This window comes from Haladaptatus marinus (assembly GCF_051194195.1).
In genome coordinates, this window is record NZ_JBLZNK010000003.1 from 1,197,375 (window position 1) to 1,251,023 (window position 53,649).

The 53,649-nt window shown below is 58.9% G+C and carries 61 protein-coding genes (2 of these 61 running past the window's edge); 25 read left to right on the forward strand and 36 right to left on the reverse strand.

The genetic code is table 11. The annotated features are described in order from the left end of the window. A protein-coding gene (locus ACN2TU_RS12435) for a PHP domain-containing protein (protein ID WP_435155703.1) crosses the window boundary here: on the forward strand, positions 1–618 show its 3' portion. 171 nt of this gene lie to the left of the window's left edge; 618 of the gene's 789 nt are visible here — the last part of the coding sequence; its start codon lies beyond the left edge, outside the window; it ends in the stop codon at positions 616–618. Positions 619–656: 38 nt separating this feature from the next. After that, on the forward strand, positions 657–821 hold the full coding sequence (locus ACN2TU_RS12440; protein ID WP_435156183.1) for a DUF6757 family protein: 165 nt from the start codon (positions 657–659) through the stop codon (positions 819–821). Here ACN2TU_RS12440 and ACN2TU_RS12445 read toward each other — a convergent pair. Beyond that, positions 818–1,195, reverse strand: coding sequence for a hypothetical protein (locus tag ACN2TU_RS12445; RefSeq protein WP_435155704.1), 378 nt, complete (start codon positions 1,193–1,195; stop codon positions 818–820). The two genes, ACN2TU_RS12440 and ACN2TU_RS12445, sit on opposite strands and share 4 nt — an antisense overlap. A gap of 113 nt (positions 1,196–1,308) precedes the next feature. Continuing rightward, entirely contained in the window at positions 1,309–1,629 is a 321-nt protein-coding gene (locus ACN2TU_RS12450; protein ID WP_435155706.1) for a 4Fe-4S dicluster domain-containing protein, read from the reverse strand. Between the two features lie 211 nt (positions 1,630–1,840). Here ACN2TU_RS12450 and ACN2TU_RS12455 point away from each other — a divergent pair, with 211 nt between their 5' ends. From ACN2TU_RS12455 to ACN2TU_RS12465, 3 genes are all read left to right on the forward strand, one after another. Then, a complete protein-coding gene (locus ACN2TU_RS12455) occupies positions 1,841–2,308 on the forward strand; it encodes a cupin domain-containing protein (RefSeq protein WP_435155707.1) in 468 nt (155 codons plus the stop codon). A gap of 52 nt (positions 2,309–2,360) precedes the next feature. After that, positions 2,361–2,828, forward strand: coding sequence for a cupin domain-containing protein (locus ACN2TU_RS12460; RefSeq protein WP_435155709.1), 468 nt, complete (start codon positions 2,361–2,363; stop codon positions 2,826–2,828). A gap of 450 nt (positions 2,829–3,278) precedes the next feature. Beyond that, entirely contained in the window at positions 3,279–4,070 is a 792-nt protein-coding gene (locus ACN2TU_RS12465; protein WP_435156185.1) for an aldo/keto reductase, read from the forward strand. Between the two features lie 16 nt (positions 4,071–4,086). Here the strand turns inward: ACN2TU_RS12465 and ACN2TU_RS12470 are convergent, their stop codons facing one another. The 3 genes from ACN2TU_RS12470 to ACN2TU_RS12480 form a co-directional block, all read right to left on the reverse strand. After that, on the reverse strand, positions 4,087–4,995 hold the full coding sequence (locus ACN2TU_RS12470; RefSeq protein ID WP_435155710.1) for a twin-arginine translocation signal domain-containing protein: 909 nt from the start codon (positions 4,993–4,995) through the stop codon (positions 4,087–4,089). Between the two features lie 175 nt (positions 4,996–5,170). After that, on the reverse strand, positions 5,171–5,617 hold the full coding sequence (locus tag ACN2TU_RS12475) for an MOSC domain-containing protein (protein WP_435155711.1): 447 nt from the start codon (positions 5,615–5,617) through the stop codon (positions 5,171–5,173). A gap of 60 nt (positions 5,618–5,677) precedes the next feature. After that, positions 5,678–6,469 (reverse strand): phosphotransferase family protein, encoded by a 792-nt coding sequence (locus ACN2TU_RS12480; protein WP_435156187.1) that lies wholly within the window; start codon positions 6,467–6,469, stop codon positions 5,678–5,680. 93 nt (positions 6,470–6,562) lie between these two features. Here ACN2TU_RS12480 and ACN2TU_RS12485 point away from each other — a divergent pair, with 93 nt between their 5' ends. Further along, positions 6,563–6,721: a hypothetical protein gene (locus ACN2TU_RS12485; RefSeq protein ID WP_435155713.1), complete on the forward strand. Its 159-nt coding sequence runs from the start codon at positions 6,563–6,565 to the stop codon at positions 6,719–6,721. A 25-nt stretch (positions 6,722–6,746) separates the two neighbouring features. Beyond that, positions 6,747–6,944, forward strand: a complete 198-nt coding sequence (locus tag ACN2TU_RS12490) for a hypothetical protein (protein ID WP_435155714.1) — start codon at positions 6,747–6,749, stop codon at positions 6,942–6,944. Between the two features lie 126 nt (positions 6,945–7,070). Here the strand turns inward: ACN2TU_RS12490 and ACN2TU_RS12495 are convergent, their stop codons facing one another. The 6 genes from ACN2TU_RS12495 to ACN2TU_RS12520 all read right to left on the reverse strand — a co-directional run bounded on the left by ACN2TU_RS12495 (position 7,071) and on the right by ACN2TU_RS12520 (position 12,580). Then, the gene (locus tag ACN2TU_RS12495; RefSeq protein WP_435155715.1) at positions 7,071–8,234 is read right to left on the reverse strand and encodes an acyl-CoA dehydrogenase family protein; all 1,164 of its coding nucleotides are present in this window, start codon (positions 8,232–8,234) and stop codon (positions 7,071–7,073) included. An 80-nt stretch (positions 8,235–8,314) separates the two neighbouring features. Further along, on the reverse strand, positions 8,315–8,734 hold the full coding sequence (locus ACN2TU_RS12500; protein ID WP_435155716.1) for a DUF7344 domain-containing protein: 420 nt from the start codon (positions 8,732–8,734) through the stop codon (positions 8,315–8,317). Between the two features lie 81 nt (positions 8,735–8,815). Then, complete coding sequence (locus ACN2TU_RS12505; protein WP_435155717.1) at positions 8,816–9,508, reverse strand: type 1 glutamine amidotransferase; 693 nt, start codon at positions 9,506–9,508, stop codon at positions 8,816–8,818. A gap of 39 nt (positions 9,509–9,547) precedes the next feature. Continuing rightward, complete coding sequence (locus ACN2TU_RS12510) at positions 9,548–10,243, reverse strand: DUF8127 domain-containing protein (protein WP_435155718.1); 696 nt, start codon at positions 10,241–10,243, stop codon at positions 9,548–9,550. An 82-nt stretch (positions 10,244–10,325) separates the two neighbouring features. Then, positions 10,326–11,708, reverse strand: coding sequence for a class I adenylate-forming enzyme family protein (locus tag ACN2TU_RS12515; RefSeq protein WP_435155719.1), 1,383 nt, complete (start codon positions 11,706–11,708; stop codon positions 10,326–10,328). An 80-nt stretch (positions 11,709–11,788) separates the two neighbouring features. Continuing rightward, complete coding sequence (locus ACN2TU_RS12520; RefSeq protein WP_435155720.1) at positions 11,789–12,580, reverse strand: alpha/beta fold hydrolase; 792 nt, start codon at positions 12,578–12,580, stop codon at positions 11,789–11,791. A 387-nt stretch (positions 12,581–12,967) separates the two neighbouring features. Here ACN2TU_RS12520 and ACN2TU_RS12525 point away from each other — a divergent pair, with 387 nt between their 5' ends. From ACN2TU_RS12525 to ACN2TU_RS12540, 4 genes are all read left to right on the forward strand, one after another. Further along, positions 12,968–14,131 (forward strand): HD domain-containing protein, encoded by a 1,164-nt coding sequence (locus tag ACN2TU_RS12525; protein ID WP_435155721.1) that lies wholly within the window; start codon positions 12,968–12,970, stop codon positions 14,129–14,131. Positions 14,132–14,409: 278 nt separating this feature from the next. Further along, complete coding sequence (locus ACN2TU_RS12530) at positions 14,410–14,625, forward strand: DUF8028 family protein (protein ID WP_472850206.1); 216 nt, start codon at positions 14,410–14,412, stop codon at positions 14,623–14,625. Positions 14,626–14,799: 174 nt separating this feature from the next. Continuing rightward, the gene (locus ACN2TU_RS12535) at positions 14,800–15,387 is read left to right on the forward strand and encodes a hypothetical protein (protein WP_435155723.1); all 588 of its coding nucleotides are present in this window, start codon (positions 14,800–14,802) and stop codon (positions 15,385–15,387) included. Between the two features lies 1 nt (position 15,388). Continuing rightward, on the forward strand, positions 15,389–15,589 hold the full coding sequence (locus ACN2TU_RS12540; protein ID WP_435155724.1) for a hypothetical protein: 201 nt from the start codon (positions 15,389–15,391) through the stop codon (positions 15,587–15,589). Between the two features lie 11 nt (positions 15,590–15,600). Here ACN2TU_RS12540 and ACN2TU_RS12545 read toward each other — a convergent pair whose 3' ends face one another. The 7 genes from ACN2TU_RS12545 to ACN2TU_RS12575 form a co-directional block, all read right to left on the reverse strand. After that, positions 15,601–16,812, reverse strand: a complete 1,212-nt coding sequence (locus ACN2TU_RS12545; RefSeq protein WP_435155725.1) for an ABC transporter substrate-binding protein — start codon at positions 16,810–16,812, stop codon at positions 15,601–15,603. An 89-nt stretch (positions 16,813–16,901) separates the two neighbouring features. Beyond that, on the reverse strand, positions 16,902–17,519 hold the full coding sequence (locus ACN2TU_RS12550; protein ID WP_435155726.1) for a GAP family protein: 618 nt from the start codon (positions 17,517–17,519) through the stop codon (positions 16,902–16,904). 757 nt (positions 17,520–18,276) lie between these two features. Beyond that, on the reverse strand, positions 18,277–21,048 hold the full coding sequence (alaS, locus tag ACN2TU_RS12555; protein WP_435155727.1) for an alanine--tRNA ligase: 2,772 nt from the start codon (positions 21,046–21,048) through the stop codon (positions 18,277–18,279). Between the two features lie 52 nt (positions 21,049–21,100). Continuing rightward, a complete protein-coding gene (locus ACN2TU_RS12560; protein WP_435155728.1) occupies positions 21,101–22,750 on the reverse strand; it encodes a hypothetical protein in 1,650 nt (549 codons plus the stop codon). Then, positions 22,747–23,484: an ABC transporter ATP-binding protein gene (locus ACN2TU_RS12565; protein WP_435155729.1), complete on the reverse strand. Its 738-nt coding sequence runs from the start codon at positions 23,482–23,484 to the stop codon at positions 22,747–22,749. The genes ACN2TU_RS12560 and ACN2TU_RS12565 overlap by 4 nt, the downstream gene beginning before the upstream one ends. 119 nt (positions 23,485–23,603) lie before the next feature. After that, positions 23,604–23,789 carry a hypothetical protein gene (locus ACN2TU_RS12570; RefSeq protein ID WP_435155730.1) on the reverse strand — a complete coding sequence of 62 codons (186 nt, stop codon included), beginning with the start codon at positions 23,787–23,789 and terminating at the stop codon, positions 23,604–23,606. A 332-nt stretch (positions 23,790–24,121) separates the two neighbouring features. After that, a complete protein-coding gene (locus ACN2TU_RS12575) occupies positions 24,122–25,096 on the reverse strand; it encodes a replication factor C small subunit (RefSeq protein ID WP_435155731.1) in 975 nt (324 codons plus the stop codon). Positions 25,097–25,233: 137 nt separating this feature from the next. Between ACN2TU_RS12575 and ACN2TU_RS12580 the strand changes: the two genes are divergently transcribed. From ACN2TU_RS12580 to ACN2TU_RS12595, 4 genes are all read left to right on the forward strand, one after another. Beyond that, on the forward strand, positions 25,234–26,322 hold the full coding sequence (locus ACN2TU_RS12580) for a bactofilin family protein (protein ID WP_435155732.1): 1,089 nt from the start codon (positions 25,234–25,236) through the stop codon (positions 26,320–26,322). Between the two features lie 67 nt (positions 26,323–26,389). Then, complete coding sequence (gene samp2 / locus ACN2TU_RS12585; RefSeq protein ID WP_435155734.1) at positions 26,390–26,587, forward strand: ubiquitin-like small modifier protein SAMP2; 198 nt, start codon at positions 26,390–26,392, stop codon at positions 26,585–26,587. After that, positions 26,584–26,967, forward strand: coding sequence for a GNAT family N-acetyltransferase (locus ACN2TU_RS12590; RefSeq protein ID WP_435155736.1), 384 nt, complete (start codon positions 26,584–26,586; stop codon positions 26,965–26,967). The genes samp2 and ACN2TU_RS12590 overlap by 4 nt, the downstream gene beginning before the upstream one ends. 26 nt (positions 26,968–26,993) lie before the next feature. Next, on the forward strand, positions 26,994–27,185 hold the full coding sequence (locus ACN2TU_RS12595; protein ID WP_435155737.1) for a hypothetical protein: 192 nt from the start codon (positions 26,994–26,996) through the stop codon (positions 27,183–27,185). 266 nt (positions 27,186–27,451) lie between these two features. Here ACN2TU_RS12595 and ACN2TU_RS12600 read toward each other — a convergent pair whose 3' ends face one another. Beyond that, positions 27,452–28,834 (reverse strand): phosphoglucomutase/phosphomannomutase family protein, encoded by a 1,383-nt coding sequence (locus ACN2TU_RS12600; protein ID WP_435155739.1) that lies wholly within the window; start codon positions 28,832–28,834, stop codon positions 27,452–27,454. Positions 28,835–29,074: 240 nt separating this feature from the next. Here ACN2TU_RS12600 and ACN2TU_RS12605 point away from each other — a divergent pair, with 240 nt between their 5' ends. Further along, the gene (locus ACN2TU_RS12605; protein ID WP_435155740.1) at positions 29,075–29,653 is read left to right on the forward strand and encodes an NADPH-dependent FMN reductase; all 579 of its coding nucleotides are present in this window, start codon (positions 29,075–29,077) and stop codon (positions 29,651–29,653) included. A gap of 10 nt (positions 29,654–29,663) precedes the next feature. On the opposite strand, the gene ACN2TU_RS12610 is transcribed toward ACN2TU_RS12605, so the two are convergent. The 3 genes from ACN2TU_RS12610 to ACN2TU_RS12620 form a co-directional block, all read right to left on the reverse strand. After that, entirely contained in the window at positions 29,664–29,909 is a 246-nt protein-coding gene (locus tag ACN2TU_RS12610; protein ID WP_435155741.1) for a GIY-YIG nuclease family protein, read from the reverse strand. 62 nt (positions 29,910–29,971) lie between these two features. Beyond that, on the reverse strand, positions 29,972–30,121 hold the full coding sequence (locus ACN2TU_RS12615; RefSeq protein ID WP_435156189.1) for a DUF7563 family protein: 150 nt from the start codon (positions 30,119–30,121) through the stop codon (positions 29,972–29,974). Between the two features lie 250 nt (positions 30,122–30,371). Continuing rightward, the gene (locus ACN2TU_RS12620; RefSeq protein WP_435155743.1) at positions 30,372–30,944 is read right to left on the reverse strand and encodes a DUF1684 domain-containing protein; all 573 of its coding nucleotides are present in this window, start codon (positions 30,942–30,944) and stop codon (positions 30,372–30,374) included. A gap of 532 nt (positions 30,945–31,476) precedes the next feature. Between ACN2TU_RS12620 and ACN2TU_RS12625 the strand changes: the two genes are divergently transcribed. Both ACN2TU_RS12625 and ACN2TU_RS12630 read left to right on the forward strand, forming a co-directional pair. Then, entirely contained in the window at positions 31,477–33,810 is a 2,334-nt protein-coding gene (locus ACN2TU_RS12625; protein ID WP_435155744.1) for an ATP-dependent DNA helicase, read from the forward strand. A 313-nt stretch (positions 33,811–34,123) separates the two neighbouring features. Continuing rightward, entirely contained in the window at positions 34,124–34,774 is a 651-nt protein-coding gene (locus ACN2TU_RS12630; RefSeq protein WP_435155745.1) for a cupredoxin domain-containing protein, read from the forward strand. Between the two features lie 201 nt (positions 34,775–34,975). On the opposite strand, the gene ACN2TU_RS12635 is transcribed toward ACN2TU_RS12630, so the two are convergent. The 6 genes from ACN2TU_RS12635 to ACN2TU_RS12660 form a co-directional block, all read right to left on the reverse strand. After that, positions 34,976–36,031: an ABC transporter ATP-binding protein gene (locus tag ACN2TU_RS12635; protein ID WP_435155746.1), complete on the reverse strand. Its 1,056-nt coding sequence runs from the start codon at positions 36,029–36,031 to the stop codon at positions 34,976–34,978. A 44-nt stretch (positions 36,032–36,075) separates the two neighbouring features. Continuing rightward, complete coding sequence (locus ACN2TU_RS12640) at positions 36,076–37,749, reverse strand: ABC transporter permease (RefSeq protein ID WP_435155747.1); 1,674 nt, start codon at positions 37,747–37,749, stop codon at positions 36,076–36,078. Further along, positions 37,750–38,859: a thiamine ABC transporter substrate-binding protein gene (locus tag ACN2TU_RS12645; protein WP_435155749.1), complete on the reverse strand. Its 1,110-nt coding sequence runs from the start codon at positions 38,857–38,859 to the stop codon at positions 37,750–37,752. Between the two features lie 119 nt (positions 38,860–38,978). Further along, the gene (locus tag ACN2TU_RS12650; protein WP_435155750.1) at positions 38,979–39,380 is read right to left on the reverse strand and encodes a hypothetical protein; all 402 of its coding nucleotides are present in this window, start codon (positions 39,378–39,380) and stop codon (positions 38,979–38,981) included. Between the two features lie 122 nt (positions 39,381–39,502). Then, on the reverse strand, positions 39,503–39,961 hold the full coding sequence (locus tag ACN2TU_RS12655) for a hypothetical protein (RefSeq protein ID WP_435155751.1): 459 nt from the start codon (positions 39,959–39,961) through the stop codon (positions 39,503–39,505). Between the two features lie 305 nt (positions 39,962–40,266). Next, the gene (locus tag ACN2TU_RS12660) at positions 40,267–41,046 is read right to left on the reverse strand and encodes a sulfurtransferase (RefSeq protein WP_435155752.1); all 780 of its coding nucleotides are present in this window, start codon (positions 41,044–41,046) and stop codon (positions 40,267–40,269) included. Between the two features lie 242 nt (positions 41,047–41,288). On the opposite strand from ACN2TU_RS12660, the gene ACN2TU_RS12665 reads away from it, so the two are divergent. From ACN2TU_RS12665 to ACN2TU_RS12675, 3 genes are all read left to right on the forward strand, one after another. Beyond that, positions 41,289–42,155 carry a sulfurtransferase gene (locus tag ACN2TU_RS12665; protein ID WP_435155754.1) on the forward strand — a complete coding sequence of 289 codons (867 nt, stop codon included), beginning with the start codon at positions 41,289–41,291 and terminating at the stop codon, positions 42,153–42,155. 228 nt (positions 42,156–42,383) lie between these two features. Beyond that, entirely contained in the window at positions 42,384–42,599 is a 216-nt protein-coding gene (locus ACN2TU_RS12670; protein WP_435155756.1) for a DUF7511 domain-containing protein, read from the forward strand. Positions 42,600–42,659: 60 nt separating this feature from the next. After that, positions 42,660–43,286, forward strand: coding sequence for a rubrerythrin family protein (locus ACN2TU_RS12675; RefSeq protein WP_435155758.1), 627 nt, complete (start codon positions 42,660–42,662; stop codon positions 43,284–43,286). Positions 43,287–43,334: 48 nt separating this feature from the next. Here the strand turns inward: ACN2TU_RS12675 and ACN2TU_RS12680 are convergent, their stop codons facing one another. After that, positions 43,335–43,604: a DUF7553 family protein gene (locus ACN2TU_RS12680; RefSeq protein ID WP_435155760.1), complete on the reverse strand. Its 270-nt coding sequence runs from the start codon at positions 43,602–43,604 to the stop codon at positions 43,335–43,337. A gap of 119 nt (positions 43,605–43,723) precedes the next feature. Between ACN2TU_RS12680 and ACN2TU_RS12685 the strand changes: the two genes are divergently transcribed. Continuing rightward, positions 43,724–43,879, forward strand: a complete 156-nt coding sequence (locus tag ACN2TU_RS12685; RefSeq protein WP_435155761.1) for a hypothetical protein — start codon at positions 43,724–43,726, stop codon at positions 43,877–43,879. 134 nt (positions 43,880–44,013) lie between these two features. On the opposite strand, the gene ACN2TU_RS12690 is transcribed toward ACN2TU_RS12685, so the two are convergent. Further along, positions 44,014–45,225, reverse strand: coding sequence for an ABC transporter permease (locus ACN2TU_RS12690; protein WP_435155762.1), 1,212 nt, complete (start codon positions 45,223–45,225; stop codon positions 44,014–44,016). A gap of 713 nt (positions 45,226–45,938) precedes the next feature. On the opposite strand from ACN2TU_RS12690, the gene rpiA reads away from it, so the two are divergent. Beyond that, positions 45,939–46,622, forward strand: coding sequence for a ribose-5-phosphate isomerase RpiA (gene rpiA, locus ACN2TU_RS12695; RefSeq protein ID WP_435155764.1), 684 nt, complete (start codon positions 45,939–45,941; stop codon positions 46,620–46,622). A 67-nt stretch (positions 46,623–46,689) separates the two neighbouring features. Here the strand turns inward: rpiA and ACN2TU_RS12700 are convergent, their stop codons facing one another. After that, complete coding sequence (locus ACN2TU_RS12700; protein ID WP_266079151.1) at positions 46,690–46,857, reverse strand: DUF1931 family protein; 168 nt, start codon at positions 46,855–46,857, stop codon at positions 46,690–46,692. A 172-nt stretch (positions 46,858–47,029) separates the two neighbouring features. Here ACN2TU_RS12700 and larB point away from each other — a divergent pair, with 172 nt between their 5' ends. Then, positions 47,030–47,794, forward strand: coding sequence for a nickel pincer cofactor biosynthesis protein LarB (larB, locus tag ACN2TU_RS12705; protein ID WP_435155766.1), 765 nt, complete (start codon positions 47,030–47,032; stop codon positions 47,792–47,794). A 73-nt stretch (positions 47,795–47,867) separates the two neighbouring features. Here larB and ACN2TU_RS12710 read toward each other — a convergent pair whose 3' ends face one another. The 4 genes from ACN2TU_RS12710 to ACN2TU_RS12725 form a co-directional block, all read right to left on the reverse strand. Further along, positions 47,868–49,997: a heterodisulfide reductase-related iron-sulfur binding cluster gene (locus tag ACN2TU_RS12710; RefSeq protein WP_435155768.1), complete on the reverse strand. Its 2,130-nt coding sequence runs from the start codon at positions 49,995–49,997 to the stop codon at positions 47,868–47,870. An 87-nt stretch (positions 49,998–50,084) separates the two neighbouring features. Beyond that, positions 50,085–50,792, reverse strand: a complete 708-nt coding sequence (locus ACN2TU_RS12715) for an energy-coupling factor transporter transmembrane component T family protein (RefSeq protein WP_435155770.1) — start codon at positions 50,790–50,792, stop codon at positions 50,085–50,087. Beyond that, complete coding sequence (locus ACN2TU_RS12720) at positions 50,789–51,487, reverse strand: energy-coupling factor ABC transporter ATP-binding protein (RefSeq protein ID WP_435155772.1); 699 nt, start codon at positions 51,485–51,487, stop codon at positions 50,789–50,791. The genes ACN2TU_RS12715 and ACN2TU_RS12720 overlap by 4 nt, the downstream gene beginning before the upstream one ends. Beyond that, positions 51,484–52,068, reverse strand: a complete 585-nt coding sequence (locus ACN2TU_RS12725; protein WP_435155773.1) for a biotin transporter BioY — start codon at positions 52,066–52,068, stop codon at positions 51,484–51,486. The genes ACN2TU_RS12720 and ACN2TU_RS12725 overlap by 4 nt, the downstream gene beginning before the upstream one ends. A 151-nt stretch (positions 52,069–52,219) precedes the next feature. Between ACN2TU_RS12725 and ACN2TU_RS12730 the strand changes: the two genes are divergently transcribed. Continuing rightward, positions 52,220–52,822: a conditioned medium-induced protein 4 gene (locus ACN2TU_RS12730; RefSeq protein WP_435155774.1), complete on the forward strand. Its 603-nt coding sequence runs from the start codon at positions 52,220–52,222 to the stop codon at positions 52,820–52,822. Between the two features lie 386 nt (positions 52,823–53,208). Here ACN2TU_RS12730 and ACN2TU_RS12735 read toward each other — a convergent pair whose 3' ends face one another. Further along, a protein-coding gene (locus ACN2TU_RS12735; protein ID WP_435155775.1) for a hemolysin family protein crosses the window boundary here: on the reverse strand, positions 53,209–53,649 show its final stretch. Its footprint extends 951 nt past the window's final position; only the last 441 of its 1,392 coding nucleotides appear in the window; its start codon lies off the right edge, out of view — the gene reads right to left on this strand; its stop codon occupies positions 53,209–53,211.

Here is a 53,649-nt window from a genome sequence, read left to right on the forward strand (position 1 = left end):
ACGGTCGTTCACGGCATCGAACTTCGGGTCGAAGCACCCGACGGCCAGCACGTCGATTTACTCGGATATGGAGTCTACCCGACACCCGAACTCGTGGACGAACTGGAGCGACTGCAAGCCAACCGAGTCGAGCGCGGGCAAGCGATTATCGACTGCGTCGAAGACCGCCTCGATATCGACCTCGACCTTGAATCCCGCGAAGGATTGGGTCGGCCACACGTCGCGCGGGCTATCGACGCCCATCCAGACACGGAACACGACTTCGACAGCGCGTTCGGCGAACTCATCGGGACGAACGAGCCGTGCTACGTCGCCCGCGAGATACCGAGTTTCGAGCGCGGTGTCGAACTGCTCTCCGCGTCGAGCGGTCTGGTCGGCTTGGCGCATCCGTTCCGCTACTCCGACCCCGAGTCTGCACTCGCACTGACGAGCGAACTGGACGCTGTGGAACGCTACTATCCCTACGGACGCGAAGTGGACAGTCGGCCAGTCGAGCAGGCAATCGCCGATCATAATCTCATCCCGACTGGCGGGAGCGACGCCCATGAGGACGTACTCGGGGAGGCCGGACTTTCGAAGGCGGAGTATCGACATTTCCGAAGCGCGGTGACGCTCTAAACACAGGGTTAAATTCGATGGGGAACGTAGCCTCTGCTATGCGGTGTCATTACTGCGACCGAAAAGCGACGTTCGCGCCACGGATGGGCGGCGTGCAGGTTGGCCTCTGCGACACCCACTTCCGCGAGCGATTCGAAGACCTCGCGGAATCAGATGCGTTGGCGTATCTACGACAAGAATTAGATGTCGATAGGCCGGATTAGTCTTCGATTTTTGCGGTGAACAGCACGTCCTCGTAGCGATATGCGGGTTCGTCGCCGAGTTCGTCGAGGGAGCGTTTAACCGATTCCAGGTCGGAGCGGACGCGAACCGTTTGAACGCCGCCGCGGAAGAGGTAGGAAAGGCCGATTCGCACCATCGCCGACAAGTCGTCTTCGCTGAGCATGCGCGAACTGCGAGCAAACTCCTCGCGTGTGAGAACGAGCGCCGAACCGCCACCAGAAACAGTGTAAACAGTTAACAAATCACCGGCGTGTTCCGTTCCGAGTACCCCTTCGGGTTCGAATGGAACCGGCGTTTCGTCGTCGAGATCGAGATCGAGAACGTCGTCGCGTTTTCGCCGTACGGAGGGACTCACGGCTTCCACCCCTTGCGGAGCAGATGGAGGGTATGCGGGTTCATATCACTACATTAATTTGTGGATATAAATACCCCAAGGATAGCGTAAAAAGTGACTGTAGTTACCAGTGCTCAGACGCGTCCGGCGTCCACGTCGATGGCATCGACCGGGCACACGTCCACACAGAGCATACAGTCGATGCACTGGGCCTCGTTGGCCGGGTCTGCCTTCTCCTCACTCTCCGGGTGGCCTGGGGTGTCCACCCATTCGAACACGTCCACGGGGCAGTCTTCAAGACAGGCCCCGTCGGCGATGCAGAGGTCGAAGTCGACTGCGACGTGCGTGCCGTGAATGCCTAATTTGTCGGGTTCGTCGACTGGACCCCACACGTCGTGGCCCTGGTGGTCGTCTACCTTCTCGCGGTTTTCGTGGAACTGTGGGTCGATAGCCATCTGTCTCTCACCTGCTGGTACAAACGCGAAACACATACTTAAATCCCTGTACTTAACTTAAATCTTCCCCACGCCCATTATTTTTAGGCTAGGCTAAAAACCTGGGAAAGAGCGCTCGAAACTAGGTTTTCCGGATTCCAGCTGGCAGAGGTTTTAAATACTATTATTTCACGGCGGGTGGTTTTATTCCGTGGCCTGCGGAGGAACCCGCATGGAGAAAGTGACCATCGATGACGTGGAGTCTCGGATGAGTGCGGCGGACGTGCGGCGGGGTCTCTCGGACGACCTCAAAACGAGCGACATGGCCATCAACTACTACGAACTCGCGCCCGGCGACAGCTTTGCGTTCGGCTATCACGCCCACGTCGGACAGGAAGAAGTGTTTTACATTCAATCCGGGTCGGTGACGTTCGAGACGGAAAACGGCGATGTGTTGGTCACAGGTGGAGAAATCGTTCGGTTCGCTCCCGGTGAATTCCAGCGTGGCGTGAACCACGGCGACGAGCGTGTCGTCGCGCTGGCGCTCGGCGCGCCGCGCGACTCCGAACTGGACGAAATGCGGCGGGACTGTGCAGAATGTAACAAGCGAACCGCAAACACCCTCGAAATGGCAGACAGCGGGGAAGAGCTCGTAACGTACTGTCTCGAATGTGGCGCGGAAACTGGACGATTCGACTGACTCCGACCAACCTGGGGAAGGGATTTTTGCGCCTGCCAACCTATCGAGGAGTATGGAAAAAGTCAGTATCGACGATGTGGACGAATTCATGAGCGCAGCGTCGGTCACTCGACCGGTAGGGAAAGCCCTCGGAACGAGCGACATGGCCATCAACTACTACGAACTCGCGCCCGGTGACAATTTCTCACCCGGCCTCCACACCCATTTCGACCAAGAGGAGGTGTTCTACATCCAGTCGGGCACCGCGACGTTCGAGACGAAAGAAGACGACGTCGTCGTGGAAGCCAGTGAAATCGTCCGATTCGCCCCCGGCGATTACCAGCGCGGACGAAACGACGGCGACGAGCGTGTCGTCGCGCTGGTGCTCGGCGCACCGCAAGAGAGCGAATCGGGCGAACTCCTCCGCGATTGCCCCGAATGTGGCGAACGGACACAGCACTGGATGCGAATCCCCGACGAGAAAGACGTTATCGAAGTTTACTGCCTCACCTGCTACGCCGTAACCGGAACGATGGATTGACGAACCGGTGAGTTGGCCTAATCGTTGCAGAAAACCACCGTTCGATTTCCACCCGAAACGATGCCCTTCGACCGGGAAATTCCCTCTGCACTAGAAATACGACTGCCGAAAAACCCACTCGTAACTTCTCCACTTGAAACAGAGGGGTTCGGCAACGATTCACAAAGCCACAACCGTCGTCGGGATATATATCTGAAAAGAGGTCGTTTCGAGTTGCAAATCTGAACAAATACGTTCACCTCGGAGGAGTGATTCGATGATGTCCCTCAACCCCCTCGTTTCAACTGCACGAAAAAATTCGAGCACGGAATGAGTGAGCGAGTCGGCGTAATCGATGGGCTCGATTCCGGGAAAATCCGAACAGTTCGAATTGGAAGACGCCGAAGCGACGACCCCGCCACGCTTTCCGTCATACTGACCTTTTTCGCCCTCGCCCACTTCACTCAATCCATGACAGAGATTCCGTCACCCGGACTGGGAACATCCGGCAACAAAGACGCGGCGCGGTGTGCCGAAACGGTACAGACCGCACTCGAGCTGGGCTACCGACACGTAGACACCGCACAGATGTACGAAAACGAGGAACCGGTCGGCGAAGGAATCGCCCGCGCCGACGTGCCACGAGAGGAGGTTTTCCTCGCCACGAAAGTGCTGCCGGACAACCTCGCGCACGACGACGTGCTCGAAACCACGAAACGAAGCCTCGACAGACTCGGTACTGACTACGTCGATTTGCTCTACGTCCACTGGCCAATGCGGGCGTACGACGCCGAGAACACTCTCCCCGCCTTCGACCGACTCGCCGAGGACGGCATCGCTAAAAATATCGCGGTGAGCAACTTCACGCCCGAACTGCTGGACGAAGCGCGCGACATTCTCGACACACCAATCGTCGCCAATCAGGTGGAGATGCACCCCTTGCTTCAGCAGGACGAACTCCAAACCTACGCCCGAGAACACGACACCACGCTCGTCGCGTACGCACCCATCATGCAGGGAACAGCCGACGAAGTCCCCGAACTCCGCGATATCGCCGAGAAGCACGACGTGACACCCACCCAGATCAGTCTGGCATGGCTTGCACAGGTCGAAAACGTCGCACCGATTCCGAAAGCGACGGGTGAAAAACACCTCAGTGAGAACCTCTCAGTCCCCGAACTCGACGCGCAGGACGTGGAAAAGATCGAAACAATCGACCGCGAAGAGCGTCTCGTCGACCCGGACGGGGCCGCGTGGAACTGAGCCGACAGAAGCCGACTCAGGGGCTCCACTGTGCCGACCACGACCCGCTGCCGTCGCCGCCCGTCCACTCGACGGCCAGGTCGCTCACGGAGCGGTCGGCGGAAATCTCGTAGGCCAGCCATCCGGACATTCCCTCACCCGATGCAACGTCACGACTTCCGAATCGCTCCAGTTCGTACTTGCCCTCCGATTTGGCGATGTTGGACGGCTTCTGTCTGCGATTACCGACGACGAGCGAGAACGTGTCCCCCTTCGGAAGCGACTGTCGCATCCGGAACTTGTTTTCCGCGTTAACGGTCACGAACGCCCATTGACGACCGTTACCCGCTTCCACGTCCCTCATCTCACCGCTTCCGGTTTGGTACCGATAGTGGTCGGTCAAGACGATATCCTGTATCGTGATCGCCATTTCGTTCGGGGTGAGGAACGTCTCGCCAGTGGAGAGTTTCGGGCCGACTATTTTGACGGAGAACGACTTCTCGAAGGCGGTAATCTTGTAGGTAACCGTTGAAACGTACGGGTAGGAGAGTTTCGTGGACCACGTCGTCGTCTCCCCAGCCGGTATTTTTTCGGTCTGAATCGTGCCGGACTGGTCGGAGCCACCCTCGCTCCCGTTCACTTCTATCGGCGACTGAAACGCACCCGCCGAGTTGCCGTTGTTTTTGATCGTGAACTCCAGCTTGAACTGCTCGCCCAACACGGCCTCGTTCGGCACGTTCGCCGAAACGAGCGCGAAGCCCCCGTCAGTGGTCGCTCCACCCGAATTTTCGTCGTCCGGTTTCCCGGTCGTTTGACCCGAGCTATTCGCTTTTTTTGTCGTACTATTCCCATCCCCGCCGTCTTCCGGCCCGGAGCCGGTGCATCCCGCCAGGGTTCCCCCGACGAATGCAGCTCCGGATACCGTCAGAAATCTTCTACGGCGCATGGGTAATTTACATACAAGGGAGGAAATAAACACTCTGTCGTTGACTGATTTTTTCTATTCGGTACGGAGCGCCTTCGAACGGTTCGGACGAACGGTTCGAGCGTAATCAGTGGCAGTTCGCGCCGTAGGGTCTGCCTACTGGAGACCGTGCTCCGTGCAAATCTCCCATCTTGCCTTACAACGATTCGACGCTATCTCCGACCGCGATTTCGCCGGTTTCCACGACGACTGCGCGAAGACCACCCCGGTGAACCAATGCGGAGAGCGTTCCTTTCTCGGTCAGCGCTTCCAAATGTGAACACGGTTCACAGAGTTCCACACCCTCGCAAACCGCCCCACCGACGCGGAATCTCTTGCCGACCAGGTGGTTCAGTGCAGCATCGCGGGTCGTCACGTTCCGGCGATGCGCTCCCGGTTCGAGCGAGATTCCGGATTCCTGCTCGACGGCATCCACCGCTTCGGCCTCGATGAAGGTGATGTCGTCCCCCGAGGAGTCGGGGTCGAAGTGGCGGTCACCACGCAGACCGGACCCCGCGACCGCCTCGACCGTATCGACCGCTTCCGTTTCCGCCGCCGACTCGCGCGCGAGGTGAATCGCTTTCACCGTTCCAGACCCGTTCATGGACCACGGTTGCTCGCTGACGTCTTAAAACCGCGGTCGGCGGTAGTCTGCGCGAAGTGGTTAGTGCTCTGCTCGTAGCGAATCGATAGTCTCGTAGACGTAGTCGCGGATATCGACCGCCGTTCGGGCCGCTTCCTGTCCAGTTTGTCGACGCTGGAGGTGGAGCGCCTGTAAGTACGCTACCGAATTGATCATCCAATAGATCGGTCGTCGTTGGTCGAGCCCGCTCGGAAGGGGACGAACCGATTCATACCCAGTTCGAAAAAACTCGGCCAGCGAATCGTCCGACCAGTCCGAATCAGTAAAGACCGGAAGCGCGGTTCGCCAGTAGTCGTACTCACCGGGGGCGACCATCGCGTGTTCGAAGTCGATGAGACATACCACTTCATCGCCGTCAGTGCCGACATGCTCGGGAAGGTAGTTCCTGTGGCAGAGGATGGGGTCACCCGCTCCATCGAACAGACCGGGGTGTTCACGAACGAACGTAAGTGCGTAGTCGGCAACGTCGTCGTAGCCGAACGGTTCGAGAAACTCGCGTCGATTCGCGAGAAATTCACAGACAGTCCGGTGCCACGTCTCGTGAGTGTCGAGAGCGAGTTCCCCACCGTCGTCGTAAAGGAAGCCAGTCGCCTCGAAGGCAGTTTCGTCGTGAAGCGTTGCCATTCCGGCACCCATCGTTCGAGCGCGCTCTTCGTCGAGCGTTCTGTCGTCGGGCACGTCATCACACCATTTTGCGACGAAGTGGTCGTCACCGATTGCCAAAATCTCAGGAACTGGAACTGATGTATTCGTCTGTAGATGCTGAATAACTCGTGCTTCGGTAGCGGGGTCGCCTTCAGACCCACGAGCCAGTTTACAAACCGCTCATTGACCGTCAACGACAACCTCATAGGTCACGTGCGTCAACATGTCGTGGAATTTACCTCGCACTTCGTAATTTTCCACATGCGATGCGAGTCTCTCGTGTATTTCTGTTTCGTCTTCGTGCATGATCTTCGTCGCGTGACGGACGACGACCGGTCGGGCGAAACACCGATTCGAGCGCGGGCGCTGTCGCTCCGACCGAAAAGTGGACGGTTTGAAGAGGAACATTCGCTAACTTAATTCTTTCTTAACTATTGTCCGAACCATGACTGAAATAACGATGGCCGACCTCCGAACCAACTTCGGCATAGCCTTCCTGATAGCCGTTTTCGACTGGGTCGTGACCACCGGCGGTAAAATCGGAAATTTCGTTACCGTCGTCGGTGGACTCATTGTATTCCTCGCCGCATTCTTCGTCGTCGGACTGCTGTTTCTCTTTCTCCAGCGACAGAATGCGTGGTAAAATCCGTCCTCTTCGTTCGCTCAAATGTCGAAAGAGAAACGACGTCTTTTGATTTCGAACTCACTCCGTTCACCCGAACACTGCCGGAACGGAGTTCCGACGAGCCTTCGTTCGTTCCTCCGTCACTCACTCAAACGCGGCGATACCCGTCAAATCCTGCCCGAGAACCAGCGTGTGGATGTCGTGCGTTCCCTCATAGGTGTACACCGTCTCCATGTTGGCCATGTGGCGCATCGGCGGGTAGTCCGTCGTGATGCCGTTGCCGCCGAGCATCTCGCGGGCGATGCGGGCTTGGTCGCGGGCCATCCGGACGTTGTTGCGCTTCGCCATCGAGACGTGCTGTGGGCGCAGGTCACCGCGCTCCTTTAGGTCGGCGAGGCGGTGGGCGAGCAGTTGGGAGGTGGTAATCTGGGTCGCCATCTCGGCGAGTTTCTGTTGCTGAAGTTGGAAGCGCGCGATGGGGCCGCCGAACTGCTCGCGGTCGGTCGCGTACTGTCGGGCCGTCTCGAAGCAGTCGCGAGCCGCGCCGATGGCACCCCACGCGATGCCGTATCGTGCCTGTGTGAGACACGACAGCGGGCCTTTCATGCCCTCGACGCCCGGCAGGACGTTCTCCTCCGGAATCGTGACGTTTTGGAGGCCGATTTCACCCGTGATGGAGGCGCGAAGCGAGAGTTTTTCGTCTATTTTGTTCGTCGTCACGCCGTCGCGCTCGGTTTCCACGAGGAAGCCGCGCACCGGATTGTCCTCGGCGGAGTGGTCACGCGCCCAAACGACCGCCACGTCCGAAATCGGGGAGTTGGTGATCCACGTTTTCGACCCGTTGAGGATGTACTCGTCGCCCTCCTTTTCGGCGTAGGTTTCCATTCCCGAGGGGTTCGACCCGTGTTCGGGTTCGGTCAAGCCGAAACAACCCACTGCCTCCCCCTCGCCGAGGTCGGGTAGCCACTCGTCTTTCTGCGCTTCGGAACCGTAAGCGTGGATGGGATACATCACGAGCGCACCCTGCACGCTGGCCATCGAGCGCAGGCCGGAGTCAGCGGCTTCGAGTTCCTGCATCAGCAGACCGTAGGCAGTTTCGCTGAGATTCGGTAGGCCGTAGCCGTCGAGGTTCGGCGCGTAGAAACCGAGTTCGCCCATCTCCGGGATGAGTTCCGTCGGGAACGTACCCGCTTCGAAATGCTCGCCGATGTCGGGTTTGACGTGTTCTTCGACGAACTCGCGTGCGGTGTCCCGAACCATCCGCTCTTCCTGTCCGAGGTCGGCCTCCAGTTCCACGTAATCAAGCATGGACAACTCTCCGGAGGGCAGGCTAAAAAACGCTCCTACTTTCGGAGTATCGTTCAGCGCACGTTCCCAAAAATCACACTTCAGTTACAGTCCGGAACCGCGTCGTCCCGCGAAATCGCGATGTCGAGGTAAGCGTCCGCCTGCTCGGAATGGACGCCAGTATCGACGAGGTCGCGGTCGTCGTCATACTGCACAAGTCCGGCCATCGCCAGTTTCGGGAGTTGCGTGTGCTGGAGCGACATGTACACGTTTTTCCGATGTTCGTCGGAGACGAGGTCGATGGATTTGTCCATCTCCCACGCGGCGACCGTGTCAACGATGTCTGCGAGCGTCACCGGAGTCTCTTCCCGTCGTAAGTGGTGAAGGATGTACCGACTTCGGCGGGACGCAAGCGCATCGAAGAGGGCATCCTGTGAAAGCGAGGGCACGTTGGCACTCGGCCCGGACGGCGAAGGCGCGGCGCGTGACGAACCGTCATCGTCTGTCGTCGGATCTGCCATGGCATATCACCACGTCATCAACGAATGTCACTCTGGTGGTTAACCATTCAGGTCGTTTATATCGATATCGGTGGCAGAGAATCAGTCCGCTGAGAGTTCGTTCGCGTTGCGAACGTACTCCGTGAAGTTCTCGAAGACGAGTTTCGATTCGCAGGCGGCGTCGTAGTTCTCCTCGTTGATGCCATCCAACACCTGCTGGATGCGCTCTTGGGACAACTCCTTTCCGCGAGTGACTTCCTCGGCGGTGTCCATGTCGTACTCGGGGTGGAACTGGACACCGAACACGTCATCTTTCCGAAAGCCGTGATTCGAATAATCGTTTTCCGCGATGGTCTCCGCACCCGGCGGAAGCTCGGCGACTTCATCGGAGTGGGTCGTGAACGCAACGAACCGGGGCTCGACACCGTCGAATAGGGTCGAATCGCCGATGTGTTCGACCTCCCGATAGCCGATTTCGTACTCGCCCATGTCGCGGACATCGCCGCCGAGTACGTCAGCCAGCAGTTGGTGGCCGTAACAGATGCCGAGCATCGGCATTCCGGACTCGATTGCGACTTCGACCCACTCCTTGAGCGGTGGAATCCACGCTTCGTCCCAGTACACTGACGACCGCGACCCCGAAACGACGGCGGCGTCGAAGTCGAAACTGTTCGGAAGATGACCTTCGGTTACGTCGAACTCGGTGAGGTCTGCATCGAGTTCTCTACGGAAGTTCCGCCGCGTGTTTTCGTCCCCGTGCGCGGCGTTCAAGAATGCGATTCGAAGCCGACTCATTGAATGTCCCTAACGACTGGAACTGACAAGTGAGTTTCGCTACCGGGAATTTCGCCGTCGTTCGTCTACCCGAAGTCGCTGGCCTCGTAAAACGTGGAAAAATCCGACGACGACGCCACCGACGAGAAAGAGATAGTGTAACAACCGTTTACTATTGCTCGCCTCCGCTTTGTCGGCAAGTCTGATGACGGAATACGTCCCGTCCTTTCGCACGAGTTCGTTCGTCATCTCGATTTCGCGGTGCGTACTCACGTTTCCGGTTCGAACTGCGTGTCGAATCGACACTGGCGCATCTGCGTAGGGGGTTGTGACGCCCTTCAGCACTTCTTCCTTCGATGCGGGTTCGAGCGTCATGTACCACGTTCCGTTTCGCTCGATACCTCGGGGTCTGTAGAACTGTCCGTTGACGAACACTGCTGAGTAGTCCCGTCCCGCGTGACGAAATCGATAGTTCGTCGGGACGCTTCCGTTTCCGCCGTTGTACAGGAATCGCTCGAACTGGCACGCCCGAGTCGGATAGCCGCGAAGACACGCTACGTCGGAGTCTATCCGTTCGACGCCGAGCAAGGATCGTTCGTCAGTGCGGTAGCCGCCATCGGTGAACTCGACTTCGACCTGCTGGTAGCGATAGGTCGGGTCATCGAGATGGAGCAGACCGATGTAAAGCGGATTCAAAAGAAGCACGAGACCCACCGAGATAGAAAGGAGGGCCTTCGTCTCGGATGACGGTCGCATATCGGTGAACGTTGAGCATCGAATAAATGCTTTGTCCGTGTCGAGTTCGAAAGGCGACCGACGACGCTCGATAGTCGGCAGGTTACCGCGTACCGAATCGTTTGCGCAGTTCGGCCCGGTCGAGTTCGCCCGACGCACGTCGGGGCAACGAAGTGACTACTTCGATTGCACGCGGCACTTCGTGTGCCGCGAGTCGCTCCTCGGCAAACTTCCGGAGTTCACCCGGCGGAACATCGCCAACGACGACCGCTTTGTGGGATGCTCCCCCGGTTTCCGCGGCAGCCTCGATGACGCCGGCCGCTCGAACGTCGGGATGTGATTCGAGAACGGTTTCGACCGCTCGGGGATGCACCTGCTCGCCCTCGCTCTCGAACGGTTCGTTCGCACGGCCGACGAAGACGAACCCGTCGGAATCGTGGCGGAACAGGTCGCCGGTCGAAACCCACTCGCCGAACTGCTCGCCGTTGAGGTAGCCACTCGCGGTGGTCGGTCCGCGAACGAGTAGTTCGCCGGTTTCGTCCTCGATTCGAACGTCACAGTCGGGAAACGGATGGGCGGTTCGTTCGGTTTCCGGCGTTCCACGGAGGACGTTCGAACCGGTTTCCGGTCGTCCGTACACTCGGACGACCGGCACCGGAAACGCCTCGCGCACGTCCGGTGGGACGCGGGCGCGAGTGGCAACCCATGCGAGGGAGTCGAGCGAATCGAGCGACGATCGGGTCGTTTCGATGTCGGTCAATTCACGGAGTTCGGTCGGCCCGGCACCGAAACAGGTCACGTCGTGTGCGTCGATGCCAGCCAAAGCGCGTCCCGGGTCGAATGCACGCTGGAGGATGACACGCCCGCCAACCGTGAGAAGCGGCAGGACGAATCTGAGCAGACAGTCCGAAATCGACAGCGGAAGCAAGGTAACGGTGCAGTCGGTTCGACCCAGTCCCCATCCCGAGACGGCGGTGATGCAGTTCCATTCGACGGCTTGCCCGGACACGCAGACGACCTGTTGGCCATCGTCAGTGTGTACGAGCAGGCAGGTATCGTCCCGTTCAAACGTAGTGGTTCGGTTGTCGGTGGGTTCCGTGGAATCAGCCGATTCGATGTGCTCGAACTCCTCGAACGAGTGGGCGTCGAACTGCCGGACGAGGTCGCGCTGGGCCGATTCGAACAGTAGGATGTCAGGATTGATTTGCTCCATCGGGTGCGATACGGTCGCCGGAGTCAGGCGGTGTGAGACCGGTGCGAACACACCACCGACTCGCCACGTGGCAAACAGTAGAACGAGGATTTCGAGGCGGTTTCGGGAGACAACGGCGACTCTGTCGCCGGAGTCGATGCCAAACTCGACGAGTCGGTTCGCGGTCGATTCCACCCGACGAGCGAACGCTTCGTAGGAGATTTGCTCGTCCCCGTCCACGACCGCGACTCGACTCCCCCAGAGGTCGGCGTGTCGCCCCAGTGATAGCGACATACCTCTCATTGGTCGTGAAGGATGTTAGCAGTTCTGTGCGCAATCGGTCAAATTTCGGCTTCACTCGACCGCCGCGGTCGTTATTCGACGGTCTCGTCCGCGTTCGTTTCCAGAAATTCGAGCAGTTCGTCGTTGACCGCTTTCGACCGCTCGATATGGACGAGATGGGAGCCGTCCTCGAACTCCCGCAATTCGCCACGGGGCAACCCCTCTGCAAGTTCCTTGCCTGTTTCGACCGGGAAGACGCGGTCTTCGGTGCCGTGAACCACCAGCGTCGGAGTCGTAATCTCATAGAGGCTGTCGCTCACGTCGAAATTTTCCATCGCTGAAAGCTGGGCGCGCTGGGCGTCGAGCGAGGCGTCGTCGTCCAGTCGCCATTCGACGACATCCTCCAATCCAGCCTCGAACGCCTCGTCACTCACCACCGGGCGAAGCGATTCGTGGAGTGCGTCGGGCGTTTTCTCCGCGAGCAAGTCGTCTCGAACCCCCGGTGAGAGCTGGGACCCGTCAGCAGCCGTGCCGATGAGCGTCAGCGTTTTGGCCCGTGAATAATCCATTGCGTACTGGAGCGCGACCATCCCGCCCAGTCCCGCACCGACGAGGTGTGCTTTTCGAAGGTTGTGGTCGGCCAACACCGCATCGAGGTCGCCCACCATCTCCGAAATGGTGTACGGTCCGTTCGGCGCGTCCGAGCGTCCAGTGCCGCGATTGTCCCACACCAGCGACTCGAACGGGCCAGCGATGACGGCGTGTTGCCACCCCCACTGCCACGCGCCGTACCCCACATCCTCGATGAATGCGACCGTGTCGTGTTTCGTCGGGCCGTCCGTCTCGTAGTAGAGCGAGACGCCCCCGTGTTCCGCATATGGCATTCGTGAAGGATGGTAGGTGGTTCGGGCGTTTCAAGTCGTTCGTTTTCGTGACGATTCAAGTTGCGACGAATTTCTGTCGGCGCGCGAAGACCAGCCCTCGTTGCGCCCGCGTGAGGGGCGAACTGAGTGAGCAATGCGAACGATGGAGTCGGTTGGGGAGGGTGTGGCATGCGAGGTCACGGAGCGACCTCGATGGCGAGCGGCAACGCTGCGAGCAGGCGGTTGCGGAGCGGTGGCGGTTTGGTTGGAGTCGGCAACTGCTAACAGCACGCCCGTACCAACGTGCGTTGCTCCCTGCTACCCTCTTCAGCCAGTTCGGAATAGACTACTCTCGCACCGAGAAAAATCCAGACACTTTACTCAATCCCATCAGAACACATACATCCGATGCAGGCTATCAAGGACAGCGTCCACGACTACGTGGAACTCCCACCGGTCGCCGAAGAGCTATTGGACACGGCCCCTGTTCAGCGACTCCGGCACATCAAGCAGTTGAGCACGGTTCGATTGGTGTACCCCTCCGCTAGTCACACGCGATTCGAACACAGCATCGGCGTCGCCCACCTCGCCGGACGAGCACTCGACCGTCTCGGTATCGACGGCCATCGAGCGAAAGCCGTGCAGGCCGCCGCGCTCCTCCACGACGTGGGGCACGGTCCCTACGGCCACCAAACCGAGGGTATCATCGAACGGCGGTTGGGGCGACACCATGACGAAGTCACAGACCTGCTCTCCCGAGGCGAACTCGCCGACGTGCTCGAACGCCATGACCTGAATCCCGACGAAGTCGCCGGACTCGTCGCGGGCGAGGGGGAACTCGGCCAACTCGTGGCGGGCGAACTCGACGTGGATAGGATGGACTATCTCGTTCGGGATGCCCACCACACCGGGGTTCCGTACGGTACCGTCGATTACGGGCGACTGCTCGGCGCGCTCCGATTCGCCGACGGGCAACTCGTATTGGCAGAAGGGAACGTCCCGACTGCCGAAAGCCTCCTCGTGGCGCGCGCGCTGATGAACGCGACGGTCTATCGTCATCACGTCTCCCGAATTGCGGGAGCGATGCTGGAACGAACGAGCGAGCGACTGCTCGATTCGACCGACATCACGCCCGAGGAGTTCCAACGGTTCACCGACGCCGAACTGCTCGCCGCGCTACAAACCTGCAAGACAACGTCGTCGATGGCCGGCCGAATCGCCGAGCGAAACCTGTTCAAACGCGCGGTCTGGGTCGAGTGGGACGCCGTTCCCGCAGAAATAGTGGGGGCCGACCACGATGTGATTCGCGAGTTCGAACGTGAGATTGCCACGAGCGCTGGCGTGTCTCCGGAAGCAGTTTTGCTCGACAATCCCGGCGAACCGAGGATGCCGGAATCATCCAGTCGAGTCGTCGTCAACGGAGAGGTCAGACGGTTAGCGGAGCAGTCACCGCTAGTGCAAGGATTGCAGGCATCGCAACGAACCCAGTGGCGACTCGGCGTCTACGCCCCCGAGGAGCAGACCGACGATGTCGAAGCAGCCGCGAATGCGGTTCTGGGTCTTTCGACCTGAGTCTACGAATCAGCGGGAACATCGAATACCGGTGAAAATACCGCGCACTGAAGAAAATTCCAATTTGATAGACATAATTCCTATCACTGAAATCCACAATTCACGGATGTCGGTCGAATTACTGCATGGCACAGATTCCGATGATTCACGGGCAATAAGCCGTATAACTAGGTTATACAACAGATAATCAGTATTATGTGAAGAATAGTATTCAATAGATACGTCGTGGATAGATATATGTCCGTGATGGAACTGGTCAGCCACTCGTCACACAAATCATCGTCTTCCCGATTCAATTCATCAGCTTTTGGGCATCCGTGTCGCTTCCGCTGTTCTACGTTCCGCTTCTCTTCACAGGGTTCAAACCGGATGTCAGCATCTTCGTCGCCCTGCTCGTGATACACCTCATCTCGTTAGTGGTCGGACACGGATACGGGCGCGAAGATACCACGCTACCGGACTCGAATAGCAACGAGCAATCACCCAACGCATAGATGTGAGAGACGTAGACGAGCGAAACTGTGAGTTACGACCCTGTGTCGAAATGAATCCTATTTCGCTATATCAAATCCCACATTTCGGGATAGGATTCCGGTTCGTCGAGTCGAGCAAACGGGGTAATCGCGGCGGCATCGCAATATCACACGCAGTTGAACAGTTTCACGGCCATGTCTCCAGTTTCACTCTACGTCACCGATTTCGAGGACGAACGTTGTCGATTCGACTACTACTGGTCGCGCATTCGGACGATAGATGTTCCCCTTCCGAAGACGACGTTCGTCACATTCGAGACGGCCGATGATTCTTACCGATGGGAAACGGACGAGATTCTCGCGTTCATGGAGCGAAACGAGTACGACCGGGCGTTCGTCAGAACGCAAGTCAAAGCGGCCACGGTTCGGCTTCGCGACGGGTCGTTCATCCACCGGCCCGATGAGACAGTTATCGACAGAATCGTGGAGTCGCTGCTCAACCAGAACGACCAGCAAGTGTGGCCACACGGAGGAGCGCTCGTCGTACGCGAATGGCTCGATTTCGATTTCTGCCCCCATCCGACACACACCTGTCACCCCTCAGTTCGTTTCTTTGTCGATGAAGGACGCGTCATCGGTCAAACCCCGACGACTGCGGAGAAAGCGTCGTACGTCTGTGCGGACGGCTATCAGTACCTCGAATCAATGGTTGCAGACGTAGACCTCGCCGAGCCGCGGAAATACGCCGACCGTATCGCCGCCGAGTTCGCCGAGACAACGTGAGGTGTCGATTTTATCATGGACGAAGGGAGAGTGGTACTGCGTCGAACTCAACTTCAACGGCGTCTACTGGAATCGGGAGGAAAATCGGTGGTGGAACATGTGTGGTCAGGGCGAGTTCGAACCGTGGAGTCCGGTCGAGATTCACTCGGCCGCACTCTACTGCGTAAAACCGGATACTGCCGGAAAACCGGCAAGATGGTGACGTAAATCGCGTCAGAAGTTCCCGGCGATTACGTCCGAGAGCTTCTGTCGGTCGAACAATTGTTCGTCCTTGGGGATTTCCGGGAATGGTTTGCCGGTCACGTACCCCGGCCACTCGCCGAACTGCTCGGGATATAACTGCTTGGCAGTCATCTCCAACTGGAACAGGTTCATGATGGGACCTTGATAGCGCATTCCGGCCGCAAAGAAGCGGTCGTTCTGAATCGCGGAGAGCTGTTGTCCAGCCGAGTGGTTCTCGATCTTCGTTTGAATCTCGTCGAGATAGTATCCCGGCGAGAGTCCCCAGAGATGCAGGATAACGTCCGGGTCGGCTTCGAGCATCGTCTCGAAATCGACCGTCCCCCACAGACTGCCCCAGTCTTCCTCGGCAAAGGCGTCCGTCGTACCCAGCGGACGGGTGTCCGCCAGCCAGTAGCCGGGTTTGTTGAGGTGATAGGTGTAGAACTTCCCGTTACTGTAGGTGACGCGAACTGCCGTCGGTCGCTCGCTTTTCGGTGGTAGGCTGTCCTCGATCTTCGCGAGCGCGTTGTCGTGAATCTTTTTCAGTGCCTGATAGCGCTCCTGTTCTTGGAACACTTCGGCGACCGTTCCGAACATCTCCCACAGGTCGTAATACTGATACCCGTCGCGGTAGCCTTCCGGTGGTTTGTCGTGAGTGCCGCTGTAGAAGTTCCCGAACCACGAACCGACGTTGTTCCGGATATCCTCGACATCCGATTTCGACCAGTTTTTCTGCGTACTGACGTAGGCCGGGTCAACGAAGTGAACGTCGCTGTCGAGCTGATAGAACATTTCCTTGCTCAACCCGTTTTTGAGCGGGTCTGGAAGTCCTTTCCAGTCGAAAGAGACACCATCCAGTCGTTCGTAATAGGTGTTCATCGTCTTACCGGACATTTCGGGGACGTAAATCGAATTTATCGCGTCCCCATGTCCGAGCGCGACCGCCATATCGGCGTACTGTGGAAATATCGAAAAGACGGTCTCGGGGACGCTATCGAACTCGACTTCACCCATCGGTGCCATCGTCACCGAATACGGGCCAGCGTCAGCAGTCGTTCCCGTCGTTGATTGACCGGTCGTTCCGTTCGAATTCGTTCCCGAACTGTCGCTCGTACAACCGGCGAGCAGACCGCCGCCGATGAGGGCACCGCTACCCTTGAGGTACTCACGACGGGTCGGAATCTCCGCAGGTGCTCCAGACATGTGTTTAGGCTTGCCTAAACTATGGCTTAGGCTTTTTGGTCTGCCTAAAACATTGACACCAGACACTCACGACGCGGAATCAAATTCGACTATCCGAGGAGGTCGTTGAGCGTCATGGCGATGAAAAGCAGGATCACGATTTCGTTGACGACCCACGAGTTCCTGTTCATCCAGTCCCGTGCTTTCGGAAGGAACCTCTCCGCTCGGTCGCCGAAGGCAAGCAGGATGAGCGAAGGAAACCCCAAAAACAGAAGCGTGAGAGCGATGAAGGGGATGGAGTCCGTCCACGGAAGTCCGTTTCCGGCGAGGTAAGAACCGACTGCGGTCGAGGTGAGAATGTCGGTTGGGAAAAATCCCAACAGCAGAAAGCCAAGCCGGAACGAGAATCTCGGACTCGCCCTCTCCAACTTTCCCATCCATTTCGGCGGCTCCGACTCCTCTCGCGTCAGATAGGTGTGCACCATGGCGGCGAGGAGCAGAGCGAGGACGATGACCTGGATCGTCTCGTTCGAGGTTCCTTGACCCCTCGCGCCGTTGCCGAGCAAGTAGGCAACCAGGACAATGAGGGAGATCGAGAGCGCCGCGCCGGAGACGAATGCGGCGGAATTTCGCCGCCAGTTTCTGCTCGTGGCGAGAAAAATGGCACTGAGAATCTGTGGTCCAGCGATCATCACGATTGCAAGCGGGAGAATTCGGAGAAAATTCATCGTTCAACCACTGTATGAGATGACGCCTCTTGCTGCTCGCGCCCTTGGATTTTCACGAACTTCGGGACACCACGTATCGAGCCCCGGTTGGGAAAGTCTGGTATCATTCGCCCAACTAGTAACACTGCTAAGAACTTGAACATATTGTCCGAATCGTGTGTGGTCATCGGATCCATCTTTCCCCACAGATGCCGATTTCGTATAGCTTTTATCAGTGTATGGAAAGCAAACAGCCGAAGACGACCGAATTTGTCGGTCTCAAATACTACACGATTTCAGCGTTCTCAAGGCCGGAGAATAGCTTTTCCTGAATTTTCGGGAGCGATCGAAATGAGTAGTAAAATCGGAGACAACGCTCGAATAGCAGCGTCCACTAGCCAAAAATGACAATAAATAATCATATCGCGCCGAGGTGCCAAATTCCCCAATAGGAGGAAATTCAAAACGGTACCAGTCCGGTACGTGCGATAGTAAACCACACGACGGCGAAACAGACACTAAATACTCGGAGGAAACCACGGCGAATGGGGCCGGGGTCGTTCCAGGTACGCCCTTCGATTGAGTCATCTGTCATTCGGACGGCCACACGGGTCTGAGAGCTAGAAATACACCAATCAGCCCGCAGATCATCGCGACAAGTCGGGTTGACAACTCCATGCGGACAAAGAAACAGCTATCAGATGAATACTGTCTGAAATTTAGATAACACGTCCGACCAACGAAAGCGATCCGGGAAGTATGTGGCGCTCGACGACGATTACGCGTTTTTGACCTGCTGGAGCACGTCCGGCGCGTCTTCCAACGCCTCGTCCAGTTTGTCGGCATCGGGGCCGCCACCCTGCGCGAAGTCGGCAGGGCCGCCGCCGCCACCGCCGACGCGGGTGGCAAGTTCGCCGACGACTTCACCGGCGTTCAGCGAGACACCGTCCGGTACCGCGACGACGAACTGTGCGCCGTCAGCACCGCTTCCGATGACGGCGATTTTTCCTTCCTCGGCCATCGCGTTCGCGGTTGCGCGGAGTTCGTCCATGTCGGCGTCAATTCGCTGGATGACAGCGGTCGTGTCGCCGACTTCGATTTCCTCGCCGCCGCCCGACCCGCTGGCGCGGGCCTCGGCGAGTTGCTCTTTCAGGTTCTCGATTTGCTTGCCGCGAGCCTTCCACTCCTCGAAGAACCGCTCTGCAGTTTCCGGAACGTCCAGGGGAGCAACGTCGAGGATATCCGCGGCGGACTGGAGGGAGTCCTCGGTTCGCTGCGTCGCCTCGATTGCAGCGTCGCCCGCGGCGAAGGTGAGTCGTTCGACACCGTCCTGCACGCGCTCAGTGTTCAAGAGTTTGATACAGCCAACGTCGCCGGTTCGGCGGACGTGTGTCCCACCGCAGGCCTGCACGTCCTCCGCGACGTGGATGAGACGGATGTTCGTCCCGGCCGGGATACCACCCTGATACAGGTCGAAGCCGAACTCCTCTTCGGCTTCGTGGCGGTTCGGCCACTCCTGTTGTACCGTCGTGTTCTCCATGACGATTTCGTTCGCCAGCAGTTCGATTTCTCGCGCGGTTTCGCGGTCGATACGCTCGTAGTGGCGCACGTCGATGCGCGAACTGTCGGTTCCCTTCTGCGCACCGGCCTGTCGGATGTGGTCGCCCAGCACCTGCCGGGCCGCGTGGACGACGATGTGCGTTGCCGTATGGTGGCGCATGAGTCGGCGACGACGCTGTGCGTCGATTTTACCGCGGACGATATCGCCCTTATCCACCGGTTCGTTGGTGTGATGCAGGATAACACCGTTATCGATTTGGGAATCAGTGACCGACACCGTCTTCTCGTCCGTCGAGAGCGCGCCGTGGTCACCCGGTTGGCCACCACCTTCGGGGTAAAACATCGTCTGGTCGAGCACTACGTCGTAGCCATCCTCACGCTCAAACACGTCGAGGACGACGGCCTCGAAATCGGTGCGATACTGGTCTTCGTAGTACAACCGGTCGGTTTTCGGAAGGTCGTTGAGACGGTCGTCCGCGGATTCCTCTTCCTCGAAGGCCTGTCCGCCATCGTGGCGATCCGCGACGAGACTGTAGAAGTCGTCGGGAACCTCGACCGAGACGCCGAACTCATCGGCGATTTCCTCGACCATATCGGGTTGCAGACCGTGGGAATCGTACAGTTCCACGAGCGTCGAGGTCGGAATCGATTTACCCTCCTCGGCGTGTTGTTTGGCGAGTCGTCGCACTCTGCGACCACCCTGTTCGAGCGTCTCACGGTATTTCTCGACCTCCGTCCGGACGATGTCGCGGATAGTGTCGCGGTTCTCGTAGCCGAGTCGCTCGGCCTGCATGTCCACGAGTTCGTCCAGCGGCGCATCGACGCCGACAGTGTCGCAGAGTCGCTTCGTCCGTCGGAGCACCATCCGGGCGAGATAGCCGGTGGAGACGTTGCTCGGGACGATACCGTCGCCGAACATGTAGGCAAGCGCCCTGCTGTGGTCGGCGATAGCATAGATGGTTTCAAGCGGTTCGACCAGCGATTCGAGTTCGTGTGTGGAGACGTCGAGTTTGTCCGCGATGTTGTCGCGAGCGGCCTCCATGTCCTCGGCCTCGTCGATATCCATGTGCCCCGCGAGTTTCGCGGCGCGGTGGACGAGTTCGTCTTCGTCCTCGGAGTGCTCGATTTCGGCGTTCTCCCGAAGGAACTCGATCATGTCGGGATATACCGCCTCGTAGACGGTCGGGGTGCCCTGACTCATCCACGTCCAGCGTTCGAGTCCGTATCCAGTATCCACGATGTACGTGTCCATCGGCGAGTAGCGGTTGCCGTCCTTGAGTTCGTACTCGCCGTCGGGGTCTTGCTCCATCGACATGAAGACCAGCGTGGCGAGTTCCGCACCCTTGTAGATAACCTCGATTGCGGGACCTGCGTTGCCTCCGCCAACCCACGGGTCTTCGATATAGGTGATTTCGTCTAAATCCGCGCCGACCGACTCGAACAGTTCGTCGCAGTAGGCGACGGTCTGGTCTTTCCAGTACACTTCGCCCTCGTAGGCGTACTCCTCGTCGGCATCGTCGCGCACGTTGAACGCGTGATGGGCCATCATCTCGAAGGCCATCGTGTGCCGACCCGTCTTGCCGACGTTATCGATGTCCTGCATTCGGATGCAGGGCTGACTGATAGTCAGCGGGTTGGCCGGTGGCGGCGTCTTGCCGCTGGTAACGAGTGGCTGAAAGTCGTAGATAGACGCTTGGGTCAGCAACACGTCGTCACGCCAGCGGTTTGCGGCGACCGGATACGGATCGATTCGCTCGTGGTCGTGTTCCTCGAAGAACGAGAGGAACACCTCTCGCATCTCCGACAGCGTGTACTCCTCCTCGAAACCGGGGTCGTCGATGAAACCGTACTCTTCGCACGGCGGTTCCCCACAGGTCTCGCGGTCGTGGTCGCGCGTCCAGAAGTGCGCTCCACACTCGGAGCATTCCTTTCGCACAAAATCGTTTTCCTCGAAATAATCGAGGCGGTACTCCTCCTCGAGTTCGCTCATTGTTGGTAGTTCTTCACCCATCGGTGCGTAAAACAGTTCCGCAAGGCCGCTATCAGTCGAGGACGTAACCGTGGAAGCCCCGAACCGCGTATCGATAGGCGAGCGGTGGAGCGACCACGCCGAGCAAGACGGCCACCGCGCCGCCGCCGATGCGGAGGGTGGCGGGGTCGAGTGCGATTCGGAATCCAAGGACGTCCGTGACGAACGCCACGATTCCGGCGGTTGCCGGGGCCGCCCCTGAGCTGGCCACCATTGTCGCACCGCCAGCACCCAACAACAGTGTGAGCGTGTAGACGGCGAACGCCGACTTGCTCGGAACGACCACGCGCCGACTTCGGGTCACGCGAACCGAACTGAACCGCGGAAATGCGGTACCGATGCCGACCGCAACTACGGTGCCAGCAACGCCAAGGAGGGCACTGCCGACGGTCAGTCCGACCAATCGTTCGAGCGCGAGCGGACTCAGTGCGCTCGCGATCGCCGTCGAACCGACCACGAACGGGAGGCCGACGAGCGTCACGGCGAGGACGTTCCCACGGACGAACTGCCCGCCGCGAATCGTGGATGTGAGCGTCACCGGAAGCATCGCGCCCTCGTCGCCGAGCGGATTGAGTGCCGATGCTCCGACCCCCCACGCGCCGTAGAGTGCGATTGAAACCGCAAGATACGTCGAGACGGTTCCGGTTTGAACCGCCTCTTGCAACGGTACCGTCATGAAGAAGATGGGGTAGACGACGTACAGGAGCCGAAGTGGTGCGCGTTTCGTCCGTCGCCAGACGTTCGTGATGACCGTTCTGGTTGGCCGGGAAACGGCACCTGCGAGGAAGTCGGCGTTCGACGTGCTTGCTTCGTATTTTCGATTTTCCACCTGGACTTGGTCACCGTACCAGAGCCACGTCGCAGTGCGCACGTCGAGCGATACCAGCACCGGAATCGTGACCGCGACGAACGCAACCCCACCACCGACGCGGACAAGCGAGGGAGTCAGACCGGGAATGCCGAGCACAAACACGTCGCCGAGCCACCCCATCGGCGCGTCCTGCAACAGGGTCGAAATCGAAGCGACGACGCGACCGAACGTGTTCGACAGGATAGTTCCCATGTAGATCGTGAATCCGAGAACGGCAATTACGGATTTGTACTGGGCGAGCAGTTCCGACCGCGCAAATGCAACCTTGAGTAGCAGTCCGACGATGTGTCCCGCGAGAACCGCGGTCGTGAACACGCCGAGCAGGGCGAGGACGATGGTCGCGAAGACGGTTGGGGTTCCGAGCGCCACACTCAACGCTACGCTTATCGAGACCAGTGGAAGTGCCGCTACCGAGGCAATCCGGGCGAACTCCGCGAGGACGAGACCACCGACGACATCGCGGGCGGGCACTGTCGTCAACATTCCCGCTTCGTGGTCGATACGACCGGTTTGTCCGACCGCCCTCGCGGCCACTATCGCCGTCAGAATGGCCCACCAACTAGCGAGGCCGCCGCGCACGACATCGAGAAGGAGAACCTCGGGAATCCGACCGATTTGGTCGCCGAATTTGTAGGCAACGTAGGAACCACCGACCGTGAAACCGCCGACGAAAACGAGGAGGAAGAAGCCGAACGCCAGCAGTTGAACGGGATTTTTCACCATGGCTCGGATGCTTCGCCGATACTCGACTCGGGCGATACTGGCGCTTTTCTCGAAGCGTGGCCAACTCATTGGGACACCATCGGTTCTTCCTTGCTCGTCACGTCGAGGAACACCTCTTCGAGGGTCTGTTCCTTCTCTGCACGATGGGTGAGTCTCGCGGGCGAGTCTTCGGCGACCAAAGTCCCATCGTGAAGCACGCCGACGGTGTCTGCGAGTTCTTCGACAACCGGGAGGATGTGTGTCGAGAGGAAGACGGTCATCCCGTCGTCGGTGAGTTCGGAAATGAGGTCGCGGACGGTGCGGGCGGCCCGGGGGTCTAAGCCGGAAGTCGGTTCATCCAGAAAAACGACTTCGGGTTCGTGGAGGATGGCCTGAATCAGCGCCGTCTTCTGTTTCATCCCCTTCGAATAGGTGCTGACGCGCTCGTCCGCATCGTCCGCGAGATCCAAGCGGTCGAGCAGGGAACCGATTCGCTCGTCCGCATCGATGTCGCGGAGTCCGGCGACGTACTGCAATTGTTCGCGGGCGGTGAGTTCGTCATATAGCGGCGGTTCTTCCGGCAGAAATCCGATTCGGGAGACGACCGCGTCGCGATTGTCGATGGACTGCCCGCCGACTCGGGCGGTGCCGCTCGTCGGCCGGGTCAGCGTCGTCAACATTCGCATGGTCGTCGTCTTTCCCGCCCCGTTCGGGCCGAGAAAGCCGTAGACGGCTTTCTCGGGGACGGTAAGTTGCAGATTCGAAACGACAGTCGTGTCGTCGAACCGTTTCGTCAAACCGTCCGTTTCGATGACTGGTGTCATCGACCCGCCCCAGAGGAAGGAAGGTCAGTGCCGGAGAGCGTCACGTCGGGGACAATTTGAACCATGTTCGTGTGACTATAGCGAACGATAAAAAAAGACGATTGAAACTAGTAATCTGTTTACAACTGTGCTGACTTCGAGGACGAATTCGCGGCAACCGGCGACTCGCCACACCCCACACAGATGAAGGCGTTTTCGACGGTCTGGACGACCGGCGCGTTACAGGCGATGCATTTGATTTGTGCGTCTCTCGTGGTTCTCGGATATCTGCCCATGGCGGCGTCATCGCCGTCACGAACCGTCAATCCCGCCCACCGTTCGGTCGCTAATTTGCCGTTTCTGGCGTGAACGATTCGAAATTTGCCCGTTAGCGCGCGCCTGTCGCGGCTTCGTACTCCTCGCGCGTGATGGAAAATCGATGTTGGTCGGTCACCTCACCGGAGGGCCGTCCTTTGTACTGTCGAAGCAATCCCTCGTAATGGCCGTCAAATGGTTCGTATTTCGTATATGAGCCCTATATTTCATAAACATACTTACCCCCTAATAGGGAGTGAGACTCTGTCTATCGGAAACCGACAACAGAGGTATTTTGGCGCCTATACGCGAGCGCAGTGGGAAATTCACGATAAAGCCGCCGTCAGTTCAGCGCCAGCGACGCCAACATCGCTTCGAGTTGCACCCGTTCGTTCGCGCCCTCCGTGATTCGGTAGTCGGCCTCGCCGACTCGTTCGAGGACGCGAACCGCGTCGGCGTCGTCTAAGCCGAACTCCCAAACCGACCGATGGAGTTGGTCGATGATGTCGCCGCCAGCCATCCCGCGCTCGGTAACCAGTTCGTCCAGTTTGGAGCGCGCGCGGGTGAAATCCCCGGAGAGAGCATCGTTCACCATCTCCTTGATGTCCTCGGGGCGAGCCGTGCTGGTGATGACGAAAACGCTCTCCTCGTCCACTTGTTCGCCCATGACTGCGGCGGCTTGCAGGGCGTTGATGGCTTTTCGCATGTCACCATCCGCGGCGTAAACGAGGGCTTCGACGCCATCTTCGGTGGTCTCGATACCCTCTTCGCCCGCGATATAGCGAATTCGTTCCGCGACCGCGTCGTCCGAAATCGGGCCGAATCGGAAGACGGCACAGCGGGACTGAATCGGGTCGATGATCTTCGAGGAGTAGTTACAGGACATGATGAATCGCGTCTTGTCGGAGAACTGCTCCATCGTCCGGCGGAGGGCGGCCTGCGCGTCGTTCGTCAGGGAATCCGCCTCGTCCAAGAAGATGATTTGAAAGTCCACCGCGCCGGGGTCGTGGCGGGCGAAGTTCTTGATTTGGTCGCGCACCACGTCGATGCCGCGCTCGTCGGAGGCATTCAGTTCGAGGAAATGCGTCCGCCAGCTATCGCCGTACAGTTCTTTTGCGATGGCGACGGCACTCGTCGTCTTGCCGATACCTGCCTGTCCGGAAAACAGCAGGTTCGGCAGGTCGTTCGTCTCGGTGTAGCTTTTCAGCCGTGCCGTGATTTCCTCGTGCCCCGCGATTTCGTCCAACGTCTGTGGCCGGTACTTTTCGACCCAAATGGTTCCGCGCCCGGGAACGGATTCCTCGTCGGCCTCGCTCATGTTCCAGCAGAGGTACCTATCGTTCTTAAAGTCCCCGAGACTCCGCGCCGAGTTAGGCAGTCGATTCCCACGGGCAATCGACGATTCCCGTACGCAACGACTGAATTACTTTCGGGCCGGATAGCGAATACGTCGTCATGCGCGCAAAAACGACATTTTTCGTCGTCATCTTGCTCCTCGCCACGGTACCCGCGACAGTGACGGCCGAGCAGACACGAACTGGCGGCACCGTCGTCATCGAGCAGGGGGAGACGGTCAACGACGACCTCACGGCCACTGCCGGGAATGTCGTCATCCGTGGAACCATCAACGGCGACCTGACCGCGTTCGCCGGAAACGTCCTCATCGCCCGAACCGGAACCGTTTCCGGGGACATGTCCGCACTTGCCGGAAACGTTCGCATCGAGGGCAACGTCACGGGCAACGTCGAATCGGGAGGAGGGAACTTCGTTCTCGCACGAACCGGCACAGTCGGCGGGTCGCTCGAAGGATCTGCAGGTTACACGCTATTGGCAGGAACCGTCAGCGGTGATACCCAAATCACGAGCGAGACGCTTCGAGTCGCCGAAACCGCGACTATCAACGGTAATCTCGTCTACGACGCCGAAACGTTCGAGCGCGCTCCCGGCGCGACCATCGAGGGGACGGTTCGGCAGGACGAATCGATGGCCGATGTCGGTCCAGCACCGGTTCCACGAGTGCCGAACTGGGTCGGCACGCTGTACGGCTTCTTGGTCAACCTGCTTTTGGGGGTAGTCCTGTTGGCGGTGTTTCCGGCATTCTCCGATGGCGTCGCCGAGCGAGCGCGAGGGGAACCCCTGCTTTCGGCAGGTGTTGGCCTCCTCTTGCTCATTTTGGTGCCGCTCATGCTCGTTCTCTTCGCCATCACCATCATCGGAATCCCCATCTCGCTCCTCGGAGCGTTCCTGTTCATCATCCTTCTGTGGGTCGGCACGGTGTACGGTTCGTTCACGGTCGGGGTCTGGCTGTTGTCGTTAGCCGACGAGGTGAATCGCTGGCTCGCGCTGCTCGTCGGTCTCCTCGTCGTCGCCGTAATCAATCAGATACCCATCCTCGGCGGCCTCATCCAGTTCATCGTTCTCCTCCTCGGACTCGGTGCGCTGGCGATGAGCGTGCGGGCGCGCTACCGGGGGGGGCGGCGAATCACGCCGGAGTACGCGGAGACGACGTCGGAGGGCACCGACGACGAGTCACCCACCGCGTGAAGACGAACTGCTCCGCTCTCTCGCCGAACCCCGACACGCTGAAGGCACGAGACTGGCAAGAAAGGCTATGAACGTAACCGTCGAGGTGGTCGGCGAGGACACCCACGAGTTCGATGTGGACGACGAAACCTACGCCGACCTGCTGTCTGAGGTCGGCCTGAGTCGGCACGAGGTGTCGGTGATGGTCGACGGGCGGCCTGTGCCGGAAGACCAACCCGTCGAAGCGGCGCACGTGAAGGTACTCAGGCTCATCAAAGGCGGATGACCGTCCGTCCCGCGACACCCGACGAGCATCTCTCTGTCATGCGAATCGTGGACGGCGCAATGCTCGAAGCCGACGCGGACTTCGTTCGCGAGCGAATCGAAAACGGACACGTTCTCGTGGCGGAAGAAGAGAGGAGAATCCTTGGAACGGCGGTGTTAGAAGCCAACGACACCGGCACGCATATCGAGGCCATCGCGGTTCGACGCGCTCGGCGAGCGCAAGGAATCGGACGGGAGTTGGTCGAAACCGCACTGGAACGCTACGGGACGCTGACCGCCGAGTTCAACCCATCAGTTCGACCGTTCTACGAATCGCTGGAGTTCGACATCGAATGGTCGAGCGACGACCGACTTTTCGGAACGCTCGAAAGCGAACACTGATACATCGAGTTCGCAAACGATGCCGCATGGACGAGACGAAACGCCGTCGCCTCTCGCTCATCTGGGTCGCGTTCGCGGTCGTGATGGCGATGTACGTGTTTCAGGATGGATTTGACACGTCACTAAACGACCTCATCGGGCTGACTGCGGTCGTCTTCGGTGTGGGACTCGCAGCGCTTTACTACCTGAATCCCGGCGACGTATTGTCGTTCGAGTAAGATTCTGCGTCACAGTTCGCTCTCTCCTACTGAGTTGTAAATCCGATAATGACTTATTTTCGATATTTCGTATAGCGAACATCGATATACGAGTCCGGAAGTAGTTCTTGGAACTGATTTCCGTCAACGGCCGAAATAGCGCGCAAGAGCGGCAAAAGAAGGTGTCGCTGCTGCAAGGAGAAAGTCTCGAAACAGCAACACAAATCGGCGGAGGGTTCAACCCATCAACACACAAAAAAGAATCTGCCAACTGCGAATTGTACGAACTAAATCAGCGGTTCGACCAACCTCTCGCCCGCAGTGAGCAGTTCGCTGACGCGCGTTTCGCTGTCGCCCTCGGCGTAGATGCGCATCTTTGGTTCGGTACCGCTGGGTCGGACGAGCAACCACGAACCGTCTTCGAGCAGGATTTTGAAGCCGTCTTTGGTCACCACATCTTCGACATCCTTACCAGCGACTTCGTCGGGAAGTTCCGTTTCGAGGTCGGAGAGGACACGCTGTTTTTCCGCGTCGGGACAGTCGAGGCTAATTTTGTTCTGGTGGATCTCACCGAACTCCGAGAGGAGGTCATCGACGCGCGCATCGAATGGTCGCTCTTCGGCGATTGCGCCAGCGAGAAGCGCCATCAGGACGCCATCCTTCTCGCGGACGTGTCCGCGAATCGTGAACCCGCCGCTCTCCTCGCCGCCGACGAGTGCATCGTGGTTCTCGATGGCTTGTGCGACCCACTTGAATCCGACCGGAGTTTCGTAAACGTCCTCGCTGTGTGCTTCCGCGATTCGGTCGATGAGGAACGTGGTCGAGACAGTTCGAATCGCTGGGCCCGAATCGTCTTCGAGCAGATACTCGTACAACGCGGCGAAAAAGAGGTTCTCGTCCAGATATCCGCGTTCAGGTGTGACGATTGCGAGTCGGTCGGCATCCCCGTCGTTGGCGATGCCGAGGTCTGCGTCGCCGTCTTCGACCACCGAAACGAGTTCTTGTAAGTGGTCGGGGTCGGGTTCCGGCGAGGTGCCGCCGAACTCGGCGTCTCGCTCGCAGCGAAGGCGTTCGACGCTCGCACCGGCATCTTCGAGCAGTTTGTCGGTGACACCGCGACCGCTTCCGTGCATGGCGTCGTAGACGACCGAGAGGTCGGACAGGTCGCTTTTCACGAGGTCGAAGGCGTGTTCCTCGTAGGGTGCGACGAAATTTTCCTCGTGAACGACCCCGTGTTCGTCCTCCGAGAGAGGGTCGGGGTCGGCAAGTCTGGACATGATTTCGTCGGTCACTTCGGGAAGGGCGGGCGCGCCGTCCGACGGAATGAATTTCACGCCGTTGTACTCCGGCGGGTTGTGACTCGCGGTTATCATCAATCCGCCAGCGAGGTCGCGGTCGGTGATCGTCCACGCGAGGATTGGCGTCGGCGTATCCCGTTCGGGAATGAGCACGTCAAAGCCGTTTGCCGCGAGCACTCGACAGAGGTCTTCGGCGAATCCACGCGACGTTTCCCGGGCATCGTAACTAACCGCGACGGTGTCGCCCGCTCGGTCTTCGACCTCGCGGAGGTAGTCGGCGACTGCCTGTCCGACAATCTGCACGCGCGGCGAGGTGAACTCGTCGAGCGTCGCTCGCCAGCCGTCGGTTCCGAACGAAATCGGCGTTTCCATATGTCGTCCGTCACCGTCCCGGTCGAAAAAACCACCGTGTGCCACAGTCGCACACTGTTGACGAAAATTTCTACAAAAATCGATTTCCCCAAACCGTCTTGCCCACTCGGGAAATAGTCTCGCCCATGAAGCGGCAGGGAAGTCACGAAACGAATCGGTATGGAGAGGGAATGTGGCAAAAATCGAACCGTGCTACCCAGAGCGTGCAGGTTAAACGTTCGTACCCCTGAGTGAGAATTAATGCAAGCAACACCCAAAGTCGTCGCAGTCTGTGGAAGCATGCGCGACGGAAGTCATACACGAACCGCCCTGAAGCACGTACTCGATGCCGCAGAAGAGGCAGGTGCAGACACCGAACTCATCGATGTGCGGGAGTACGACCTTCCCATCTTCGACCCCGACGAAGAAGAACCTGAGGACGCAGTCGAGGTCAAGCGCATTATTCGAGAGGCAGATTCGGTCATTCTCGGCAGTCCCGTCTACCACGGCTCGTACACCTCGGCGTTCCGGAACGTCCACGACTACTGTAGCTTCGATGAGTTCGAGGACACTACAGTCGGCCTCCTTGCGGTGGCTGGCGGCGGTTCCTACGCAAGCACCTTAGACCACATGCGAATCACGGTTCGCGGGGTTCACGGTTGGGTGCTTCCGCATCAGGTCGGCATCCGAAACGCATACGAGCAGTTCGAGGATGGCGAGTTCGTTGACGAAGATTTGGAGGAACGAACCCGAAAACTCGGTCAGCAGGCAGCAGAATATGCGTTCATCACACCCGACGTGACTTCTGCCGAGGCGGACGAAGCGGCGGCGGACGACTAACGATTCGGTCTTAGTAATCGACCAGTCTCTCTTTTTGCGCACGGCTGAACTGTTTGATTTCGTATTCGCGAGACATCGCCGTCGACTTCGAATCGAATCGTTCGGAGTGAACGAGTTCGACAGGGGTTCTGCCTCGGGTGTACTTCGCACCGTCGCCAGCGTTGTGTTCGTCGACGCGGCGCGACACGTCGGTCGTATACCCGGTGTAAAAAGTTCCGTCACAGCATTCGACGACGTACACCCAGTGGTTGGTCACACCTGACAGGCTTTGCGTGGTTCGTTTTGTTCCTGTCGATTTCCGCCCTTCGCCACAGTGGGCTATGCTTTTTGCGCACGCTGTCGTGCCACCTCGGCGATTCCGGCGTTTGCCGAGCAGGCAGGGCAGGCACGGATGTTACCGTGTTCGTCAGCGAAGACGCGCGCAAACTGTTCGGAGACGTGCGCGTTGCAATGGTCGCAGTTTGGCATGCTGTCAGCCGACGACCGCACCGTCGGCATTCATTGCTTGGTTGTGAGCCCCTAAAAATCCTTTCCAAATTCTCACCCAAATTCGCCAATCACAAAAATTCATTTTCCAGACTTAGAAAAGAGTCTTCTGCCAACATAGTTCGGTGGTGAATAGGAAGACAATATTCCACAAACGAAAAATCGGTTGTCGAACTCCCTTTCCAGTGGAAATCGGAGTCGAGGGAGCGAAAAAGAAACTAGCAGTCGGCGGTTACTGGTCGTCCCACGTCCGTTCGCCCGCGCGAATCGCCACGTCGAGCCAGTTTTCCTCGGGTGGGAGCGGACACGCAAACGTTTCGCTGAACGCGCAGAACGGCGAGTAGGCGAGGTTGAAATCCAGCGTGATTTCGTCGCCATCGGTCAGTTTGCGGTCGGGATGCAGTTCGAGATAGCGTCCGTTCTCGTAGCTCTGCTGTCCCGTCGTCTTGTCGCGGAATGGAACGAATAGCGACTGTTGGCCCTCCTGCTGATAGACCGCAAGCGACTGCTCTTGGTCGTTCACGTCGAAATGAAACGTCATCGTGTGCAGATATCGCTGCGGATTTCCGGCCGTCATGTCGAGGTCGATCGGTTCCGGGTCGTCGTGGGTTTCGACCGTCGCGGTGACTTGGTACTCCGGGGCCGGGTCGAAGTAAGACAGGCCGTCGAAGTCGCCGCGTTTTTCCGGCGGAATCGGCGACTGTGGGTGCTCGTCGAAGAAGTCGTCTTTCTCTTGTCGCGTGTTTTGGAGTTCTTCGCGCCACTCGTCTTCCGAGATTTCGTCCAAGTCGGGTGCGTCGGTCATGGACTGGTGTTCGGGTTCGTCGCGGGTAAAGACTGTTGTACCGTCTCCGTATCGTTTCAGTTTATTTTACGACAAGTCTGTGGAATTTCACTTCTTGCAGAGTCGCACCTTATGGTTGAGTTTACTTGTTCTCGTTTTCTACCGAGACTCTAGCTACTTCCGACTCCTAATTACCGCACCGCGTGCCGAAGAAGTTCGTGACAATTCGAGATGGCCGGATTTTCCACGTGGCGCGCGCTGGCGCAGGCCTGAGGCGTTCACCGCCGAAGGCCTGTACTGACAGCGTGCGAGGGACGAGCGAAGCGAGTCGGTTGGGGGGCGTGTGGGCGGTTGCGGTTTTGCGGTATTAGAACCAGCACTAGCTAGCGACACTTTTATTATTTTTATCATTTATGCACCGAATCGCAGCGCTCTCATCGAAGTGATAAAAACGTCAGTACTCACGACCAGTTCCACCGCGTGCTCAACTTTAAATACCGAGACGGAACCATTCCAGTTCAACAGCCCTAAGCACGGGGCAAACAGAACAACAATGATGGCGGACTGGCGAACCATATTCGGTCACGACGACCCCTACGAGGAGCAGGAAGATGGTATCGAGACAGCCATCGAGACCGCCCGTGACGATGGCTTTTCGGTTATCGAAGGGGCCTGCGGGACTGGCAAGACCATGCTGGCGCTGACGGCTGGCCTCCACCTCGTCCGAGACCCCGACAGTCAGTACGAGCGCGTGTTCGTCCTGACGAGCGTCAAACAGCAACTCCGCCAGTTCGAAACCGACCTGAAGACGATAAACGCGAATTTACCCGACGATTGGAAGCCGGTTTCGGCGCTCACCATGGTCGGGAAAGCCGACGTGTGTCCCTACAACCGCGAAAATTCGGGCGGTATCGACGATTCCAACGTCTACGACCGCTGTGAAGGCCTGCGGGAGCGAACCCGCGACCTGACCGGCGAAAGTGGCGCAACGACCGCCCAAGCCCTCGCCTCCCAAGCCAGGAGCCAGCAGATGGGGCTTGCCGATAGCGGCAGTCAGGGAAGCGCCGCGTCCTACCTCGAAACGGCGGGCGAACCGTCACCCTATCCGCCCGAGATGCCGGAGTACAACGACCTCGAATACTGTCCCTTCTACGCGCAATTTCTGGAGGATATGCCGGAAGATGGCGACCCGGTCGAAGCCGTGCCATTCGATTTCGACAGCATGGGCCTCATCGAACCGAGCGACCTCGTGGCCAACTCCGTTCAGTGGGGCACCTGTCCGCACTCGATGATGGGTGCGTTGCTGGGCCACGTCGAGGTCGTCGTCGGCAACTACTACCACGCATTCGATCCGGTGACGACAGCGACGTTCACGGGCGCCCTGGTAGACGACTCGACGTTCCTCGTCTGCGACGAAGCCCACATGCTGGAACCGCGCGTTCGTGACCTCGTGAGCCAGTCCGTCGGCGATACGACCCTCAGAGACGCCGAAGCCGAACTCACCCGCGTCATCCAACCGGTGAAGTTCGACGACAAGGATTCCACGCACACGACTGCCGATGCGAACCTCATCCGGGGTGAACTCGAAGACGCAGGTGTCACCCTTCGCGAGTTGGAGGAAACGCGTGATTTCATCCGTGACCTCCGTGAGGAACTCGACCGACGAGTGACGGCGCATCTCGAACGCGAACACCGGGGCTGGAAAGCGAACCTCACCGGCCTCTCGGATGCGGAAATTCCACTGCGCGACCCGACCGTTCCGCAACCGGACGAAATTTCGAAATGGGCGGACGAAGCGGGCTACGACGGCGGCACCTGGGCACGTGCGGAGAAGGTTGGCGCAGTCGTCGCAAAAATCCTCAACGAAGCAGAGGAAGAAGACAGAGAACGAAATGCCCTGCCCGCAGGCAGGGCACTCGGCGAGTGGTACCGCAACGACCACGAGGAGTATTTCCGCGAAATCGTCCTCGAACGGACGTGGAACGACCGCGAACCCGACGATTCGTGGCGGCGGGCGTACAATGCCAAGCTCGCCATGCAGAACTGCGTTCCGAGCGACGCCATCGGCGAACAGTTAGGCGAATTCGGGGGCGGCATTTTGATGAGTGCTACGCTCGAACCGCTCGAAATATTCGAGGAGGTGTCGGGACTGGTTCATCTGGAAAACGACGGCAGACCAGTCGTAGAACGAACGTTCGGCTTGAACTTCCCCGAGTCGAACCGCGAGAGTTTCGCGGTGGATGCACCGAAATTCACCTACGACAACCGTGGTGCGCCGGACGACGAAACCGGAGAGCGGCAGGTGTATGCCGATGCGATTCGCGACGTGGCGCGGTCGCCCGGTAACGTCCTCGTTGGAATGCCGAACTACGCGGAGGCAACGTGGGCCGCGGAGCACTTACGAACGGTGGTTGACAAACCGGTTCTGCTGGACGAGAGCAGTGCGGACGACGCGACGGAAGACCTGAAAGACGAGTTCTTCGGCGGTGAAGCAAAAGTCCTCGTCACGAGTCTCCGAGGGACGCTTACGGAGGGTGTCGATTATCGCGGTGACCGACTCAAAGCCGCAGTCGTCTGTGGCGTTCCTATCATCAACACCGCGAGTCCCCGAACTCGGGCCGTGCGAACCGCATACGAACGAAAGTTTGGCGACGGGTTTACCTATGCTCTCACAGTTCCCGCCGTCAGAAAGGCACGACAGGCGCTTGGACGAGTTATCCGTGGGTCGGATGAGAGAGGAATCCGCGTGCTGGTGGACAGTCGCTACGCCCGCGAATCGTGGGACGGCGTCAGGGAGTTTTTCCCCGAAACCGAGCGAGAGGAGTTCCAACCGGTCAGCCCCGACATGCTCTCGCTCGGACTGGAACGATTTTGGCAGGAGTACTGAAGTACGGCAAAGAATCGACAATAACTGTAATCCTAACTCGAAAATTGCAGCCGGAGTCCGGAAGTCGAACTATCTGGACTCGAAATGGTCTGACGGCTAGGCGACTGTTTCCGTCCCTCGAACCAAGGATAACGGGCACATCTCGCGCATAATTTGCGATTACAAAACCGAACGGTGTGACCGGTTTTTACTCCGAGAACTCGTTTCGTGGACAGAGGAATAACAGATGACACAGTCACCGAAGTCACAGCGTCGAACATTTCTGAAGGCAGTAGGAGGCGTGGCTGGAGTTGGAGTTCTCGGACGCATCGCCATGGCACAGGACAATCAAACGACGGAGACGACCAACGGGGGGGAGACGACCAACGGCGGAACCCAAACGACGAGCGATGGTGAACGGGTCGTTATCCTCGGTGGACGAATCGATGCATGGCTCGGGCTGACGCCCTCCGTCATTGAGCGTGCGGACAATCCGACGATAGGACTGGTTCCGGGCGAACGCTACAGAATCGTCTGGATAAATTTGGACGGCGCACGACACCAGTTACAGATACTCGGCGAGGAGAACGGGTCGGGGAACGTTCTGCGGGAAACCGAAGCGACATCTCGACGGGGCGCGACACGGTCGATCTCGTTTCGCGCAACCGACCGTGTGCGGCGCTATCGCTGTCGGTTCCATCCGGACAGCATGCGAGGCAACATCGTCCGATCGGGTGATTTCGGAACAGGAACGGAAGGGACATTTACCACGGAGGAAACCGACTTCCGCACCACCGAGACGACGAACGGCACCGATGGAACGTTCACCACTGACACGACGGACGGTGGCTTCACTGATACCACCGACGGGACGTTTACGACCGACACGACGGACGGTGGCTTCACTGATGGAACGTTTACGACCGACACGACGGACGGTGGCTTCACTGATGGAACGTTTACGACCGACACAACAAACAATTGAACAACAACTGATAGCTGATAGGAACTGTTTTTCGAAGGCGGAGTAAAGTACACAATAGAGCCCTGGAGAGCGGCCGAAGCTCGTCTTCGGGATTGTAAGCACGAAAAGGGCCTGCAGATTTTGTTTTTGAAAATACGAGTTTTCCGTTCAATCCATTGCAGAGATAGCGACCAAGTCGACCCGATCACTATTTCTGAACCGTCATCGCTGTTCGATCAGTTCAGTCGTCCCACCGTCGATGATGTGGGCGTCTTCGGGGTCGAATCCGACACGAACCGTTTCACTTTCCGGTGCCTCGGACACTCGGAGCATCACCCGCCTGCCGTCCCAGTCGAGATGCACGCGGAACGCTTCGCCGAGGAACTCGACGGTCTCGACGGTCGCCGAAAACGAATTTTCGCCGCCATCCAGTCTGAGCGCTTCGGGGCGGATACAGAACGTTACGCGGTCGTCCGTCGCGCCCGCAATCCGGAACTCGTGGTCATCGACCGCGACCAGCGACCCCCCTGTTTCGTGTGCAACCGTGTCACCCGAAAAGACGTTGTTCTCGCCGACGAACTCGGCGACGAATCGGGAGTCGGGTCGGCGATACACGTCCTCGGGACGACCGATTTGTTCGACACGTCCGTCGTGCATGACGGCCACGCGGTCGCTTATCGCCAGCGCCTCTTCCTGGTCGTGGGTGACGTAGATCGTCGTGATCCCGAGGTCGGACTGGATTCGGGAGACTTGCGTACGAAGATCGTCGCGGAGACGGGCATCGAGCGCGCTCATCGGTTCGTCCAAGAGAAGTACGTCCGGGCCGGGTGCGAGCGCACGAGCGAGCGCGACACGCTGTTGCTGACCGCCCGACAACTCGTCCGGCTTGCGGTTGCCGAAGTCGGCCAAATCGACCAGTTCGAGGAGCGATTGGATGCGCTCGTCGCGCGTCATCGCTCCGGGCGGGTCGCGGAACCGGAGGCCGTAGCCGACGTTTTCCGCGACGGTCATGTGGGGAAACAGCGCGTAGTTCTGGAAGACGATCCCTACATCGCGATTTTCCGGCGGGACACCCGTCATCTCGCGGTTTCCGAACTGCACCGTTCCGGCGGTCGGTTCCTCGAAACCAGCAATCGCGCGGAGTGTGGTCGTTTTTCCGCATCCGGAGGGGCCGACGAGCGTGAAGAATTCGCCGTTCGCGACGTGAATCGAGATTTCTTCGAGGGCGGTGACGCCGTCGTACTCCTTTCGCACGCCGGAGAGTCGAACGTCAACCACGCTCCCACCTCGCGGTTTCCATCCGCTCGCCGCTGGAGGATAGACTACCCACCCTCCCACCTCCCGCCGAGGCGGTCGATGACGACGAAGCTGACAGCGGTGACGACGAGCAGAACGGTCCCCATCGCCGTCGCTGGGCCGAGCGTTCGGTTGCCGAGATAGCGTTCGACGGCGACGGGCATCGTGTAACTGCTACTGCCCGTGGCAAGAATAACTGTCGAGTCGAACTCACCGATACTGATTGCGAAGGCGAAGGCGGCCCCGGCGGCGAGTCCGACGGCGACGAGTGGGAGTTCGATGTCCACCAGCGACCGGAATCGAGTCGCGCCGAGTGCGCGCGCGGATTCGACCATCCGGGGGTCGATACCCGAGAGCATCGGAGCGACGTTTCGCGTGACGAAGGGATACGCCGCGACGGCGTGGGCCGCGACGATGGCAACCGCGCCGCCGACTTGGATTCTGGTTCCGGCGACTGGTACCCCAAAGACGAGTCCGCGAAGCATACCGAGACCGACCATTACACCGCTGACCGCGAGTGGAGCCATCGCGATTGCTTCCACGAGTCGGCCGCCTTTCGCTCTGGAAAGTACCGCAATGACGACACCCATCGGAAGCGCGATGAGCAGGGTTCCGATTCCGAAGAACAGCGAATTTCGAACCGCGACGCCGGGTTTGGTCTGGAAGGACGCTCCCGAGACCTGCCGAGTGACGAGAAATTCGTAGTACTGGAGGGTAAATCCGTTCGGGCCGGTCAAGCTTTCGAGAACGGTGCTGACCAGTGGGCCGACGAAGACGATTGCGACGAGGACGAAATAGGCCAGAACGCCAACACGTTCAAGGGATTCTCCCGAGGTGCGGACGCCGGAAAACAACCATTTTCGGGCAAGCGGACGGCTCGATCGGGTTGCCGACGTTTGTCGTGCTTCATACCGAAGATACGCGTAGGTCAGCACCAACGAGAGAGTCGTTTCGAGGACTGCAAGGACTGCAGCCTCCGAATAATCCAAATCGCGAACTAGCGCGTAAATCCACACCTCGACAGTCTGGAACTGGAAGCCACCCAGCGCCAGCACGATGGGAAACGACATGAACGTGAAGATGAACGTGAGGAGCGCACCTGTTAAAATCGCGGGCAGGAGTTGCGGAGCCAGCACGTCGCGGAACGCCCGAAACCGACCTGCGCCGAGGCTTCGAGCGGTTTCGACCTCGCGGGCATCCACGCTCTCCCACGCCGCGTTGGTGATTCGGGCAACTAGCGGCGCGTTGTAGAACGCGTGGGCAACGACGATGGCTGGTAGATTGTAGAGCAGGGAGTACGGCCCGAATCCGACGAGTCCGAGCACGTCGTTCAGCAGTCCGTGTTGGCCGAACATCGCCACGAAGCCGATGGCGACGAGAATCGACGGCATGACGAACGGGATAATAGTTAGCGATCGAATCGTCCGTCGGCCGGGGAACTCGTAGCGTGAGAGAATGTAGGCACCCGGCAGTCCGAGTGCAACGCTGGCCAGTGTGGAAAGAAACGCCTGCCACGCCGTAAATCTGAAAATTTCGTTGACGTAGAACTGGTCGGTCAGAACGTCGATGAAGGCGTCCGAACCACCCGCATCCGCGAAAACGATGGCGACTGGAAAGTAGAACAGCACGGCGAGGACGGCAGTGGTTGCGACTCCGAGGAGGGCGAGCGCGTGTCGTTCCAGCCAGTGCCGAAAGCGCATTCAGTTGCTTGCGATTTGTCGCGCCCACTGTTCAACCCATCCTTCGATGTTGCCTTTCAACTCGTCGTAGGAGTAGGTGATCGGCTTCTCGGGTGCTTTCGCGTACTTTTCGAACTCATTGCCGGGGTCGGCCCAATCTGTTGCGGGGAATTGGACGTTGAGCGTCGGAATCTTCGATTGGGCCTTCTTCGAGAGCATGAATTCGAGGAACGCGTCGGCCAACTGCGAGTTGTCGGTGTCGGCGAACTTCGCCATACCTTCTGGGTTCGCGTAGCCCTGACCGTTCAGGAAGCCGATTTGGTGCTTTTTCATGTCCGCGCCGGAGCGATTCGCGTACACTTGGTCGGTGGAGTAGGAGACGACGATGGGTCGCTCGCCGTTCGAGTAGGCGGTGTAGGCGGCGTCCCACGAACCGAGAATTTGTACGTTGTTTTGCTTCAACTGCTTCCAGTAGTCGAGGTACGAATCCGGCCCTTTCTGGTGAATCGACCAAAGCAAGAAGGCGCGCCCGGTAATCGCTTGCTGGGCGTTTTCGGTGATGAGCGTGCTCTTGAACTTCGGTTTCGTCAGCGCGTCGAAGGTCTGAGGTTCGTCCACTTCGTGCGCGTTGTACACGAGGCTGATGTATCCCGTGTCGTACGGAACTGCTCGCTGTTTTGGGTCGAACTTCAGCCCGTCTTTGACGTGGCCGTAGTTCGACAGCGAGTCCGCAATCGGAGTGAACAGCTGTTTTCCGCCGAGTTTGTCGTCGATTGTGATGAGGTGGTCGACGTTCAGTCCGACGTACACGTCCGTATCAATGGTGACGCCCTGTGCCTTCCGCTGAATGAAGTAGTTCACCTCGTTTTCGGGCGTCTGCCATTCGAGCGTCGCTTTTGGATATGCCTTTTCGAACTCCTTTTTCAGCCATTTGCCGGGCGACGAACTCGGCGCGTCCACGAGTGCGCTGTACGTTGCGACCTTCAGCGTCCCACTCAGTTCGGTCTGGGCAGTCGTCTTGGCCGTGGTGCCGGTGTTCTGGGACTGCTCGCTCGACCCGGTGCTGTCGAGACAACCAGCAAGACCGGCGAGAGCGGCGCTTCCCGCTGTAAGGAACGTTCGGCGGTTCATTACTCGGTGGTTACAGTCGGTGATACTTAACAGACGTGATGTTCAAATCGGAGGAAGAGAGGCACAGCAGTTAAATGATGAATGTAATACTGCTATATGAAATCCATTCGAATCCGGGATTATGACTTGACGAGGGAGACTTCGAGGAGGTTGAGGTTCGTACTGAAATATGTCGGGTCGCTACCCAGCCGAAATCGGCCACCGGTCGGCAGAAATCGGCGCGTGAAGAGGAACGTATAGATCGGTGTCTCGTGAAACCCGTAGCTGATGACGAACCCGTTGTAGTCGTCCGGTTGCGAAATTACCTGCACGCCGTCGGGCGGTTCGTCGAGGATAGCGACCGTTATCGTGGCGGGGAGGCTTCCCAGTACGCGAAACGGGACGTTCGGGTAGTAATCACGAGCGAACAGCAAAGCGGTTCCCGACGGCTCACGCTCTCCCGTCTGTCGTTTGAACGCATCGAAGACGGATGCATCCGTTTCGAGTGATTCGTTCGCCTGTTGGAGTTCGTCGCCTTTCATGACTTCTCTAAACGTTCATGAGTATGGAAACAGACCGTCAGGTACCCGCTCGCTATCTTGCTTTTGCTGAAAAATGAACGTGAAATTGCGTTGTTCTTCAACCAACACAGCAGCGAAACTGCTCAGTTGCTACCGCTTCGGAGGTTACTGCTGAGCAGGTTGAGTTCGCTGCTGAAGATGGTCGCGTCACCGGAGAACCGACGCCGGTCACCCGAACTGAGACTCGCTTGACGCGAGAACATGATCGTGGTGATAGCGGCGTCTTGCCCACCGAGGTCGTATCGGATAACCCAGCCGCTATAGTCGTCGGGCTGGCTGATTTCGGGCACGTCTCCGCCACCGGGACGCGACAGCAGTCGAACGACCGTCGATTGTTCGAGGCTGTTTGCGACGCGGAACGGAACGTTCGGGTGGTAGTCGTACGTGTAGACCAACACCGAACTTCCGTCCTGCGCGGCAGCGGTTCCGGCACTACCGAGACCCAGCGCGAGCGCACCCGTCGCGAGCGCGCCCTTCTTCATGAACGAGCGTCGTTCTTCCGATTCGACGTTTTCTGTGTCTTGTTGTTTCTTCTCGGTCATCCCTTTCCCCCTCCCGGGGTGACAGGCTATAGGCCGGAACCTACGATAAAGGGACTCCACCGTTTCGCTGGCCAATGGAAAACTATTCTCGTTAGGTTCACACCAGCGAGCGTCCTCATCGGCAGGGAACCCACCAGTGTCATTCGTTACTGAACAGCCTCCAGCCGTTTCCAGCCAGTAACGACGAAAACCGCTTCGCCGTTGTGTTGCGATTCCGTACCAGAGCACTCGGTCGACGAATAACAACTATCGAAAAGCGGGTAAAAGAGCGGTTACGGTGGGGAATCATTTTCGTTTACTTCCGACTACGCCGTTTCGAGTTTCCTGTCCTCATCAGTCCATTCCGTGAGACTTCCCTCGTAAAAGCCGAGGTCGTCATAGCCGAGGTGCGAGAGGACGACGTAGGTGTGACTGATTCGTCGGGCAGTGTTACAGTAGAGAACGACTCGTTTGTCGGGGGTCACACCGTTCGATTCGAGAACCGCTCGGAGTTCATCCTGGGATTTGAGACCACGAGTTTCGTCGTCTACGAGGTCGAGCCAATCCACGTTGACCGCGCTCGGAAGATGTCCTTCAGCAAACTCCTCGGGGTCGCGAGTATCGACGAGCACGGCGTCCGGGTCGTCGATGGCCGATTGTACCGCTTCACGTCCGACGAGTGGTGTCTCGGCAGGCTCTCGAACCTGATACGGTACTTCTTCCGGGGTGGGCGCGTTGGTCGTCGTTTCGTGTTTGCCCTGCCACGAACTGAAATCACCGTCGAGGAGGTGTAGATTTTCGTGACCGTACAGTTCCGCAGTGACGAGGAATCGCGCCGCGAACACGCCGTGCATGTCGTCGTAGGCGACGATGGTGTCGTCCTCGCTGATACCGACGTTCCCGAGAAGCTCCGCCCACGTTTCGTCTCCGGGAAGCATTCCCGCGTCGTCCGCCTCGGCGGATCGAAACGTCTCGAATGGGACGTTGACCGCGCCGGGAAGGTGACCGATTCCTTCATACTCCCATCCGTCGCGAACGTCTACGATGTGTACTTCGTTCAGTCGCTCTGCGAGCCAGTTCGCGGAGACGACGACGTTTTCCTGCATTGAGTCGAACTACCGACGCCAGCGCCTTAGCCATCCGGGTTGCGTCGAATCGAGCAGGCTAGCGGAGGTTCCGGAAATAATTTCCGCATCTTTCCACGAGAAGACCACCTAACAGTCGGATAGAGACGCTAATCCTCGAAACTGGTCGTTTTTGGCGGCAAAATAAGCCGGGAAACTCAACAGAAGGCGGATGCTTCCGGCAGTAACAACGATATAATCCGGGCACAGAAATGTAGACGTGTATGAGCAATAGTGATTACGCCAAGGACGTTCTCGTTACCGCCGACTGGGTCGAGGACAACCTGGACAAGTTCGAGAGCGACGACCCCGAGTACCGTCTCGTAGAGGTGGACGTGGACACCGAAGCGTACGACGACGCCCACGCTCCCGGCGCAATCGGCTTCAACTGGGAGACGCAACTCCAAGACCAGACGCAACGGGATATCCTGGAAAAGGAGGACTTCGCCGACCTGCTGGGAAGCCACGGCATCGCCGAGGATTCGACCGTCGTCCTCTACGGTGACAACTCCAACTGGTTCGCGGCCTACACTTACTGGCAGTTCAAATACTACGGTCACCGCGACGTGCGCCTGCTGGACGGCGGCCGCGACTACTGGCTCGAAAACGACTATCCGACAACGGACGAGGAGCCGAACTTCTCCGAAGTCGAATACAACGCCCGTGGCCCATTCGAGGGTATCCGTGCCTACCGCGACGATGTGGAGAAAGCAATCAACCGCGGCGTCCCCCTCGTGGACGTTCGCTCGCCCGAAGAGTTCAGCGGCGAAGTGCTCGCCCCGCCAGGACTGCAGGAAACCGCACAGCGCGGCGGCCACATCCCCGGCGCGTCGAACGTCTCGTGGGCGGCCACCGTCAACCCCAATGGCACGTTCAAGAGCGCAGAGGAACTCCGCGACCTCTACGAGAGCGAAGGCGTAACGAACGACCAGGAGGTCGTCGCTTACTGCCGAATCGGTGAACGCTCCTCGATTGCGTGGTTCGCGCTGTCGGAACTGCTCGGCTACGACAACGTCGTCAACTACGACGGGTCGTGGACCGAGTGGGGCAACCTCGTCGATGCGCCCATCGAAACCGGAAGCGGAAACTGAGCGTACACGGCGAATCCCGAATCAGCATTTTCTATCGTCGAGCGTCGTGACGAGCATCCGTTGCAGTGCTCCCAGTCGGCAACGCGTATTCGTCTACAGGGAAAACGGCATCTAAAGCGAACGATACCGCAACGGTATATAACGATACAGAGAGCTACTAGCAGAGGTTATAGAGAGGGCGACGAATCTCAATATTGTTGCGTCGCTCCGACGCTCCATGAGGCCATAATGACCGGCAGTTTCGATACAATCGACAGATCGGCCGAACCGAAACAGAGTGCCACTGACCAACAGTCGTTCGAGTTGTCGTCCGTCGTGGTCGAGTACGATGGCAAACCGAACAGGTGTACGATTTATCCGAAAAAAGCGACCCGCCTCCAACGGATGGCCAGTTGGATAACCGCGGATGCCGCTACGTTCGTCTCGCTGGACGAAATGTGCTAATCGGCCCTCTTTCTTTCCGGCGTCGGTGAATACAAGCGGGTCGCCTCCGTATCGTGGCGCATGGATTCGGACGAGTTCGTCGAAGCAGTCCGTAAGGAAAACGAAACCGCCCTCTCGCGCCTCGGGTCATCGAAGTCGCTGTACGCTGCGACCGGGGGTGAAATGGAACCGGACGAGGTGTTTCGCGCCGCCGCCGATTCCGAACACGCCGCAGCCGAGACGTTTTCAGAGTGGGCCGACTTGGAAACCGACAAGGATGCGAGCGAACTGTTTTCGGATATCGTCGAAATCGAGACAGAGCATTACGAGACGGTGTCCGGAAAAGTAGACGACCACGACCCGGGCGAGATTCCGGCACTGCACGACTATCTACGCGGATTGGACGACACCCGCGAACGGCTCGGCGGGTTCGTCGGACGCACGCTGGCGAGCGAGAAGTCGAAGACGCAGTTAACCGGTTTCTTCACGGGACAAGCAGACCCACAATCCGCGCAAGTGTTCCGCGATTTGAAGGGAGACCTCGACGAGCAGTTGGAGGATGCACTCGAACTGCTCGCCGAACGCTGTGAATCGGAGGACGATTGGGAACAGGCCAAAGAAGCCGCTAGTGGCGCGATTACCGCCGCCTACGATGAGTACACGGAATCGCTGGAGTCAATGGGCGTCAATCCGAAGCCAGTTTGCTGATTGCGAGCGTCGCTGCTGTCCTTCAAATTTGATTGCGAGACAGGAATTTCAGACGCCGCTTACGGTCTCGCGGTGTGCCTTAACGTGGTCGTAGGCGCTCTCGACACGTTTCGCCGTTTCGTCGTCCACCTCGGATTTGAGTTCCGAGAGCGAATGCATGATTCGGTCGAGTCGGCCGTGGTCCGGCCCGTGGTCTGCCTCCGCAAGATTGCTGAGCGATTCGGCTTGGGATTCGAGTCGGTCTTTTACGTCGTCAGAAACGTCAGCGCTGGCGTGTTTCAGTTCCTCTGCGGCTTGCACTAGTTCCTCTCGAGGCATGTGCGGGGCTACGACAGGGAGGAAAATAGTGCTATGGGCGGATGCAAATATGGTCGGGAGGTCGGACGAAATATCCTCACAAGCGACGAGTTTTATCTCTTTCCGAGCGTTCTAGAGCTATGGTTCGGAAACGACATCACCGCTGTAACCTCTGTGGGCGTGACTTCGACGAGGAACGAGAACTCCGAGACCACGTCGAACGGCGACATCCGAAGGCGGACTTCCATTGGTGGGTCGTCGCCGAAGATCCCGGAAACCTCCCATTCGAAAACTGACTCAGGCGTGCCTGTCGGAATGCGTGTTACAAGGGGAATTGGGCTCCCATCAACCCAGAATGCGGGGAAGCCGCATTCGACTTAGTGTGAACAGTGCGGAAACCTGTAGATACCGCTTCGATCATCCAGCTTTTTTACTCGTAGCGAAGGGCGTCGATGGGGTCAGTGCGCGCTGCGCTCCACGCGGGATACAGTCCAGCGACGACGCCGACGAGGACGCCGACGGCGATTGCGATGGCGAACCACTCCAGCGGGAAGGTCAGCGAGACGTCGATGTAGCCCGCGACGAGGTACGCCGTCCCGACGCCGAGCGGCGTGCCCAACAGTGCGCCGAGCAGGCCGAGCATGACGGCCTCCACGAGGAACAACTGAATCACGTCCCGGCGCTGCGCGCCGACGGCTTTCATGATTCCGATTTCCTTGGTTCGCTCCGTGACGCTCACGAGCATGATGTTTGCGATACCGATAGAGCCGACGATGAGAGAGATGACGGCGATGCCGGTCACGAAGCCGGTGAGCGTGTTAAGTAAGTCTTGTACCTGCTGAAGCAGTTCCTCGTTGGTTCGGGCGGAAAAGCCGTAATCGGTTGGCATGAGCGATGCAGCGTCCGAATTATCTTCGAGATACCTGAGCATCTCGTCGCGGGCGGGGTCGACCGCATCCGGCCCCGTCGCGATGACCGTCAGTAGCGGATACACGCGTCTGTTCTCACCGTCGATAGCCACACTCGTCTCGTAGAACGGGTCGGTCGGGGTGTACACCCGAGGCTGAGAGGCGAAGCCCTCGAAGGGCCCTTGACTCGCGGAGCCATTCAGAATGCCGACGACGGTGGCGTTCACCGCCGAACCGTTCGCGCGGAGGATAGCAATCGACTCGCCGACCGTGACGTTCCGGTCGAACTGGGTGGCCGCGGCGGTGTTCAGGACGACTTCGTTCGCGCCGCTGGTGAACGCACCACCGGATTCGAACTCCGCACCGTCGAAATACGCGGGCGTGATTGCGACGACATCGCTTCTGGCGACGGTGTCGTTTCCATAGCGCAATCCCGAAGTCGGGACGCTCCCGCGCGGGATGACGCTTTCGACGCCATCGATGGCCTCGATTCGGTCGATATCGCGCTGCGAGAAGACGGGTTGTGCGCCCGCGCCGGGCGCGCCTTGTTGCCCTTCGGGGCCGACCCAGACGTAAATCTGCTGGGCTTCCTCGCCGCCAACATCGCCGATAATGGACGCCTGCACGCTCGCACCGAGGGTCGCGAGGGCAATGACCGCCGCGACGCCGATTATCACGCCAAGCGTTGTCAGCGACGAGCGCAGTTTGTGGCCCCGGATGGAGCGCCAACTCATACGGAAAACCTCGCGCCCGTCCATCAGTCGTGCTCCCCGTAATTCTCGGTCGTCGTGCGGGCCGCAGTCATAGGGACGTGAACGGAGTAAACCGTCAAAACCCTACCGCCGACACAATGGGGGGAACGTCGAAATTCCCGCAGGTAACGTGGCGCGTGCGTCGGCGGGGCTGAGGAAACGTCCGAAGATCCGCCGAGTATCGCGCGAGGTCTTCGTGAGCGACGTTCTCGTGAGCAACGCGAGAGAGCAGAGACAAGCGAGTCTCTTTCCGTGCGAGCGACCGGCTTGTCGGAGCTTGCTCCGACAGTGGATGACCAAAACGAACTCAGTGAGTGACGGGAATCGGTTGGGGAAGGTGTGGCTTGCGGAGGCGGTGGCGGTTATTTGTTGTCGTGACTTGCTCAAGACTGTCTGTTATTTTGTGCGTTAGCAAATCACGACTCCAAATACCGCAACCGCCTACAGTCCCCCCCAGCCGATTCCTTCGCTCGTTTCACTCGCTCAGTCACCCCTCGCGCAACTTCAGCGAGGGTTCTCGGACGACGGCTCGCGGCGTCGCCGCTCACCTTCGCGAGTTCTCCGCAACCACGCTGTCTTTGAAGCCACGCCAGCGCGCGCCAGAAAGATATGGACGACATTCACGATAGCACCCACGTGCCCAACATCGTGCTAGCAAACCTTTTTCAGAGACACACGAAAACCCCACTCCAAGTATGAAATCGACGGGTGGAAGCGACGAGGCAAAGCGGAATGCGGGCGAGAGCGCGGCGGCGGCTGTCGAGGACGGGATGGTCGTCGGACTGGGTACGGGAAGCACGACGGCACACGCGATTCGAGCCATTGGGCGTGCGGTGGACGCCGGACTCGACGTTCAGGGGGTGCCGACGTCGTTTCAGTCCCGCCAATTGGCTCGCGAAGAGGGCATTCCGCTGACCGACCTCGATTCGGTGTCAACCATCGACCTGGCAATCGACGGAGCAGACCAATTCGCCGGGGCACATCTCATCAAGGGCGGCGGAGCGGCGCACGCACGAGAGAAAGTGGTCGATAACGCCGCAAGTCGATTTCTCGTCGTGGCAGACCCGAGCAAGGCGGGGGAACGACTGAGCCACCCGGTTCCCGTCGAAGTGCTCCCGGCAGCGCGAACGACGGTCGCCGACGACGTGCACATGCTGGGCGGAAACCCTACGCTCCGCGAGGCTGCGCATAAGGATGGCCCAGTCGTGACCGACAACGGGAATCTCGTCCTCGATTGTGCGTTCGGCGAGATTCGGTCACCCCAGGAGCTCGCCGACGACCTTGCTTCGATTCCGGGGGTCGTGGAACACGGGCTCTTCGTCGGAATGGCGGACGAGATACACGTCGGCACCGACGACGGCGTGGAGATTCACGAGTAGTAGGAATCGAGCGGTGGCGATAGCGAGCGCTAGTCGGGCGAAAATAAATGGAAGGAAGTTTCGTCGTTTACAGGTCGCGCGGCTGGACCGTCTTCCGGTCGTTCTCTTCGGCACGTCGGGCGGCGTCGTCGAGGAGCTCAGCGACTTCTTCGTCGAGTGCATCGTAGAAGTCCGATGCAACGTTTTTGTCGTCGAGCTGTTCTTTGACAGCGGCTTTGACAATAAGGTCTGCCATACAAGTTCGTCCTTCCGTAGCCCTATTAATAAAGCTTCCCAAATTATGCGGTGAACCGCCACGAGTCGAAGAATCTGACCTACTCTGGGGGCATGGCCAAAACTTTTAAGTTGAGGAAAGTAGAGAGGGATGGGACGATAGACGGGAGTAGGAGGAGCACAGAAGGGCATATATGCGGGAATTACTCGAAGCGGTCGCGGACGGCGAAATAACTGTCAGTGAAGCGGAATCGAGGCTGTCGGGATATGCGACAACCGAAGCAGGACGGTTCGACGCCGCCAGAGAGACACGTAGAGGCGTTCCTGAGGCAATTCTCTGTGACGGAAAAACACCCGGTGAGGTGGCGACACTCGCTACGACCGCAGTCGAAACGGCAGGCCGGGGTCTCGTGACGCGCGCGGACGACGAACACGTCCAAGCAGTCCGCGCGCGCCTCGCGGACGCGCATCCGGATGCGAACGTGCGCGTGCGAGAACGAGCCAGCGCGCTCGTCGCGCACGAGGTGGGGTTCGATCATCCCGAACTCGACGCGACGGTCGGCATCGTCAGCGCGGGCACGAGTGACGCAATTCCCGCCGGCGAGGCCGCCGTCGTCGCGGAAGAAATGGGTGCCAGCGTCGAAGAGATCCACGACGTGGGCGTCGCCTCCCTCGTGCGCGTGCTGGACGAGGTGGACACACTCCGCGATGCCGACGTACTCGTTGTCGCCGCCGGACGCGAGGGCGCGCTCCCGACCGTCGTGGCGGGGCTAGTGGATACGCCCGTTATCGGACTCCCAGTCTCGAACGGCTACGGCCACGCGAGCGGGGGCGAAGCGGCGCTCTCGGGAATGTTACAATCCTGTACCGTCCTCTCGACTGTGAACATCGACGCCGGATTCGTGGCAGGCGCGCAGGCGGGGTTGATAGCGCAGGCGATCGATTCGGCGACGGAGTGAGTTTCGGCGAGTTGGAGGAGGTCTGAGCAGAAATCAAAGGATAACTCTACAAAAATCTAACTGCAAAAATTCTTCACGCCGAGACTTTGATTCGGTCTTCAGCACCGAGCGCTTCGACAACCAGTTCGGCAACGTCCACGATTTCGATGTCCTCCTCGTAGCCACCCGTTTTGCGCCCGTCCTCGTACATCGTCATGCACATCGGGCAGGCGACGACGAACTTCTCGACGCCGTTTGCGGCGTCGGTATCTTCGAGTGCTTCCCGAATGCGCTCCTCGCTCGGTTTGGAATCTTCCTCGAAATCCATCCAGAGACCGCCACCGCCACCGCCACAGCAGAACGAGTTGGCGCGGTTGCGTGGCATCTCGTCCAGCGTACAGCCGGTTCCTTTGACAATTTCTCGGGGGGCCTCGTACTCGTCGTTGTAGCGTCCGAGGTGACACGGGTCGTGGTAGGTGACGGTGTAGTCGAGTTCGGTGCCGGAGAGTCCCATTCGGCCCGAGCGGAACAGTTCCTCGACGACCTGTGTGTAGTGGTAGACCGGCGCGTCGAAATCCTCCGCTATCTCCGGATACTCGTTTTTGAACGTGTTGTAGCTGTGCGGGTCGGTACAGACGATTTTGTCGAAGTTGCATTTCTCGAACGCGGCGACGTTGTCTTCGACCAGCATCTCGTACAGGCCTTCCTCTCCGACGCGGCGCACGTCGTTGCCGTCGTTTCGCTCCTCCTCGTAGAGGATACCGTAGGAGACGCCTGTCTCGTGGAAGATAGTCGCCAGCGAACGCGCGACACGGCGGTTGCGCTCGTCGTAGGATGGGTAGTCGCCGACGTACCAGAGGAACTCCACATCCTCGTCGCGGGCGTCCGGAATCTCGAAGTCGAGTTCCTCGGTCCACTCCGGCCGTCTGCGCTCGGGGTCACCGAAGGCGTTCCCGTTCTGGAAGACGTTCATCATCGCGTCCTGGACGTTCACGTCCATCTGGCCGGATTCGGTGAGTCGGCGGTTCATGTCGGTAAAGGACGTGAGGTGTTCGATGTCAACCGGGCAAGCGTCCATGCAGGCCATGCAGGCCATGCAAGACTCCATTGTCTCGCTGTCGATGACGCTCGCACCGCCATCCGCGATGATCGGTTTCTCGTCGGTGACACCGGCGTCGAGGTTCTCACGGTACTGTTTCAGGTCGAGAATCACGTCTCGCGGGTCGAGTGGCCGACCGGAGGCGTTCGCGGGACACACCGACGAACAGCGACCACATTTCGTACAGGCGTCCTGGTCGAGCAGTTGTCGCCACGAGAAGTCGTCGATGCTGGTCGCACCGATTTCGTCAGGGCTGGCGTCCGAGGGAACGCCCGGAAGTCGTTTGCCCGCCTTCTCGTCGTGCGTGACGACGTTGGCGAACGACGACAGCATGTGGAAGGGTTTTGCGTACGGAATCGCCGCGACGAAGACGAGCGCGATGAGGGCGTGTGACCACCACGTAACCGGATACCACGCCGTCGCCATCGCAGGTGTCACGCCCGCCGATTCGAGGACGAGTTTGACGAACCAACCGACGAAACTTACCGTCTCGAACGACACGTCGCGGGTCGCACTCGTGCCGAGGATTCGGAAGCCTTCGGTGATGTAACCGCCAACGCCAAGCAGAAATAGCGTCCAGATGAACAGGTCGTCCTCCCGCCCAGTGTGTTTACCCCAGAGGCGTTGGTTACGAACCCAATAGCGGCGGTAGATTGCCATCCCGACACCGACGACGAAGAGCAGTCCCATCGCGTCCATCACGAGCGAGTAGGCGAGGTAGAAGTTGCCCACGAAGAAGGATTCCTCGTTTCCGAGGATGTAATGGGTGAACTTTCGATATCCGTCCATATCGATGGCGAGAATCGTCGTTCCGATGAGCAGGGTCAGAAAGCCCCACAGGATAAACGAGTGCATCAGCCCACCGTAGAGGTCGCGGTTGAACTGTTTCTCGTTCGATATCACTACTTTCGTCGCGCGAGTGATTCGACCCGGAAGGTCGTCGAGTCGTTCGAACCAGTCGTCTTCCCCGTTGGAGTACCGCGAGAAGCGGTAGTACACACCGAACAGGAAGAAGAAGACGGCGACTACGGCGAGGAAATAAAAGAGTGCTTCGCCGATAAGCCCGATTCTCCAGAACGTCGGGCGCGTCGTGCCCGTCGCCTGCGCAAGCGCGAAGATTTCCATGTTTTATCAGGAGGAGACGACTTGCTTAAATCTTGCTTCCCGCCCATCTCTCCGCCGTCTTGCGAGAATGAAAAACTTATTTGTAATTTATACGAATGACCAGCCGATGAGCACGCAAACGAGACAGAGAACCGGTGCGTCCCGGAGCGAAATCGATAGCCGGGGAAGGGTTGGATTCCACGCGAAACAGCGTGCGCGAAGCGCGAGCGAAAACGTGTCCGCGCGCGAGAACGCCCGGTTCAATCCTGCCGACCCGACGATTTCCATCCGCTCGGCAAGCGAGCGTTCTTCCCCGAGACGTGCTTTCATCGCCTCCCGGATTGCGCGCAAATCGGCCTGCAAGGCCGGGAGAAACCGAAAGACGAAGGCGACACCCATCCCCAAAAACTGGCCGGGGCGACCGGGAATGAGCCATTGAATCGCGGCGCGCGATTCCCGAACAGGTGTTGTTCGGACGTAAGCTGCGCTGACACAGAGGACAAGGAATACGCGATAACTGGCCAGCGCGGGGCCGACTGCATCGCTTGGAGCTATCCACGGCGGCCCGAGCGTCAGACTGGCGAACAGTGGCCCGCCGAGCAGAAACACGAACACGTAGCGAAATTCGCGAACTATCCAGCGCGGCGACGTATCGGCCCCAACGAGCACCACACCGACCAGTAGGGTTAGCGCCGCGAGTCCACGCGGTGTCGTATGCGCGAACGCAGCGAACGCGAACCCGGTCTGAAAGAGCAACTTCGCCCGTGGATCGAGACGCTCCGCAAACGATCCGGTCGCGCGATACGCCAGCGTCATGGTAGCTGAATGCCGAGTTCGGCAACCTCGGACGCGACTTCGTTCGGCGTTCCATCGATTGCGACAGTTCCGTCACGGAGCGCGACGATTCGGTCGGCGAGCGACCACACGTCCCGAAGGTCGTGCGTGACGACGACGAATCCGGTCCCCTCGGCTGAACAGCGTTCGAGATGCGTAACAACCGAATCTCGAGATGGCGCATCGAGTCCCGTGAACGGTTCGTCCAGCACGAGGTGGGCCGGTTCCATGGCCAGTGCGCCCGCGATAGCGACGCGCTGGCATTCGCCCCCGGAGAGAGCATCGATACGCGCGTTTCGACGATCTGCCATTCCGACCGCGGACAGAGCGGTTTCGACCCGGCGGTCGATTTCCTCGTGTGAAAGACCGAGGTTTTCCGGGCCGAACGCTACGTCCGCTCCGACAGTGGCCGAAACGAAGGTGTCTCGGGGATGTTGGAACACCATGCCGACGCTCGTCCGCGCGGCCACGAGGTCGTCTTCGACGGGCGTCCCATCGACCGCTACGTCCCCCCCATCGGGCGTCAGTAAGCCGTTGAAATGCCGGACGAGCGTCGTCTTTCCGCTGCCGTTCGGCCCGGCGAGGACGACGAACTGTCCGTCGGGAATCGAGAGCGAAACGCCGTCGAGCGCGGTTGCGTCACCGAATCGGTGAACGAGGTTTCGCGTCGTTATCATTCGGCGGTGACGCGGTCGCTCCGGACGATACCGACCGCGGCGGCGATTTTGAACGCCTCGAAGGGCATGAACGCCACGGCCGAGAGCATGAACGCCTCGGTTAGTCCGTAGTTCCCGACGAGCGAGAAGCCGAGCGTTCCGAAAGCGTAGATGATGACTGTTCCGATGACCATTCCCGCGACGAGTCGGAGGATGCCAACCCGTTTCGGGTCACGCAGCGTCAGTCCGCCGTGGACGATGGCTCCGATGACGAACGCGGCGACGGGGTACGAGAGCAGGTAGCCACCGGTTAGACCCACCAGTTGGACGAATCCCGTAGAGCCACCGGCGAAAACCGGCGCGCCGACCGAACCCGCAACGAGGTAGAGAACCATGGACGCGGAGCCCCAGAGCGGGCCGAGGAAGATTCCGGCGAGGAACACGCCGAGAACTTGCAGTGTGATCGGTATCTGCGGCGCGAGCGGGTTGGGAAACGAGACTTGTGCGAACGCACCGATAACCGCCGCGAACAGCGCCATGCGTGCAATGTTTCCGACAGTTTGTTCGCCAACCAGTTCGACCGAGCCAGTTTCAGTTGACATGGCGAATCATCGCTCGTCAACCAGTAAGATACCTTCGGTTGACGGGAAAGTAGTTGATTCAGATGACAGTCTCGGCGTGTCTGCCAGTTGGAGAAAAATTTCACTAGCCGCCCAACAGGTTTTTATATTATCACAGCATCAGGTACCCGCCATGGATAAGAAAACTGAGGAACTTCGTGACATCTTCATGGATGTGACCGACGAGGAGACAGTTACGGAGAAGCAGGAGGAAACGCACGGGTCGCTCAGTTCGGAGGAGAAGGTAGACGAGCAACTGCGCGAGGTAATCGAAGAAATGCGTGGACGCTACGATTTCAATACATCACTCTCCGACGAGGAACTGGTGACCGTCGTCCGACAGTTTTCTGCGGGCAACAGTGACGACGAAATCGCGGACGAACTGGGAGACGGTTCGCTCGCCGAAACCGTCTCACGAGCGCGAATCGACCTCCACCTTTTCCGTGAGTCTGACACCGACGCGCCGTTCGAGATTGCAGACCTCAAAGACTGTCTCGTAGACGAGATGACGGTCACGGATTGCGCCGACCGACTCGACGCCAGCGAATCGACCGTCCGGCGCTACCAGCGCATCATCAAAGCAAAGGACGAATCTCGGTCGGTCAACCAGCAGTATATCAACGAGTTCGAGAACATCCTCCAAGACCGTGAACTATCCGACCGAATGACACAGGAGATACAGGAAGACGGATTGGAGGACGCGACCGAAGGGATGGAATCGAACGTTTCTTTCTAAACCGCCTTTTGTCTATCACCTTTTACGACAATCGAAGGCCAGTGTCCGAGCAGTTCGCCCGGACGCTGGCTGTCTCCCTGTGAAATCCGGATCAAAAGCGCCAGAAGACCTCCGGTCTTCCGAGCCTTCTCTCACCCCGTTCGAGAAGACACGGGGAGTCCCCTCGGCTCACGGCTTCGCCGCTCGCTTTTCGAGGCGCTCCGCGCCTCGCACCGGTCGGCCCATGGCCCGCGCTCCGCCGTCGCTCGCGGCCGAGTGATGTTGTAGATATCTCCAATCACTCATCAAAAATCTAAATCAGGACTCTAAAACGGGTTTACAGGGGGAATTTCGAAAAACATCCTCTCCGATGGTGACCTAATGTGACGAATGTACGAGATTTCCCGCTATTCCGCGCTCGACTCGACGCCCTCTTCGACTTCATCCGTCTCGATTTCGTTGTCGTCGAGGCGTTTGATACGAGCTTTCATGATACGGGTGTTTTCGACCTGTTCGACGTGGAGGCGCACGCCTTCGTAGTCGATATTTTCGCCCTCCTCCACGAGTCTGCCCGCGCGATTGAAGATGAACCCGGCGATGGTCTCGAACTCCTGTCCCTCGGGAAGTTCGATATCCATCGCGTCGTTCACCTCGTCGATGTTGACTTCGCCGCGAACGATAACCGTATCATCGTCGATGTACTCGATCGGCTCTTCTTCCTCGCCGTCGAGGATTTCGCCAACGATTTCCTCGACCATGTCCTCCATGGTGACGAGCCCTTCGGTGGTTCCGAACTCGTCGATGACGATGACCATCTGCATCCGGTTTTCGCGCATTTCCGTGAGCAG

Excerpts from the sequence above, each read along its gene's own strand:
- ACN2TU_RS12440 (WP_435156183.1), top strand. The coding sequence starts at position 657 with ATGCGGTGTCATTACTGCGACCGAAAAGCGACGTTCGCGCCACGGATG.
- ACN2TU_RS12450 (WP_435155706.1), bottom strand. The coding sequence starts at position 1,629 with ATGGCTATCGACCCACAGTTCCACGAAAACCGCGAGAAGGTAGACGAC.
- ACN2TU_RS12455 (WP_435155707.1), top strand. The coding sequence starts at position 1,841 with ATGGAGAAAGTGACCATCGATGACGTGGAGTCTCGGATGAGTGCGGCG.
- ACN2TU_RS12460 (WP_435155709.1), top strand. The coding sequence starts at position 2,361 with ATGGAAAAAGTCAGTATCGACGATGTGGACGAATTCATGAGCGCAGCG.
- ACN2TU_RS12465 (WP_435156185.1), top strand. The coding sequence starts at position 3,279 with ATGACAGAGATTCCGTCACCCGGACTGGGAACATCCGGCAACAAAGAC.
- ACN2TU_RS12470 (WP_435155710.1), bottom strand. The coding sequence starts at position 4,995 with ATGCGCCGTAGAAGATTTCTGACGGTATCCGGAGCTGCATTCGTCGGG.
- ACN2TU_RS12475 (WP_435155711.1), bottom strand. The coding sequence starts at position 5,617 with ATGAACGGGTCTGGAACGGTGAAAGCGATTCACCTCGCGCGCGAGTCG.
- ACN2TU_RS12485 (WP_435155713.1), top strand. The coding sequence starts at position 6,563 with ATGCGATGCGAGTCTCTCGTGTATTTCTGTTTCGTCTTCGTGCATGAT.
- ACN2TU_RS12490 (WP_435155714.1), top strand. The coding sequence starts at position 6,747 with ATGACTGAAATAACGATGGCCGACCTCCGAACCAACTTCGGCATAGCC.
- ACN2TU_RS12495 (WP_435155715.1), bottom strand. The coding sequence starts at position 8,234 with ATGCTTGATTACGTGGAACTGGAGGCCGACCTCGGACAGGAAGAGCGG.
- ACN2TU_RS12500 (WP_435155716.1), bottom strand. The coding sequence starts at position 8,734 with ATGGCAGATCCGACGACAGACGATGACGGTTCGTCACGCGCCGCGCCT.
- ACN2TU_RS12505 (WP_435155717.1), bottom strand. The coding sequence starts at position 9,508 with ATGAGTCGGCTTCGAATCGCATTCTTGAACGCCGCGCACGGGGACGAA.
- ACN2TU_RS12510 (WP_435155718.1), bottom strand. The coding sequence starts at position 10,243 with ATGCGACCGTCATCCGAGACGAAGGCCCTCCTTTCTATCTCGGTGGGT.
- ACN2TU_RS12515 (WP_435155719.1), bottom strand. The coding sequence starts at position 11,708 with ATGTCGCTATCACTGGGGCGACACGCCGACCTCTGGGGGAGTCGAGTC.
- ACN2TU_RS12520 (WP_435155720.1), bottom strand. The coding sequence starts at position 12,580 with ATGCCATATGCGGAACACGGGGGCGTCTCGCTCTACTACGAGACGGAC.
- ACN2TU_RS12525 (WP_435155721.1), top strand. The coding sequence starts at position 12,968 with ATGCAGGCTATCAAGGACAGCGTCCACGACTACGTGGAACTCCCACCG.
- ACN2TU_RS12535 (WP_435155723.1), top strand. The coding sequence starts at position 14,800 with ATGTCTCCAGTTTCACTCTACGTCACCGATTTCGAGGACGAACGTTGT.
- ACN2TU_RS12545 (WP_435155725.1), bottom strand. The coding sequence starts at position 16,812 with ATGTCTGGAGCACCTGCGGAGATTCCGACCCGTCGTGAGTACCTCAAG.
- ACN2TU_RS12550 (WP_435155726.1), bottom strand. The coding sequence starts at position 17,519 with ATGAATTTTCTCCGAATTCTCCCGCTTGCAATCGTGATGATCGCTGGA.
- alaS (WP_435155727.1), bottom strand. The coding sequence starts at position 21,048 with ATGAGCGAACTCGAGGAGGAGTACCGCCTCGATTATTTCGAGGAAAAC.
- ACN2TU_RS12560 (WP_435155728.1), bottom strand. The coding sequence starts at position 22,750 with ATGAGTTGGCCACGCTTCGAGAAAAGCGCCAGTATCGCCCGAGTCGAG.
- ACN2TU_RS12565 (WP_435155729.1), bottom strand. The coding sequence starts at position 23,484 with ATGACACCAGTCATCGAAACGGACGGTTTGACGAAACGGTTCGACGAC.
- ACN2TU_RS12575 (WP_435155731.1), bottom strand. The coding sequence starts at position 25,096 with ATGAGCGAGGCCGACGAGGAATCCGTTCCCGGGCGCGGAACCATTTGG.
- ACN2TU_RS12580 (WP_435155732.1), top strand. The coding sequence starts at position 25,234 with ATGCGCGCAAAAACGACATTTTTCGTCGTCATCTTGCTCCTCGCCACG.
- samp2 (WP_435155734.1), top strand. The coding sequence starts at position 26,390 with ATGAACGTAACCGTCGAGGTGGTCGGCGAGGACACCCACGAGTTCGAT.
- ACN2TU_RS12590 (WP_435155736.1), top strand. The coding sequence starts at position 26,584 with ATGACCGTCCGTCCCGCGACACCCGACGAGCATCTCTCTGTCATGCGA.
- ACN2TU_RS12595 (WP_435155737.1), top strand. The coding sequence starts at position 26,994 with ATGGACGAGACGAAACGCCGTCGCCTCTCGCTCATCTGGGTCGCGTTC.
- ACN2TU_RS12600 (WP_435155739.1), bottom strand. The coding sequence starts at position 28,834 with ATGGAAACGCCGATTTCGTTCGGAACCGACGGCTGGCGAGCGACGCTC.
- ACN2TU_RS12605 (WP_435155740.1), top strand. The coding sequence starts at position 29,075 with ATGCAAGCAACACCCAAAGTCGTCGCAGTCTGTGGAAGCATGCGCGAC.
- ACN2TU_RS12615 (WP_435156189.1), bottom strand. The coding sequence starts at position 30,121 with ATGCCAAACTGCGACCATTGCAACGCGCACGTCTCCGAACAGTTTGCG.
- ACN2TU_RS12620 (WP_435155743.1), bottom strand. The coding sequence starts at position 30,944 with ATGACCGACGCACCCGACTTGGACGAAATCTCGGAAGACGAGTGGCGC.
- ACN2TU_RS12625 (WP_435155744.1), top strand. The coding sequence starts at position 31,477 with ATGATGGCGGACTGGCGAACCATATTCGGTCACGACGACCCCTACGAG.
- ACN2TU_RS12630 (WP_435155745.1), top strand. The coding sequence starts at position 34,124 with ATGGCACAGGACAATCAAACGACGGAGACGACCAACGGGGGGGAGACG.
- ACN2TU_RS12640 (WP_435155747.1), bottom strand. The coding sequence starts at position 37,749 with ATGCGCTTTCGGCACTGGCTGGAACGACACGCGCTCGCCCTCCTCGGA.
- ACN2TU_RS12645 (WP_435155749.1), bottom strand. The coding sequence starts at position 38,859 with ATGAACCGCCGAACGTTCCTTACAGCGGGAAGCGCCGCTCTCGCCGGT.
- ACN2TU_RS12650 (WP_435155750.1), bottom strand. The coding sequence starts at position 39,380 with ATGAAAGGCGACGAACTCCAACAGGCGAACGAATCACTCGAAACGGAT.
- ACN2TU_RS12655 (WP_435155751.1), bottom strand. The coding sequence starts at position 39,961 with ATGACCGAGAAGAAACAACAAGACACAGAAAACGTCGAATCGGAAGAA.
- ACN2TU_RS12660 (WP_435155752.1), bottom strand. The coding sequence starts at position 41,046 with ATGCAGGAAAACGTCGTCGTCTCCGCGAACTGGCTCGCAGAGCGACTG.
- ACN2TU_RS12665 (WP_435155754.1), top strand. The coding sequence starts at position 41,289 with ATGAGCAATAGTGATTACGCCAAGGACGTTCTCGTTACCGCCGACTGG.
- ACN2TU_RS12670 (WP_435155756.1), top strand. The coding sequence starts at position 42,384 with ATGACCGGCAGTTTCGATACAATCGACAGATCGGCCGAACCGAAACAG.
- ACN2TU_RS12675 (WP_435155758.1), top strand. The coding sequence starts at position 42,660 with ATGGATTCGGACGAGTTCGTCGAAGCAGTCCGTAAGGAAAACGAAACC.
- ACN2TU_RS12680 (WP_435155760.1), bottom strand. The coding sequence starts at position 43,604 with ATGCCTCGAGAGGAACTAGTGCAAGCCGCAGAGGAACTGAAACACGCC.
- ACN2TU_RS12685 (WP_435155761.1), top strand. The coding sequence starts at position 43,724 with ATGGTTCGGAAACGACATCACCGCTGTAACCTCTGTGGGCGTGACTTC.
- ACN2TU_RS12690 (WP_435155762.1), bottom strand. The coding sequence starts at position 45,225 with ATGAGTTGGCGCTCCATCCGGGGCCACAAACTGCGCTCGTCGCTGACA.
- rpiA (WP_435155764.1), top strand. The coding sequence starts at position 45,939 with ATGAAATCGACGGGTGGAAGCGACGAGGCAAAGCGGAATGCGGGCGAG.
- ACN2TU_RS12700 (WP_266079151.1), bottom strand. The coding sequence starts at position 46,857 with ATGGCAGACCTTATTGTCAAAGCCGCTGTCAAAGAACAGCTCGACGAC.
- larB (WP_435155766.1), top strand. The coding sequence starts at position 47,030 with ATGCGGGAATTACTCGAAGCGGTCGCGGACGGCGAAATAACTGTCAGT.
- ACN2TU_RS12710 (WP_435155768.1), bottom strand. The coding sequence starts at position 49,997 with ATGGAAATCTTCGCGCTTGCGCAGGCGACGGGCACGACGCGCCCGACG.
- ACN2TU_RS12715 (WP_435155770.1), bottom strand. The coding sequence starts at position 50,792 with ATGACGCTGGCGTATCGCGCGACCGGATCGTTTGCGGAGCGTCTCGAT.
- ACN2TU_RS12720 (WP_435155772.1), bottom strand. The coding sequence starts at position 51,487 with ATGATAACGACGCGAAACCTCGTTCACCGATTCGGTGACGCAACCGCG.
- ACN2TU_RS12725 (WP_435155773.1), bottom strand. The coding sequence starts at position 52,068 with ATGTCAACTGAAACTGGCTCGGTCGAACTGGTTGGCGAACAAACTGTC.
- ACN2TU_RS12730 (WP_435155774.1), top strand. The coding sequence starts at position 52,220 with ATGGATAAGAAAACTGAGGAACTTCGTGACATCTTCATGGATGTGACC.